Origin of the sequence: Peribacillus sp. ACCC06369, assembly GCF_030348945.1 — a bacterium.
GTDB lineage: Bacteria > Bacillota > Bacilli > Bacillales > DSM-1321 > Peribacillus.
The window spans coordinates 1,326,446-1,384,116 of sequence record NZ_JAUCEN010000002.1 but is presented as its reverse complement, the minus strand read 5'-3'; the positions used below and the strand labels follow the sequence as shown (position 1 = coordinate 1,384,116).

Sequence of the window (57,671 nt, the reverse complement as noted above, 5' to 3'; positions counted from 1 at the left end):
GGAGTAAGTGAGTGAAACTAGAAAGTAAAATTCCTTACCCAAAATGAGCTAATCAGTTTGGGTAATCTTTTCAACCGCTGTAAGGATTTCATTACGTGCTCGGTTTCGATGTGATTGCATTAAAACACCTGCAGCATTACTGTCTTTAGCCTTCATACATGCAATAATTGCTTTATGTTCCACTATGGAGTGAAAAGGAAAAGGCCTGTGATTAATCGTAAATAATCGCGCTCTATATAATTGATCTGAGTGGCTATCTATTACCGTCCTAAGACGTTTATTATTTGCGTAGTCAATAATTGATTGATGAAATTGATCATCTAGAATTGCCCATTTTTTTAAATTCTTTTGCTCAAGTGCTTCTTCCTGCTGCTTAATCAATGATTCCAGTTGATTTATCTCTCCCTCTCCCACCTTTACAGTAGCAAGGCTTACGGCAAGTCCATCAAGTTTTTCAACTATTTCATAGATTTGTTTAAGATCCTCTTTTTCGATGGGCTCAACTATGAATCCTCGTCTCGGAATAAGGCGAACCATGCCCTCCGTCTCCAAACGCACGAGAGCTTCCCTTACAGGAGTACGGCTCATTTGTAATGCTTCAGCCATCTCCCGCTCTAGTATCGTTTTCCCGGGAGGAAGAACTAAATCACGGATAGCTAGTCGGACAATATGATATGCCCTCAGTGGTAAACGATATTCATCGAAACCTTCGAGATTATCAATAAAGAACAAAACATCTTTCTCCAAACTTGTTTCGTTTAGAGAAAAAAACTTTTCATTATCATTTTTAGTATTATTTTTCTTCATCTTCATCACCTAATCCATTCTTCATTTATATAGTCATTATTTTAGTAATAAATCCTATACCTAACATGTACCATTTTACGCATCTATAAAGAAAAAAGGTATACATTTTAGTTTGCAAACCAAATAGAACAATTACTTGCTTATAATTATTTCAAATGATAAAAATCCTCTTACAAAAGAAAAAAAGACTGGGGTGTTTTCGGAACCCCCCAGCCCTCTATTTCATATTTCTGCTTTAACTTTGGACAGATTTTCTATAATGGCATCCGTTATTTCGTCTGTATTATACGTTCCACCAAGGTCACGAGTAAGAATTCCCTGACGTGTCGTTTCTGCAATTGCTTTATTGATGAGTACTGCTTCTTCTTTTAGCCCTAAATGATCTAACATTAGTGCAGCGCTTCCAATTGCTCCAATTGGATTGGAGATTCCTTGGCCAGCAATATCAGGTGCCGATCCATGAACGGATTCGAACATACTTGGTGTACGCCCTTCGGGATTGATGTTTGCGCTGGCAGCTAATCCCAAGCTTCCTGCAAGAGCACTACCTAAATCAGAAAGAATGTCTGCGAATAAATTAGAAGCGACTACAACTTCTAGTTCTTCAGGTTTCAATACAAATCGTGCGGCGGCGGCATCAACAAGCCATTGATCCGTCTCTACATCCGGATAATCTTTACTTACGCTAGCAAATACTTCATCCCAAAGTACCATTCCATACTGCTGCGCGTTACTTTTCGTGATGCTTGTTACTTTCTTCTTTTTACGTGTCCGTGCAAGATCAAAGGCATAACGGATAATACGTTCGCAGCCGTGATCTGTAAATAAAGCGGATTGCACAGCTACTTCTTTTCCAGGTCCACGTCCGGAGAAATTGCGACCGCCGATACCTGAATATTCACCCTCAGAGTTTTCTCGAATCAATACCCAGTTTAGAGAATCAACATCCGGGTGATTAAGTCTTCTTGGGACACCAGGAAGAAATTCGATAGGGCGAATATTGGCCCATTGATCAAACCCCTGACAGATCGCTAAGCGCAAGCCCCATAAGCTAACATGGTCTGGCACTCCAGGAAATCCAACAGCTCCAAAATAAATTGCATCATAATCTCTTAGTTTTTCTACTCCGTCTTCATCCATCATTTTCCCGTTTTCTAAATAGTATTCACAGCCCCATGGGAAGAAATCGCTTTCAAATTCGAACTTACCGTTAGAATCTTTCGCTAAATGGTTAATTACTCGAAGACCAGCCTCAACTACTTCCGTACCAATTCCATCACCTGGAATAACTGCTAAACGAATTTTTTTTGTTTCACTCATTAAAATATCCTCCTCCACTAACCCTGCCTATTCAAGCGGTTTAGTTTAATGTGAATCTTATAGTCATTATGTTAGATAACGTATACGTTATTGTCAATGGTTTTTTATTAAATTCGAATGTTCTTTTAGTTTTTTCTATACACACACAAGGAAAAATTAGAATATAGCCGAATTTAACCTAAATTCCTTTTATCAAAGAACGTTCCCCTTTGTCCAAACCACCTCGCATTTTTAGATAAAACAAAGTATTCAGAAATTTATTGACACTAATGTATACATTAATGTACAATCCAATAAGGTTAACTTACTTTTTTCATTTTTCACCATCACAGGAAAAAGAAGGGGGAATTTTTGAATGCGCTTTCAGACATGGAGTTTTAAACCTCATAGTTTCTAATAACGTCTTGGTTTTTTCCAGCTCACCACTTATCGAAGCGATAATTTTGTATGCGTTTCCAGTCATAGGGTCATTAAAAAGTAGGATTCTAAAAGTTCTACTTAGGTTGTAAATAGGTTGTAAATGATACTACCCATTAACGTTATAAGGAGGCGTATAAAGTAAAGTTACTTAAAAATTTAATAGTCCAAGAAAGTTGAGTAAACAATTTTTAGTGAACGAAAAGAAAAGCTTATGAAGAAATCAGTAAACAAGCTAGTTTCATCAAGTAAATGAATAAGAGCCTAGAACCTCATTAAAAGTTGGTCCTTCTGAGGTTCCGAATGAAAGATTAATATATCCATAGCTTAACAATGTAGTAATACGCTTAACTATTTAAAGTTTCAAATAATTTTATTTCATAATTTTTACGGGAGGTGGTTTGTATGCTAACATTCCTAGCATTATTAATGATCATTGTATTCATTGTACTTCTCTCAAAAAATAAATTATCTGTATTCGGGGCATTAACAATTGTTCCATTTGCTTTTGGAGCAATTGCTACCTTTGTAACGGGCTCTTCCTTTTTGGATCTCTTTGAATGGATTAAAGAAGGTATTTTATTTAGTGTTAATGAAGAAACAGGGAAGGTTTTCATCGGAGTTATTTCACCTGCAATTGTTATCTTATTTGCGGTGTTGTATTTTGGTGTAATGCTTAATGTCGGCTTGTTTGACCCTTTATGCGAATTCTTTATTAAAAAGGCTAAAGGTGACCCACTGAAAGTTACTATGGCAACAGTTTTAACTGCGACAGTAGTTACTATGAATGGTGATACTACTACAACTATTATTATTTGTGTTGCTGCTTTCCTTCAACTTTATAAACAAATGAATATTAAGCTAATTTATTTAGCTGTAATTATCGTTACCCCAATTGGAATTTTCAATCAGTTACCATGGGGAGGTCCAACAATTGCAGCGAGCACAGCAATGGGTGTAAGTATTAGCGAATTGTTCGCAAATTTATTGCCAGGAATGCTAGTTGCTGAAGTATATGCAATTTTCATGGCTTATTTTATCGGAATAAAAGAACGAAAGCGCTTAAACTTTGATCCTAAAACTGCTAAAGATATTTCTCCTGATCAAATGGAAAGCATGTTAAACGCTATTCGTCTAAAAGACCCTGAATTAAAGAGACCTAAACTCTATGCTTTTAATTTGATTTTAACCCTCGCTATTTTAGTTATGCTTGTGTTGGATGTTGCACATGGCGGTGTTTTATTTGGTATAGGTGCAGCAATTGCCCTTACAGTAAACTTTAAGTCTGCAAAACTTGTTAATGAACGAATGGATGACTTAGCAGCAGATGCTTTAGCACCAGCTTTGGCAACTTTGGCTGCTGGGGTTTTCTCTGGCGTTTTAACAGGTAGTGGGATGTCAACTGCTTTAGCAACATCCATTACAGCTATTATCCCAGAATCATTAGGCTCACATATGGCACCAATCTACGCGTTAATTGCAGCACCTGCAATTACATTTTTACCGCAAGATGCTTTCTACTTTGGGATTGCCGGGGTTATGTCAGATGTCATGGGACAATATGGAATTTCCGCTAACGAAGCGGCTGTAGCTTCCATGGTGGGACAGGCATTCCGTTTAATTTCCCCAGTTATCCCAGCTCTATATATGTTAGTTAGTTCTACGGAGACAAACTTTGTGAATTTTCAAAAAACATATGTAATTTATGCTTGGCCAATTATATTTATATACCTAGCTGTTTATATATTAACTGGGTCATTACCAATTTTCTAAAGGATAAAAGCGATATCATGAAGTTTAACTATCAATTATGCTAAGTCAGAATATTATATAGAAATTTCCTATCAAATGAAAAAGGTAGATGAAAGTATTGTCAATTATTGCTTCTTTATTTAAAAGAAAAACTATAGAGATTGAAGCTAAACCAATTGAAACAGAAGGTTCTTTTAGAGGGAACAGTCTGCAGAGCCAGGTAGAATTCAATTGTAAGGGTTAGACAACTGCATTGTGACTGTTTTTTCTTAAACATTCACCTCTTTGTTTATAAAACAAGCCTCATCGAATATTTTTACCATCGATGAGGCACAAAGTAATATAAATTTCTTCAATTGAAAGAATATCTTGTATTATCTTAATTGGCTTGTTGTCATCATTATCCCCTGAAATTAGTTTAATTTCATCACTAGGATTAATCGCCGCACCCACAACCCCGATGATACTTTTAGCTGATAGTGATTTTTTAAAAAAATAATCATGATTTCACTGTTGAAGGACGTTCCTAATTCCACAAACTAAACTGCGATTCTTACCTGAATCCCTTTCTTGAGACAAACAACAATCTTTTTTTCTAACATTATTAACACCTTCCCTTTTCATGAATAATTCTTGTATCCACAATATCCGCTAATATCCAATGTTTATTCAAGTTTTTATAATAAACATAAAAATTTTTATTTCTAAGTTGCATATTTTTTACGATTATAGCCGCTTCTCTTCGACTAACGGCAAAAGTATCTATGAGCTTTCCATAACGGCGACATCTAAGAGCACCTATAATGCCCCTTCTCTTATCAACAACGCTGCAGACATCAGCCCATTCGTTATCATACTTCGATACCTCTCTTGACACTTGAACAATAAGATCAGCTAAAGAAACAGCCTAAGTAGGAACATGTAAAGCGGTTCCCCGGGAGAATGATGGATCAAATTTATACAAACAGGATGTTCTGGTATTTCAATGAATGACTAACCCCGCTTTCAGTAAATCGTCCATTGTCAAATATTTTACCTCACTGCGCTTTTGATCTAAATACTGAAGAAGCTGTGCACGGTACTCCTGACTTTTTTCCCGATTCAACATCGCAAAAAAACAGCAAAGCATTCATTTAATGATCATCCTCTTGCCAATGTTTACCTGTTACGTTTTCACGCCTGTTCGAACTGCTTGAAGTAGCCGGAATAATTGATTTGTCGTTGATCGTAAATTGCTGAACGTTACTTTTGGATCCATCGCTTCTTCCAGTGTCATTGGCGTATTCACAATAGAAAAATAGGAAGTGACACCAAGTTTGTTTAATGCTGCTGTCTCTTCAGTGATTCCACCTGCGAGCGCAAGGACGGGAATCCCATGCTTTTTGGCAAGCTGTGCTACTCCAAGGGGTGCCTTTCCCATAGATGTTTGTCCGTCTAACTTTCCCTCACCTGTAATGACAAAATCGATACCTTGCATACTCTTTTCCATTTCAATAATCTCCAACACTAGTTCGATTCCAGACTGGAGATGGGCATGTAAGAAACCTGAAAAAGCAGCGCCTAATCCCCCGGCAGCTCCGGCCCCCTCAATCTGGTTGATGTCTATACCCAGCTTATCAAGGACGAATTCTGCAAAGTGTTTAAGCCCTTTATCTAGTTGTCCCACCATTTCAGGCGTTGCTCCTTTTTGAGGCCCAAAAATGTACGCAGCGCCATCCGGCCCGTAAAGAGGGTTTTTTACATCACAAGCAACCCTGAATGTGCACTCTTTCAATTTTGTATTCACATGGCCCAGATCCATTTTCCAAATATCCGTGAGCGCTTGACCGTCTACTCCTACTTTCTCATTGTTCATGTTATAGAAACGAAAGCCCAATGCTTGCAGCATGCCAATCCCTGCATCGTTTGTAGCGCTTCCACCAAGCCCAATGACAAACTCACGACATCCTTTTTCTATGGCATCAGAAATGAGTTCCCCAACGCCATATGTGGTTGTAAAGAATGGATTACGTTGGTTGTAAGGAACAAGAGGTAAACCACAAGCTGCAGCTACTTCAATAACAGCTGTCTTCTCATCACCCAAAATTCCATAGATTGCCTCTACTTTTTCTTTTAAAGGCCCTATTACTTCTTTTTTGACTAGTTTCCCATTGGTTGCCTGTACCAAGGTCTCCACTGTTCCTTCTCCACCATCCGCTAAAGGAAGTGTTACGATCTGCGCTTCAGGATAGATATCTCTTATACCTAAAGAAATAGCTTCGCTGCCTTTAATAGAAGAAATACTTCCTTTAAATGAATCAATGGCAATTAAAACTTTCATCATTAGCACCTCCGTCATCTACATTGATTATAGGTGAGTATTTAGGTAAAGGTAATAGTCTAGGTAACAAAGAAATAATAATTATTTTGTTTTATATAACAAAAAACCTCAAACTAAAGAGTTTGAAGTAAAAGAGCAAGATAAATTTTAACAGAATCATGGTAATCCCTTGGATTTGCCGCTGTTTTTTGAGCGATTTTATCAAGACGATACTGCAAGGTATTTTTATGGATAAATAATTCTTCAGCTGTCTTCTTCAGCGAAAGGTTATTATTGTAATAAGTATGTAAGAGATTTATTTCCGCTTCTGAAAGTTCACCGATGAGTTTCGCTGCATAGTCTTTTCTTATATGGAAATCAATGTTTTCCATAATCATTTCTAAATCCAGCTTTGCATATTCGCATACCGTTACTTTTTTTGAAAGAGCATATTTTAATGCAAGTTTTGCATGCGTATAGGACTTTGCGAGTTCCTCTAAATAACCGATACTGCCTATCCCGATCGAATAGCTTACATTCATAGAGCGGAAATACGAATTGAAGATTTGTAGTATTGATTTATACTGTGATGCGTTAATTATTAAGGCGTATTGGTTTGGAAATAAGTAAGTAAAAAGTTTAATTCCCTGTTCTAATAATATCCCATTCATTTTAACAGGAAGTGATGAGGCATTATTCAAACCTGGCAAATGAATAATAGCGACAAACGCTCTCTCTTCTAACTCATATTGGAGCTGCTGCAAGTGTTCATTCATGAATGTATTCTCTTTTTCATTTTCAAAAATGAGCATGCGAACAATAGATGAGCGCAATTCGTCTAAAGAATGAATGACGCTTTTTATCATTTGTTCCTTTATCAATACTTCTGTAATTTTGGTCAGTAAAAACCCCAAGGACTTACATTCTTCCGGATCTCCGGATATCCCGATAACACCCAGCATTATTTGATCGATCATGACCGGATAATTAATGCCTTTTCTTGCACCCTTAAACGCCTCATTCGCAGTAACTTCTACAACACTTCCTTTTTTCTGCACTTGCAGGGCGGCAGCATGAAAAGAGCCGACTCGATCTGGGTCTGTACTGGCCACAACTTTCCCATCTAAATGTATTAAGTTTATATCTTTTCCAATGACTTCTTTTGCTGCATCCACGATCATTTGAGCTAAAGAAGGACTAATCTGAAAATTTTCTTTCATCCTTATCTATTCCTTTTATAATGGATTGGACTGTTTCTTTTTCATTTTATCACCAGAAGATGGATAATTGCTCAAATGTATATATTTTGTTTAACAGTATTTTATCACCTCCTTTTTCAAATCCCCTCGCCGTTGAACCAGCATGCTTTTATAACTGGCTTTTATAGTTGACTCTCCGCTTATGATTACCTGCGAGATAATAATAAGCCCCTATTGCTTTGAAGACCTTCTGTAGCTATAAATAATGAGTTGGCATCAATGGGTGCACTCGAAGAAGTTGTTGAGTCTCAGATCCTCCAGAAGTTGATTTACGATGTTTCACTTGCCTTTATAATCGGTGTCTTAAAGCCAAAGGCATCCTTGTCCCACCATCAGGTCTTTTTTCACTGACTTTTACATTGTAACCAAAGCCTGAAGTAAACCTGATACTGTTCTTGCATTTCCAATGATCTAGTTTATCATAATGTGAAGAATACACTGTTCAGAGCAAAAGACACATGACCTCAAAGAAAGAATTTACGCTAATAGGAACCTTTTCAGTATCAATGTTTCCACCCATACAGTTAAGGGAAGTCACATAATATATCCTTGGAATATCTTGGACACATTTTTTATTCCCAAATATGTTATACTATTAGTAAAGAGGGTGCATAAATTGAAAAGCAATAAGTATAATACTGGCGAAACAGTAACTATTCAGGATACTAATGAATCAGTAACCATTAATAAATGGGCATATGTAAAAAACATGAAAAGATATTCTTATACTGTAAAAGAACATCCAACTACTTTTTTCTTTGAAGAAGAATTAAAAAAATCTTAATAACACGTCCCTAAAACCCTACTCAGCTCAGAGTGGGATTTTTTTTGCTTACATTCTTTAGCACAATAAAAAACAGACTCCCATCGAGGGAGTCTGTTCATATAGGTTACGATTTAATTTTAAAATTAAGCTTTTTGAACGTTAGCAGCTTGAGCTCCACGAGCACCTTGCTCAACGTCGAAAGTTACTTTTTGACCTTCGTCTAAAGACTTGAAGCCTTCGCTTTGGATAGCTGAGAAATGTACGAATACGTCGTCTCCATTTTCACGTTCGATAAATCCAAAACCTTTTTCTGCATTAAACCATTTAACTGTACCTTGTTCCATTTTTGTTGCCTCCTAGTGCATAACACACATTGTATTACTATTTTCAATCATTTTGGAAAATAACTAGTACCTTCTTCCACAATCAAAAACAATTCTTTATTAGAATAACACGAAATGATTAATATAGCAAATTATCTAGTGATATTTATTTGACAGGGCACATTCTTTTTCCGCTTCCCTATTTCCTTTATTTTCTTTATTTATCCAATTGAATGATTCAGTTATAGATTAACGGGTATATCAGAGTATACGAAACCGTACCATTTTCACTTAAAGAATTAACAACGAGGGAGGTCAACCAATGAAATATTACAAAGTTTCTAATAGCGGTATTGACAGTAAGGTTATTGTAGCCTATAGCGGATATGAGGCACTTGGATTTTATTTAATGGAAATCGATGATCAACTTGGTTTTGTTGATGATATAGATGTGGAAGAAGTGGATGCCGATGAACGAGTCGAGATTTCCTATACCGGTTATCCCGTTTATAAGACACTTAAAGAGTTATATCAAGAGAAAGATTTTCGGGAAGTTCCTAATGTTGTCGTGGAAGTCGAATAATGAAAGTACCCTCCCCCATCTTTAGGAGAATTCGAATTCACCTCCCAATCAACTCTGTCAGATAGTATTTGGTAATAGCCAGATATTCACGGGAATATGATTTCAACAATGCCACTATTGGCGTTTTTGCCGGTATTCCCTTCATGTCCAAACCTTCTTTTTTGGCTATTTCAACGGCTCGGTAGATATGAAAATCATTACTGACAATCAATCCGGAGGCTGATGGATCAGTAATGAGTTCTTTCGAGAAAACAATATTTTCATGAGTTGTTGTAGATTTGTCTTCCATCATGATACGCGCTTCTTCAATTCCCTGCTCGATTAGCCCTTGTTGCATTGCTTTTGCTTCCGAAATATCTTTTCCAGGTCCTTTGCCGCCAGATACAATGGCCAGAGTACGTTTATTCGCTCTTAAATATTCTGCAGCTTTATCAATCCGGTATTGTAATGATAATGATGGAACCGAACCTTTGACCCTTTCCCCAAGAATTATTAGGTAATCGGCATTTTCCGGTATTGGCTGATGAATGCTTTCTTGTATTTTCATGTGTAAAAAACCGAAATAACCCAATAACACAATAAAACCAACTTTCATCGCTCTTTTTAAAGTTTTCCCCCGTTTCATTTTCCTTTCATTATCTAACATTCTTTCTCATCCCCCCTTATAACTAATATGGAAGAGCGGGAAATCATGAATGACTTCCCGCTCTTCTTCTTATAATAGTGATAACCCTGCTGACCATCCCAAAAATATTGAATCGGACAATTTAATCTGCGACCATATCATCATAAATCACCTTTCCAATTTTACTGATTACTTGGCGGCTTTCTTCCTCTGAATTCATATCCTCAGTAAGAACTGCAACATAAACGGTTTGTGTTTCTGACCGAATGATTGCACAATCATGGGCAACTCCCCGAATTCCGCCCGTTTTGCTTGCGACCTTAACCCCTCTTCCCATCAAAGATGGAAGTTTATCCCTTAATTGCTGATTGTCAAATACTCGCAATATTCTTTCTTGGCTTTCTTTCGTTAAAAAGTCGCCTGTATGTATGGCTTTTAAGCAGGTAATCGTATCTTCCGCCGAGATGGTATTGTCCCGACCTTCTTTTAATGCCTTAAAATCCTGCATTTTTCGTTCAAGGACGGTATTTTTCAAACCAAGTTCCTTGATGCATTGATTTATTTCCTCAAAGCCCAACAGTTTCATCATCATATTCGTGGAAGTATTATCAGAAACAGTTATCATCAGTGTCAATAAATCCTCTACAGTTAAAAATACCTTATTCGATAAGACATGCAGGACCCCTGATCCCCCAGTCACTTCATTTTGGGGGATGGTCACTGGTTGATTCAAATAGATTTTCTTTTGTTCGCTTTGACGATAACCTTCGATGATCATTGGTATTTTGATCAAACTCGCTGATTGAAAAGATTCATCCTCGTGATATCCAATCGTATCCCCTAGCTCATTTTCAATTTTATAGGCAATTTTCCCATTAAATGATTCAACTAATTCCAAGATATCATGTTCTATAGTTTGTAAGGTCATCTATCCCCTGTTCCTCCTTAAGATTTCATTAGTCCCTAGAAAAACTCCCTTATACCCTAACTTATTCTACCATGTTAAAAGCAGTACAATCTTCTTGAAAATTCCAAATTGAATAAATTTGTATATTAAAACGAAATAAAAGAGCCTTCGTATCGAAGGCTCACTTAAAAACTGATATTCATCTAGTCTTAACAGCCCGGCCCTTCACTAATGGGAATCGTTTCTTCTCAGTTGTATCCACCTGTGTGATTTCTCCATCATGGACGGTTATTATGACGGATCCATATTGAAGATCTTCCAAGCTTGAAAGGATATGCCTTATTTTCAATTCTTCTTTCTTTTCCATATTATCTCCCCTTCAATACTGGTAATAAAGCTTCGTTTCATACCTAATGTTAAAAAGAGATCGTACGAAATTCTACACGTACTCTTCCCACTTTCAATGTTTTCTTGAGGAACTTGGTTACCTATCATATCCTCATCACTTAACCCTTTCGATTAAGAATAACCCGTTCATAGGAACTCCATATTCCCCTCCCTTCACTATAATAAATAAAAGGCACCCGTCATCTAACAGATTAGATGTAAGGGCGCCTTTAGTTGACTAATCGGCAATATTCAGGAGTTGCAAATGTTATGGAAAAATCCAGTATACGATTTGAAGCAACAAACCGCATTATCCTTACCTATTAACTCGGTTTTTTCTAATATAATCCAATTTAATCCTTTTGTCAATCACACATCGCAATTTTCTGATTAGTCTGTGTACTACATTTTACTTATTTACCACTTTACCAAACTAAACTATTTGAGATATACTATTTTAGTATAAGTTGTCGGTATATAACACACACTTTGTATTTAAGAAAGGGTCGATTATATATGGTAAATAAAAAATGGGGTTTATTGATTTTGACCACATTCGTAATTGGAAATATGGTCGGCGGCGGAATTTTCATGCTCCCTGCTCAATTAGCACAAGTATCCAGTCCATTAGGGGCAACATTGGCATGGATGGTTACTGGACTGGGAGTATTTTTAATAGCTCTGGTGTTTGGTAACCTGGCAGTCCGGAAACCGGAATTGAAGGCCGGACCCCAAAGTTATGCCCAATCATTATTTAAATCCCGGGCTAAAGGAAGGGTTTCAGGATATAGCATGGCTTGGGGTTATTGGGCTGCAAATTGGGCGGCGACAGCTTCTGTCATCATTTCATTTGCTGGTTACCTATCAACTTTTTTCCCGGTGATGCATAGTACGAAAGTGATTTATACTGCGGGTTCGTTTCATCTCGAAATTGGTAAAGCACTAACCTTTGCAGTCTGTTCCATTGCCCTTTGGGGAATTCAGGCAATCTTGGTAAGAAGCTTCAACAGTGCTGGGAAACTGAATCTTTTTGCTACGGTAACAAAAGTGCTTGGATTCTTATTTTTCATCATTATCACGATATTCATTTTCGATTCCTCAAATCTGGGGAACGGTGCTGAATTTTACGATAAGACAGGTTCAGCCATCTCTTTAGGTGATCAAGTGAATGCTGCTGCAATTTCAACATTATGGGCATTCATCGGTATTGAAGCTGCCGTAATGCTTTCAAACCGTGCTAAGTCACAAAATGATGTTAAGAAAGCCACGATTCTAGGTTTACTTATCGCTGTTGCCATTTATATCGGCATTACCTTATTGACGATGGGTGCCATATCTCAAGACGATTTGAAAATATCACAAAAACCACTTGTTGACGCACTACAAGCTGTAGTAGGTTCAAGCGGTACGTATTTAATGGCCGCACTTGCCGTCATTTCCTTATTGGGTTCTACAATCGGATGGATTGTCGTTGCATCTGAAGTTCCTTACCAGGCAGCGAAATCAGATCTGTTCCCGTCCTATTTTGCAAAAGCAAACAAAAATGGCACGCCTGTCCGTTCTATGACAATAACAAATATCATGACACAGATATTCTTATTCTCCACTATTTCGGGAACGATTTTGGAAGCTTATAAATTCTCAATGATCGTCGCTACACTCGCATACTTGATTCCTTACCTTGCATCAGTTCTGTATCAATTGAAATTAGTCATGACTGGGGAAACCTATGACATCATGAAAGGTTCGAGGGTTCGTGATGGCATTATCACCATCCTGGCGTTAATCTACTCGATTTGGGTCATCAAGACAGGTACAGCTGATATGAATACATTCATACTTGGCATTGCCTTATATGTAGTTGGAATCGTTCTATACCCGCTCTGGATGAAAAAGAAAGCATAACCTAAAACACCTTGGCATTCAAAAGTGCCAAGGTGTTTTTTTAAATCTCTTTCATTACCAGTCTAGTTTTCAGCTGAACCGTTTCCCCTGAGCTTAACTCCCTCAATCCAGTCAATCCCTCCGATAAATCCAGATTAGGGGCATTCGTTACCCATGTGTATGGTTCTGGACAGACGAACCCCTCCTGATTGAACAATACCCAAAACTTAAAACTTTGATCGCCATGATAAATGACTTGTATGCCAGCCTCATGGTCAGTGAGAATACACTCGTTTTCCAGAGAACTTTCCTCATCATAGCCAAATAGATCATCAAACAGCCGGCCTTCCAAGCTAAATCCGTTTTGGATTTCCAATGTATTGTCCGTTTCATGAATTTCGCCAGTAGGCAATGACCTTTCATTCAACTCCCATTGTTTATTGACGGGGAGTGATATTCTGCAATCTTCCAACTTACTCCCTGGCCCAAATGGAAAATTGAATACAGTATGATAACCTGCTCCCCACGGAAAGGGTTCAATGCCCTTGTTGGTGATTTCCAATTTTATATCCAATGTTTCACCGCTTAAAGACAAAGACATTTTGACTGTAATATCTTGCGGAAAGCTGCCTTTTAGATAAGCAAAATCACTGCTTGAAAACTCAGTATTAATGACTATTTCATTCCCGTTCACTTCTTTTTTGCAGACTTGCCACGGCTTGTCATGCAAAAAACCATGAATATGATTGGATTTTTCCATTTCATTGATTGGAAACTTATACGTAGTCTCCTTATATGTAAATTGGCCATCTTCAATTCGATTGGGAGGGAACAAGATTGGCATCCCGTATAAAATGGGGACCTTTTTAAATTCTTCCAAACTATCTGGAGTTCGCAGCACCTCAATATCCTTTCGCTTGTACTTCAACGAAAGAAGATTGCTTCCTAAAGATGGCGCAAGTATCGCTTCCACTTTTTCATTGCCGAACTTTATAGCCTTTTCATTTAAAAAAGTGATATCCTCTATATAACCTGTCACTTACTCTCCTCCTTTTGCTTGAACATATATCCATCCTACTTCCAACGACCATTTTTTGCAACAAATGGAATGAAATACACCCAAAAGAAAACATCGGTATTTCTTAACCATGTTGCCAGTAATTAAGATTTTGCCTAGTTTGCTTTAATACCTTTCTATTATCTTAGATTCTTTCTTTTGCACCGATCTACTACCCCTAAACTCGACTTTTGATAGAGTCGTTTTCATTGCATGTATATAGTTTTTACGAATATCTTAAAAAATAAAAAAAGGACGCCTTTACGGCATCCTTTTTTCTTATCGATTACTTTCACTTACTAAAGCCACTATTCCCTCTTCATCATCCAAAACAAGTTCAATACCCGAATATGGATCTTTATTCAAATATTCATCCAGCCATAAGCGAAGCGCTTCTATCAAGTTGATGGTGATTAACACTTGTTTCCGGCCATCGACAAACGTTTCAGCCGAAAAGCCATAATCATCATCATACATTAACTCCACTTCTACCTCATTAGGTTGTACCTGCTTTTTACGGGCAATGTAAACACAAACCGCATTGATGATATCTTGTTCGGAAATCTTTAGCCTCTCCATGGGTTTGGATCCTCTTTCTTCTTCTTATCTTTGAAATATGTGAATATTTTACGGATTACAACGATTAATGCAACAACCGCTAACACGTTGATTAATAGTCCAAGTATAGAACCAAGGGCTCCCATATTGGCGAATAGGCTACCAAAAAGTAATCCTGCCAGTCCGCCTAGCATAATCCCTTTCATTAAGCCGCCTTTAGTAAATGCTTTTCCACTTTTTGTATCAGTTTTTGCTTTATTAGTAGTAGTGGCATCGGATTTCTTCGTTTCTTTATTTTGGAAGTTCGAATTATTATTGTTGTTGCTGTTAAAGCTTCTTTTTCCAGACTTGTAACCCCTTGCATCGACAGACTCCGAATGATCTTGGAATACATAAGTGCCGACTGGAGAGAATGCTAGTGTAATTGTAAGTAATGCAGCCATAAATTTTTTCATCATGTTTTTTTGCCTCCGTTTAATAGTATGGAATGTTGTTTCATTATATCTTTTCCCAGATTAACTGAAAGTCCACATCACCTATCCTTGTTTTATCTTATAGTATTTACGTTGAATATCAAAATAAGTTTCACTTTTTTCGATATTTTTTCAAAAAAAATAAGCAGGGGCATTTACTCCCCTGCTTATTAAGGAACCATTAATTTACACGAACGACACGTCCGTTGAATTTACCTGCCCAATATCCACTTTCCATATTGGCGATTGCAACACCTGTTGAACTTTGGGAACCGATAAATTTGCCGCCGCCGACATAAATACCGACATGCCCATCAGTTTTATAGGTATTGAAAAATACTAAATCTCCAGGTTGTTTTTGACTATTAGATACTTGACGTCCTGCATTTTTCAATGCATCCGTACTGGCTGGAAGGTTCACACCAGCTTGTTTATAAGCCCATGCAACGAACCCTGAACAATCGAATAGACCGTTAGCGATATCGGATGCCGTTCTTCCGCCACCAAATTTATATGTGGAGTTACCGATATATTTATAACCTGCTGTAATTGCAGAGCCTGTATTTGCGCTGCTTGGCTTGCTTGATGCTTCAGTTTTACTTGCTGCAGGTTTATCAGCAGAACTGTTTTTAGTTGAATTTGAAGATACAGATGATTCACCTTTAGATGAAGATGATTCACCTTTAGATGAAGATGATTCACCTTTAGATGAAGATGATTCACCTTTAGATGAAGATGATTCACCTTTAGACGAACCTGATTCCGACGCTTCACCTTTAGAAGAACTTGATGATTCTTCACTAGAAGAATTTGAAGAATTCACTTCTTCAGCAGCACGGTCAAGATCAGCTTTCTCAGATGCTTTACGTTCTTCCTCTTTTTTGATATTTTCACGAATGGATGCTATTTGTGCTTCTAAACCTGCATCTTTATTCTCTAAAGATTGTTTAAGGGCCTCTGTTTCCGCTTCTTTCTTTTCAATCTTTGCCTTCATATTGACAGTTTCTGCTTTTTGATCTTCAATTTGAGATTGCATACCTTTAAGTTCTACTTCCATATCCTTTAGGTTTTGCAATTTTTTCTCTACGGTTGCTTGTTTTTTTTCTAAGTCTGCTTTATCCGCTTCCTGCTCGCTAAGAATCTGTTGGTCCGCTTCCACAATTGTAGCTACCGCTCCAACACGATTAACGAATTCACCAAAGCTTTTAGAACCTAAAACAACTTCAAGGTACTCAACGTCCCCGCCGCTCTCTTGGAATGAAAGGGCGCGCTCTTTCAAGACTTCCTCGCGTTTTGCGATTCTTTCTTCCAACGCTTTAATTTCTTTCTTTAAAGAAACTATATCTTTTTCCGTGTCTTTAATTTCTTGTTTAGTATCTTTGATTTTTTCGTCATTTTCTCTCATTGCCGTTTCAATCTGGGCAATTTGGGAATTCATTTTCGACTGTTCTTTTTTCAGTTCCTGAATAACTTGTTCCGCCTCTGAAATATCCGATTGTATTCCTGTGCGTTGCGATTGAATATCCGAGATATTTTCTTCAGCTTTCACTGATGGTATGGCAAAAGCGCTTCCCAATCCTAGCATAATTGTCGTGTTCAATACGATAAGTTTTTTCTTCAAACTCATTTCCCCTGCTTTCCTCCCCGTGCATTTCCATCGACCTACTTCTTTTTCTCTATGAAAAATGATTAGTCAAAATAAATTGCTGGGAACTCTTCTCTATTTTTTTTACTCTTTATGTAATCTTCTAAGGTTGTAATTATATTAAATACATTTCTGATACTCTACTATGTTTTCACCTAAGTCGTAGTATATCATCAGATTTTGTCAAATACGTAATAATAATGTTACAATTACATTTCAATTTTAACATTATACGTAAGAATTCGACTTTTCCTCGTGATAATACAACCAATATCTTACAAAACCATCTTCGTATTTTGATGCAAGACTTTCTATCTAGTGTTTAGCACCAAGGGACTATAGACTATCGGCAGGTAAAAACTCACATTGTTCGAACGCATAGAAGCCCTTTTGTATCAGATTACAGCTTATTTACCATTGATACAGGAAAGTTCGCTAATATCCCCATTAAAAAACTAAAAAAAACCGCTCTTCAGCGGTTTTTCCGTCAATATTCGACCCATTCTTAAATTCCAGCCATAAAGTCGACAAAAACTTTCAATTCTTTTGGCCGGACGAATACCCTTTCCCCTTTGCTTATTTCCAAATTCAAGTATTGTTCTTTCGTCAGTTCGATTTCCAGCGGTTCGTTTGTATCCTGACGAATGACTTCTATCCGGACAATGGGGCCAATAGTATGAATGTGGTCAACTATGGAAGCAATCGAATCCTTTTCTGATGATGCTCTTTCTATGATAAAGTTATGAGCCCTTACATAACCCGTTCCCAATCCATCTTCACTGCCCGGGGCATTCATTTCCACATTCCCAATTAACAATTTCCCTTGGTGAACGTTGCCTTTGAAAAGATTGACACTGCCGAGAAAATCATAAACAAATGGATTTTGCGGTTGATTATAAACTTCTTCCGGAGTTCCAATCTGTTCAATTTTCCCTTCATTCATGATAACGACCCGATCAGCTACATCCATCGCCTCTTCCTGATCATGCGTCACGAACACACTCGTAACGTTGAATTCATCATGAAGCCTTCTTAGCCAACGCCGAAGTTCTTTACGAACCTTGGCATCCAGTGCCCCGAATGGTTCATCAAGCAAAAGAATATTCGGTTCAACCGCAAGTGCCCTTGCCAAAGCAACACGCTGGCGTTGGCCGCCTGATAATTGGGATGGATAACGATCTTTATATCCTTCAAGCTTGACGAGCTGAAGCAACTCGGTAACCTTCTGTTCAATCACTTTTTTACTTGGCCTTATTTTTCTAGGACGGACCTTCAATCCATAGGCAATATTGTCAAAAATGGTCATATTGCGAAAAAGGGCATAATGCTGGAAGACGAAACCAACATTTCGATCTTTTACATGCTTATGCGTGTAATTCTCTTCATTAAAGAGGATCTTTCCGTTCTCTGCCTGTTCAAGACCCGCAATGATACGCAGTAATGACGTTTTTCCAGATCCGGACGGGCCAAGAAGTGCTACGAGTTCCCCGCTTTTTATTTCCATATTAATGTTTTGGAGAGCTTGATAAGACCCGTAATATTTTGTAACATTTTCAATGATGATACTCATTTCATTCCCCCCCTAACTCGCTTTTGTTGATTTAAAGTCCGTTTTCCATTCTATGAAACTTTTAATGATCAAGGTTATGATTGCAAAAATGGACATCAGGGATGCAACGGCAAAAGCAGCTGAAAATTGATATTCATTGTATAAGATTTCAATATGAAGCGGCATCGTATTGGTCATCCCCCGTATATGGCCCGATACGACCGATACAGCCCCAAACTCCCCGATTGTCCTGGCATTGCAAAGTATGACTCCATATAATAGTCCCCATTTTATATTGGGAAGGGTTACGTACCAAAATGTCTTAAACCCTCCCGCCCCCAGCGTTAGTGATGCCTCTTCTTCAGACGTCCCCTGACTTTGCATGAGCGGGACCAATTCACGCGCAATGAATGGAAAGGTAATGAAAATGGAGGCAATGACAATCCCTGGTATTGAAAAGATCACTTTAATGTCAAAGGTTTGCAGCAATGGACCAAGTGTTCCATGCAAGCCGAAGAGAAGGACAAAAATCAAACCGGCTATGACTGGGGATACGGAAAAAGGCAAATCTATCAACGTTATTAAAAAGTTTTTCCCCTTAAAATCATATTTAGTTATGGTCCACGCAGCCACTACCCCAAATATGGCATTGAGCGGCACAGTGATGAGGACAACGATCAATGTCAATTTAATCGCAGCCAAGGAATCAGGATGGGAAATGGCCGCAAAATATGTTTCGGCACCTTTTTCGAATGCCTTTACAAAGATCGCGATTAATGGGACAACTAAAAACAAAGTCAGAAATAACAATACAATGGAAATAAGGACCCACTGTATGGATTTAGGCTCTTTTGTTGCGTTTCTCGTTATAATGACCGGGTCATTCGTTTTTGCAACCACCGAATTATCATGTTCCAACATGTCCCCTCCTACTTCCCTGAATATCTTTTGCCGGTCCACCATTGTAAGATATTGATGGTGAACAAAATTATGAATGTAATAATGAGCATGACGGCTGCAACAGCTGTTGCCCCTTCATAATCATACTGTTCGAGCTTTGTCATGATGATCAGCGGGGAAATCTCCGTTTTAAACGGCATATTTCCTGCAATGAAGACAACGGATCCATACTCTCCAAGTGCCCTCGCAAAAGAAAGTGCAAAACCCGTCAATATCGCTGGAATCAATTCCGGGAAGATAATTTTAATGAATGTCTGCATTCGATTCGCCCCTAAAGAAGCAGATGCCTCTTCCATCCCTTTTTCGATATTTTCAAGCACCGGTTGAACCATCCGCACTACGAATGGAAGTCCGATGAATATAAGTGCGATGATAATCCCGATAGGAGTGAAAGCGATTTTAAAGCTGAAAAATTGCCCGATCCATCCGTTCGGTGAGTACAAAGTCGTCAAAGTAATCCCTGCCACAGCAGTTGGGAGGGCAAAAGGCAAATCAACCAGCCCATCGATGATCCGCTTGCCGGGAAACTCATAACGTGTAAGCACCCAGGCAATTAAAACGCCAAAAACTGCGTTCACGAAGGCCGCAGTTAACGCTGTCAAAAAACTCAATTTATACGAAGCGACAACCCTTGGTTCAGTTATGGTCGCCCAAAAATCCTGAAATCCCATTGAAAATGTGTTTAGAAAAACCATCGATAATGGGATCAAAACGATGATGGTGAGATATAGCAACGTAAACCCCATCGTCAATCCAAAACCGGGTATGGTCCTCTTTTTCTTCTGTTTTCCTTCTGTCGCTATATTCATCGCTTCGCCCCAGCTCTTTTTCTGATTTATGAAAGAGAAGATGTGAATATCCATCTTCTCCCCCATGCTTATTGCGGTTGATAAATTTCGTCAAATGTACCACCGTCATTGAAATGTGTTTCCTGGGCTTTTTTCCACCCGCCAAACGTATCATCGACAGTCACCATATCTATATTTGCAAATTGGTCTTCATATTCAGCGAGATGCTTCTCATCCCTTGGACGATAGAAGTTTTTCGCGGCAATTTCCTGACCTGCATCCGTATATAGGTATTCCAGGTAGGCTTCAGCCACTTCCTTGGTTCCTTTTTTCTCTACCACTTCGTCGACAACAGCTACCGGTGGCTCTGCTAATATACTGATCGAAGGATTGACGATTTCATATTTGTCATCACCGAATTCTTCAAGTGTTAAATAGGCTTCATTCTCCCAAGCGATAAGTACGTCACCAATTCCCCTTTCTACAAAAGTGGTGGTTGCACCACGTGCCCCTGAATCCAGGACTTCAACATTCTGATAAAGTTTTTTCATGAAATCCTTTACTTTTGTTTCGTCATTATCGAAATTCTTCTCTGCATAAGCCCAAGCTGCCAGGTAATTCCACCTTGCCCCTCCGCTTGTCTTTGGATTTGGTGTAATTACGGAAACATCCTTTTTGGTTAAATCATCCCAATCTTTAATACCTTTAGGGTTATCCTTTTTTACCAAAAACACAATGGTTGAGGTGTAAGGTGTCGAGTTTTCCGGCAGACGTTTCTGCCAATCCCCCGCTAATAGGTTACTAGCTTCATAAATGGCATCAATATCATAGGCCAATGCCAATGTAACGACATCCGCTTCCAATCCATCAATGACAGCCCTACCCTGTTTACCAGATCCGCCATGGGATTGTTGAATCGTTACATCCTGACCCGATTCTTCTTTCCAGTGCTTCACAAACGCTTCATTGAATTCCTGGTACAATTCGCGTGTCGGATCGTATGACACATTCAATAGCTCAAGTGTCTTTGACTTTGATGTCCCGTCCCCTTCCGTTTTTTCCGAGTTACATCCTGCAAGTACACCGAAGGCTAATATCAAACTTGTCAATTTCATCAACTTTTTCATGGAATTCCCCCTGTTTTTTTGCAACAAAAAAAGCACACTACTTCCCTTTTAATTTTTTTTCCAAGGAGATAGTATGCCTTCAGTTCTCTGATCAGCAAATATTCTGAATTTATGTATCATTAACATAAAGCATAGTATACCAAGTTGTCAACTACGTTTTCATTAATAAACATGTCCTTTTATTTAAACTCATTCACGTATCGAAGGTGAATGAATTTTCCATACGAAAGAGCTCGATCCACGGAGAGATCGAGCCCGACACTTAAGAATTTGATCCTTTTTGATACAGCTTATTGTCCACAATATACTGATAGCACTGATCAGGCAGTAAATATCTTGGTTCCCCACCCATCGCGAATTCATCCCTTATATATGTAGAACTGATTTCCATGGAAAGACCTTTATCTATAAGGTGAAATGTATTGCCATCATCATAATTCCTTAGCAATGGACTTTTGGATATGATTTTCAACATATCGATCCCATCCCGTGCCATGACGATGAATTTATGATTGGCAATCAACTTTTCCCTGAATTTCCATCGTAAGTGGATCGGTAACTCCTGATTATCAATATCTTCAAGTAAATCCGCACCCATTATGAAATAAACTTCATCCATAGGATATCTTGATTTAAAATATTCCATCGTATACCAAGTATATTGTTTACTCGTTCCAGCACGTTCATTAATTTCATAATCACTAACTTCGAATAACGGGTTGCCCCCTATTGCCAGACCAAGCATTTTCCAACGGTGTCCATTGCTCGTTTTCATCTGTTTATCGATGCGGCCATTGGCACAAGGCAAAAAAATCACCTTGTCTAGCTTAGCACGATGCGCAATGGTGGATGCTGTCCATAAATGCACATTGGTGACTGGATCGAAGGAAGATCCATAAACTCCAATTTTGCCCATCCTTATATCCCCCTCATCAGCCTTTCTTTTTCACCACGGCCCTGACCGGACTCCCATCCCCTGCTTCTAATGCAAGCGGTAATGCAGCCAAATCGTATAGCCCAGGCTCAAGTCCGTCAAGGACCAGCCCTTCCAGGATATGAATCCCACAGCCAGACAGCGCATGATGTGCAGGCAATTCTTTGCTGTCGAGAAAGTCAACGGAAGGTAAATCAATCCCAAGCAGCCTCACTCCTTTATTTGCAAGGAAGGGTGCTAAACCTGGTTCAACCGCTGGAATCCATTCAGGAAAACGGCTGTGGTCCTTCCATTGTCCAGTACCCAGCAACAACCTTCGGACTCCTGTCAATTCAACGCCTTCAAAATCTTTGATGCCAATACTTTCAGCTGCACCCACCTTTACTACAAGTGCAGTTCCAATATATAAATCGATATCAAGTTCGATGTTTTTTTTCCCTGTCCATCAAAATGAAAGGGCGCATCAATATGGGTTCCTAAATGGGTACTCATCCGAATTTCCCCTACATTCACGGATGCACCCTCCGCTATTGATGAATTAAGCCGATATGAATATTGTGCATCTCCTGGCCAATATGGCGTACTTTCATTCAGGCGCTGAGAAATATCTAACCATGGATTCAACTATAATTTCCCCTCCAGTCAAAGCTTACAGTTTGGTCCTTAAAGTCCAAAGCTCAGGAAAAAATGGCTGTTCGACCACTTTCTTCAGATAACTTACACCGGATGATCCGCCCGTTCCCATCTTATTACCGATGATCCGCTCGACAGTGCTCATATGATTGAATCTCCAGAATTGTTGCTGACTTCCAATATCAACGAGTTTTTCGGCCAACTCATACAAATCCCAGTATTTATGCACATCACGGTAAACTTTCAGCCACGCGCTTTCGACACTGGCATTTGCCCGATAGGTTTCAGACCAATCCCTGTTCAAGACTGATTCATCAACGGGAAGTCCTTTTGCAGCCAAAGCCCCAATCGCCGCATCATAAATACTAGGTTTATTCAAAGCAGCCATCATCGACTCATACAGCTCAGGCTGATGACGGAAAACCGCCAATATTTGCGAATTCTTTTGACCCAATGCAAATTCTATCAACCTGTTCTGAAATGATTGAAATCCGGAAGAGTTTCCTAGTTTATCCCGGAATTCCATATAATCAGATGGAGTTAAGGTCGAAAGCACATTCCAGGATTGAACAAGTTGCTGTTGGATTCTAGCCACTCTGGATAGCATCTTAAAGGAAGGCTCCAAGTGCCCTGCCTCAATATGTTCCGTTGCTGCAGTCAATTCATGGAGGATCAATTTCATCCATAATTCACTGGTTTGGTGAATGATGATGAACAGCATTTCATCGTGATGTCCGGAAAGCCGGTGCTGACTTGATAAAATTTGATTTAAATGCAGGTAGTCCCCATAGGACATATCCTTCTCAAAATCAGTTACCATCCCTTCTTCCAAACGATGTTTATCCTTTGGTCCATTATCCATACCATCCCTCTTTCCCTTTACGTTCTTTTGATTTTCGACATTAAAAAATAAACGATGCAAAGGAAGACCAGCCAAGGAACACCGAACTGGAGAACGATTTTAAACGGGCCAGTGAACCAAGTAGATACCGTTAAAGCAAACAAGAGTAATGCACCAAGAATCGTTAAATACGGAAAGCCATACATTTTGACCGGTAATTTACGCCCCCCTGATCTCTCCCACCCCTTTCTGAAATATAAATGGGAGATGAACACCATGAACCAGGTTAAAATGGCTCCGAACATCGATATCCCCATCATGAATGCATATGAGGTATCCGGAAGCAGGACCTTTACTCCTGCAGCAAGAAATATGCCCAAAGTGGATATGAGAAGGGCTCTTATCGGGACTCCTTTCCGGCTCACTTTTTGAAACAGGGATGGAGCCTGCTTTTGCTCGGATAATGAAAATATCATTCTGGTGGAGGCATATAATTGGCTATTCATTGCAGATAAAGCAGCTGTTAAAATAATGAAATTCATTATCCCCGATGCTCCAGGGATATTCAGGATTTCCATTACCCTAACAAATGGGCTTTTCTCAATACCAGCGGATTGCCAGGGAACGATCATTAACATGATTCCGATTGTCAGTACATAAAAAGTGGCAAGTCTGAAGACAGTTGCCTTCAACGCTTTAGGGACGGCAATATCAGGGTCTTTTGCTTCTCCCGCCGTCACCGCAATCAACTCAGTTCCTAAAAAGCTGAAGAGAGAAATAAATATAGCGACCCAAAGCCCCCAAAACCCGAAAGGCATAAAACCTCCATCATTGGCATAGTTCTCTGCACCGATCCCGCTTGAAGGTTCGGCGCCAATCACCACATAGGCACCCAAAAGAATGAAAATGACAATGGCGCTAATTTTGATCATTGAAAATATATACTCAAAATTCCCGAATGTATTGACACTTGTCGCATTTACATAGATTAGCAAGGCAGCAAAAAGGAAGATCCAAACGCTTCCAGGTACATCCGGGAACCAATATTTCATATATACCGAGATTGCACTCACTTCGACACCAATGGCAAGGACATTCGCTATCCAATATGAATACCTCACAACAAAACCCGCAAATGGACTTATATATTTTTCAGCAATGGTTCCAAAGGACCCTGATGTTGGATGGGCTACAGTCATTTCCGCCAAACATCCCATCAGGAGAAGGACAATGAATGCACCTATTGCATAGCTGATCAGTACACTTGGACCTGCCGTTGAAATCGCAAGGCCACTGCCCAAAAATAATCCTGTGCCGATTGCACAACCCATGGCAATCATTGTAATTTGATTCGATGATAATTCACGATGCAGCTTATTTTTCTCCATTTGGTGCTCCCATTCTAGGCAATGATTCCCCTTTTATTTTCATAGTTTTCATATAACCTGCCGTCCATGATCTTTTTGAGGACCTGTACCGTTTCATAAACTTCCTGAAAAGTGGTATAAAGAGCAACAGGTGCTAAACGAATCATATTCGGTTCACGATAATCGGGTATGATAGCCTCATGTTTCAATGCTTTACATATTCTTGCAGCTTCTTGATGTTCAATGATGATATGACCGCCCCTTTTTGATTCATCCCTTGGGCTGCCAATTTCAAATCCAAATCCCGCCAATTCCGATTCGATTAAATCCATAAGATATTGAGTCATCCTCAAAGATTTATTCCGGACTTGTTCGATTCCCGCTTCCGCAAACATTTCTAGCGAGCCTAAAAGAGGAGCCATGCTTAAAATATGGGGAGTTCCAATCTGAAAGGCACCTGCTGAATTTGCCTGAGTGAAGGAATGTTCCATATCGAACTGCTTATCCTTCCGCGAGCCAAACCATCCCGCCAACCCGGGCTTCCTGTCAAAATGCTTACGGTTCACATATAACCCCGCTACACAACCTGGCCCGCCATTCAAATGCTTATAATTACACCAAAAAGCGAAATCCACTTCCCACTTGTCAAACCAATGCGGAATGGCACCCACGGAATGACAGGCATCGAATCCTATCATGATTCCACGCGCATGCGCTTCTTTTGTTAACCTCTCCATTTCAAGGATCTGTCCGCTTCGATATAAGACCGTCGGAAGTACAATCAACCCTATTTCCTCTTTCATCTCTGCAATGATGTCATCTTCTTCAAGGAATTTACCATCTCGGCTTTTCACCTGGACTAAATGTGACGAAGGGTCCAGCCCATGCAATTGGAGCTGGCTTTGAAGTGCATAGATATCACTGGGAAAGGTTAGGTCATCCGCCAAAATCTTATTCCTGCCAGCTATCGGTTCAAAAAAGGTCGCCGCAAGCTGATGCAGATTAGCTGTAGTTGACCCTCCCATTATCACTTCATCCACTGCTGCCCCAACCAATTGGGCACTCAATTCACCCAATCTCTCAGAATAGTAAAACCAAGGCTCTGCACCCTTCGTCCACCCATCAATTCCATACCTTTTCCAATCTTCCAATGAATTCATTAAACTTTTCTCAGCCCGCTTCGATAAAAGTCCCAATGAGTTTCCATCCATATAAATCATCCCGGGATTCAAGTAGAACTCCTCTCGGTAAGGAACTAATGGATCTACCTGATCCAAAGTTTTCGCATCCTCTTTCATTGACATAAAATTCCCCTCGCTTTCTTCCGAGTCCACTATATTTCACTTGTAAATCCCTACCCCTTCCCATGCCAACCTTATCATTCTGTTAGGATCTTTTTCAATATAATCCTTTTTATCAAAAATCATTGTGTAGTGATTGGTTTCATCATATTTCGGCCAGATTTCGCCTTCCGGGGGATTGGGGTTTCCATGTTTCGCAAAGTTGACCCAATGGCCCTGTATCCTTTGGGAAACCTTTAGTGCAGCTGGCCTGGAACCATATGAAGTAATCCGTTTGCCCAATGCCGAGTCGAAAGTCTGGAAGGCAAAAGGAATTTCAATACCATGGGTCGCCCCTAATTTACTTATGCGCATTGCCGCCGTTTTATAATCAAAACGGTACATCCATGTTTTTTCGATGCGACTGTATGCCTCCGCATACCAAACCGAAGGAATATGGAAAGTCACATCCCGGCCAATGCCTAGCATAGCTTCCTTTTTCGGGTAGTTCAAATAAGCATTCGTAATTCGCTCTTTCGCCTCTGGATCAGTATTTTCAAACATTTTATGTATCATCTCTTCATTTGTCGGGATTAACGGGGAATCCATCTGGTCGAATAATGTAGCTTCGTCCCTATTTGTTCCTATAAGCAAGGATATTCCCTTTACTTTTCCTGATCGAATCGAATCTAGTGGATAATCAGGCAGGAAGTCACCATCACGACAGGTCCAAATGATAGGGAACCCGGCTTGTCTTGCGAGTTTTCCTGTAAGAGTTGGTAGGATGCCGCGACAATCTCTTGAACTGGAAGTGTTTTTAACCGATGGATTTCATTCTTTTCAATGCCCAAGATCTCAAGGAACCTTTCACTGAAATGGCGCGCAAATCCTTTTCCGTAAACAGATGTCGGAGCGGGACTTTCTGCAATAGCTTGTTTAAATAGACCTCTCGCTGAAGGAACGGTAAGTAAAGTCGTTACGGCATTCCCTCCAGCTGATTCACCAAATATCGTAACATTTTCAGGGTTGCCGCCAAAAGCTTCTATATTCTCTTTAATCCACTTCAGAGACGCCACTTGATCACGTAAACCTAAATTGGTTTCAAATATTTCCCCATCAACTGCCAAATCGGTAAAATCCAAATATCCCAGTGCACCCAGCCTATAGTTGATGCTTACTACGACTACGTCTCCATTCTTAGCCAATAAGTGTCCATTGTACATGTCAAGGGATCCGGCTCCCGTTATATATGCTCCACCATGAATCCACACCATGACCGGGCGTTTTTTATCATCAGCTCTAGGTGACCAGATGTTCAGGAACAAGCAATCCTCATCCATTTTTTCATTTCCTGCCATTCCTGTTCTTACAGCCCGATCCATCGGCTGTTGGGGTATGGGACCAAAATCCACTGCATCCATGACACCGCTCCATTTATCAACGGGCTCAGGCGAGCGGAAACGCAGAGCATCTATCGGCGGTTTCGCATACCTGACTCCACGCCAAACGCATATACCGTTTTCCATAGTGCCTTGAAGATGTCCTTTACCTGTCGTAACTATTGATCCAATCATTCACTCTCACCTCTTCATATAGTCGTAGATACTTAAGTTCTTCTTTTTCCGTTCACTTATATCCTTCATCTATATCGAAAAAAGATTAAAATCTCCATTTAGCCAAGTGCCACTATCTTATGCAATCCTTAAGTAAGCATCGTTTGCCGAGTTCAACAAAAAAAAGACCCAATCAGGTCTTTTTTTGTTGAACTCGGCAAAAATCTTAGGTGAGCATGGCAATGATGCTCAATAAAGAGCTGCTCCGAACGGAAAGCTGTTTTGCAGCATATGTTAACTGCTGTTCATCAAGCTTTTCCAGTAAGGGCTTTAATTCAAGCAATTCATTCTCCAGTCCTTTAAGGTCTGTAGATATCTTGTCCACCAACAAGAGCACTTGCTCCGAATCAACAGTGGTTTCAGACAAAACTTGTAACCGTTCCTTGATTTCAGTCAACGGCATATTCTGTTCTTTATACCGATTAATCATTTGAAGACGATTTAGGGCATCTTCTGTGTAATATCGATATCTTGACCCAGTTTTTTCATAGTTCAGCATTCCTAATTGTGTGTAATAGTCAATGGTTCTCCTCGAAACATTCGCAAGTTCAGCAAGCTGGCCAATCCGATATATATTCATCCAGACAGTCACCTTCTTTTAAAATCTACTGTTAACGATACTATAACATAACAATCCAAAAAGGTGACTTCGAGGATGAATCCATTAGACTACTTTATCCGAATTACCCTTCAGCTGCTTCTTGGCAAAATACAGAGCATCTTCCTTCGATTTAAAAAAGTGCTGTTTTTCTATTTTATGATACAATCCGGTGCTGAGTAGCAATTCCTTTGGTTGCTGCTGGATTCCAGAAATGATTAATTTCCCCTTATATTTTCCGATACGATTAACAATCGCCAATAGTGCAGCCTCTGCTGAAGTGTCCATATAGGTTACCCGGCGCATGCTTAATACCAACACCTTCGTCTTACTATCCAAGTTCGCTAATATCGATGATTCCAGGACATCAATCGAACCAAAGAAGAGAGGACCTTCCAAGTTATACACATTGATCTTTGAATCCGAATTATCAATAGGAACAACCTCAGTAATCTCATGACTTCTTTCCCTAACCTTTAACGTTTGGCTCATTTTTGCAATGAAGGTGATGAATGCAATCGATAAGCCAATCCCCACTCCCATGATTAAATCAGTGAAGACAGTGACGAGAAAGGTGACTAGCAAAACGGCAGAATCCGCAGTCTTCGTTCTCAATACATGGGCGAATTCCTTTCTTTCACTCATATTCCAGGCAACAAACATCAATATGGGTGCCATGCTAGCCAAAGGTATATGCGCTGCAAATGGAGAAAGGACAAGCAAGACTAATAAAACGACAATTCCGTGAATGACTCCTGACATCGGAGAGGCTGCCCCGCTTTTTATATTGGTAGCTGTCCTGGCAATAGCACCTGTTGCCGGTATCCCACCGAAGAATGGAGTCGCGATGTTCGCGATCCCTTGGGCAACCAATTCCTTATTACTATCATGCTTGGTCCCCCCCATGTTATCGGCCACGGTAGCGGATAACAATGACTCGACACCGCCCAACAAAGCAATCGTAAAAGCAACTGGAAGGAGTGTGATAATGATCTCCACTGAAAGCTCCGGCACTTGGAATTCCGGAAAACCTCTCGGAATCGCTCCATAAGTGGAACCAATCGTAGCCACCTTATCGGGAAATAAAAAGTAGGCAGACATTGTGGATATTAGCAGCCCCAGAAGTGGAGCTGGCACTCGCGGCAGAAGTCTAGGTGCCAGCAGGATGACGATGAAACATATGATCGCAACAATCACACTATATATATTGATCGTGCCTGCATTAATCACCAGTTCTTTCATGTTATCTATAAAAAATTCATGTTTTTCCACATTCATACCAAAGAAGCTGGCAATCTGCCCAGAAAAGATTATTATCGCAATTCCTGTAGTAAATCCAATGATGACAGGACGGGGAATGAACTTCATCAAATTCCCTAACTTAAGAAGGCCCATCAAGACTAATATCATCCCCGCTAAAAACCCGGCAATTAGCAGACTTTCATATCCATATTGCATAACGATACCAAATAATAAAGGTACAAATGCTCCGGTCGGTCCTCCAATTTGATACTTGGAGCCACCCAAAATCGATATGAGGATTCCCGCGATGATGGTCGTATATAATCCGTATATCGGTTCGACGCCTGAAGCAATTGCAAAAGCCAATCCTAAAGGAATGGCCACAACACCTACAACCAATCCTGCCGTTACGTCCTTTTGAAAACCCTTCATGTTATATCCTTGGAATCTGGAATCTTTTATCATCCTTTTCAAACTCACATCCTTAGTCGTTTTTTAAAATTGGAATTTACCATTATCAGGAAAAAGATATTCTTTCATTTTAGAGGGAGTTACTCAATCGATATCAATATTAACTATTGTAGAGGATACTATTCTTTCAACGGGACTGATTGGTTCACTACAAACATACGGGGGACCTTTCAAAAATAATAAATAATCGTCATATGTAATCTCCTTTGTTAAGTTATTTGACATGGTTCTTGGCCACGCTTCAACATTATACAGTAAAACGTAAAACTGTACATTGTTAGCAATGTAAACATTTGTTTACATTTTTTTGAATATTTTTACATACACATTACAATCCGGGACCATACTTCCAGTCTAGTTAGTTTGATCCCGGAGATATAGACTACAAACCGGGAAGTTTGAACTTTCGACTAATTCCCCACTCATCTCAAGGTGTCGCCTTGAAACAAATATTGATCATAATTCCCGATACTACAGAATCGTTTTTTCCAAACTTATCTTTTATGGTCGATATAATTTCCCTATTATTCGTTCAATCATTTACTGGTCTATATATACAAAAAACCTCTTGATTAATATCAAGAGGTTTTCTTTCTATTTACAGCTCTTCTCCTCTCGTCTCGATAATATGCTTGTACCAATGAAACGACAGCTTCTTTTTTCGGTTTAATTGATCATGATGGTCCACGTAAATAAATCCGTATTGCTTTTTATACCCGTTTAACCAGCTTAATAGATCGATGACAGACCAAGCGTAATACCCTTTTAAGTGAATGCCTTCTTTGATTGCACGCTTAATAACTTTTAAATGTTCCTCAATATATTTAATACGAGGAACATCCACTATTTCACCATCAATAATCGGATCCTCATCACCAAGTCCGTTTTCCGTAACATACATTTTAATATCACCATAACGCCCATTTAACATATGAAGCCCATCTAAAAATCCTTGAGGAGAGATTTCCCACCCCCATTTTGTATATGTTTTATCTTCCATTTTCACGGTCCGATAAAAGCCATCAAAAGATGGGTTCCCTGGAGCTAGAGTAGATGTTTCTCTTGAATGCTCCATGGATGAAACGGCTTCCCGATTTTTTTCCACTCGAATGGGCTGGTAATAATTAAGTCCAATAAAATCATTCTTTTCCGCATTTCTTTTTAACGTATCCAGTTCTTCTTCGGTCCAACTTGGCGTCCAGCCTTTCTCCTTTAATTGCTCAACCACATAAGCTGGATATTCACCTTTTAATATTGGGTCATAATACCAAAAAGTTTCATATTCATTGGCATGTCGGGCAGCTAATGCATTCTCATGCTTATCATCTATGCTGTAAGCTGGTAAGAAAACATGGGTAATCCCAATTTCACCGTAATGATTCAGTGCCTTGTATACTTCTACTGCTTTCGCATGTGCATAAAACACGTAATGTGTCGCTTGAAAATATTTATTCTCATCATTTTGGATACCAGGCGGATGCGCACCTTTTAAATAGCCCAATCCGCAAAACATTACCGTTTCATTAAACGTGATCCAATGTTTGATGCGGTCTCCGAATGCCTTAAAACAAATTTCTGCATACTTGACGAATGCTTCAGCTGTTCGCTTATTCGTCCATCCTCCATCTTGTTCAAGCGTCAAAGGCAAATCCCAATGATACAGCGTAACAAAAGGAACTATCCCATATTTTAAGCATTCATTTATTACATTATTATAAAATTCCAAGCCTTTTTCATTTACTTCTCCGTCACCTGTGGGCAAAATACGTGCCCATGAAATGGAAAACCGATACGATTCAAGTCCCATCTCTGCCATTAATTTAATATCTTCTTTGTAACGATGATAATGGTCTATGGCTACATCTCCGTTTGTACCTTCATATGTTTTCCCCGGAATCTTTGAAAAAACATCCCAATTCGTTATACCTTTACCATCTTCATTCCATGCTCCTTCTATTTGAAAAGAAGCAGAAGCTGCTCCGAATAAAAAATCGTGTGGAAACTTCATAATAAACCCTCCGTTTTTATACCAGCTTATTAAATTGATAATAATATATTTTATTCATTGGCACAAATATTTATATAATTTTATTCAATATTTGACTATATAATCTTCGTAATAACATAACCATTAAAGATAGTATTTACTGTATAGGAATGATTAAATCCCGTGTCAATGAGAAACCTAAAATAAAAGACGTTAATTCTGTGAATCAATGCCTCTCTTTTAGTCAAAGATGAAATAACCTTACTTACCCTTTTGAACAAATAGGGTATTCAATATACTGGTTTGGTGATTTCGGATGTAGATTGTATACGAATGACGGGTTTCATTTTGATTGCATTCCCCTCAAATATTTCTTGTTTCTCCATCTAGGTTTATCCCTATCTATCGTATGTACACATACAAAACCCGTCCACCTAAGGAGGACGGGTTACACATATATTCAAGATTTTGGCTCACCTTTCCACGACCAAGGTCAACCCTCTTAACTGGCTTTTCCCATAGGTGAACTGGAATGACAAGTTCATCCTGAGCCTTTTTGAAGGATAGAATTCTACAAATTTGGCAATAGCAGCCCATTTGATGGTGCAGGGTCCTTTCCACTCCCCTTTAAGTGGCGAAGCAATTATGAAAAATCTGATGATTGCTATGTAGGCCATCCCTTGTGTGGAGTTACACGTTGAGCCCATTGGTCATCAATAGTTCTTATTGATTCATTTGCACGGTGATCAGCATTTTCTGTTATGGACAGTGCACTGCCTGGAGTATTACTGCCCACTTAATTGGGCAGTATCTTGGAGAACTATCTTTCTCTCCATTTTTTATATTCAGACTTTATCATTTCCCATTGAAGTTCTTTCGTTGCATGTACCTGATAATCGGCTTTATTAAGAGTATTTCCCACACCGACAGCAAACATTTCGCTTGCCTTGATGGAGTCAATCCCTGCAGAAGCATCTTCAATTCCGATTGATCGTTTTGGATTCGCATCAAGTTGTTTACATGCCGTCAAGAAAATTTCCGGATCAGGTTTAGATTTTTTTACTTTTGCAGCATCTACAACGTAATCAAAAGTATCCTCTAACTGTAGTGCCTTTAATACGGTGCTTGCATTTCTGGAAACAGAAGCAAGTCCAATGGAAATTCCTTCTAATTTAATGTTGGTAATCAGCTCCAAAATCCCTGGCAGTATATCTTGAGGCGTCAATTCATTCAGAAACTCACAGTAGTGAAGGTTCTTTTTTTCAGCCATTTTTTCTTTTTCGCTCAAAGTGAAGTCATTTTGCTGATTTCCTTCTTGCAAAATCAACTCAAGGGAATCCATTCGGCTTACCCCCTTTAGCCTCTCGTTAAAGACCTCGTTAATACTAATTCCTATTTCACTAGCCAGTTCTCGCCAAGCCAGGAAATGATAATGCGCTGAATCGGTTATGACACCATCAAGGTCAAATACTACTGCATCAATAAATTTTTCTTCCATTTTAACCGTCCCTCTCTTTTCGAAGAAGTGCTGCAACATTTCGAGATGTTCTCTCTATATTTTTAAATGCACTACCTAGAATGTTTTCGATGGGCAGCATTGCAGGAATCGTAGGGAATATGGCATCAAACCCATGATCGTAAAGAACATCAGATCCCTCACCCACACTTCCGCAAATCGCTATTACTTTTGCTTTGGGTGGTGCGCATTTAGCTACACCCGAGGGTGCTTTTCCATATATTGTCTGATGGTCTATTTTCCCTTCTCCCACAATCACTATATCTGCATCTTGACAAATTTCTTTTACCTTTAGATGCTCCATCATAAGTTCAATGCCCTTTTTTAGTTTAGCTCCTGTGAATAACAACAGACCGGCGCCCATCCCTCCACCTGCACCACTCCCGGGTAAGGAGGAGACATCCATTCCTAAATAGTTGCCTGCCATTTGATGAAACCTGCCCATGGCTTTATCCATTTCATCTAGCATATCTTCAGGAAGCCCTTTTTGTGGACCATAAATATAGGTTGCACCGTCAAGGCCCGTTAAGGGATTTTCCACATCTGCTGCTATCGTAATATTAACAAGATCTAATCTCCGGTCACGGTTCCTTTCAGACATAGAAACAATATTAAACAGATCCTTGCCGGTACCCTTTACTGCTTTTCTTTCACCATCAAAAAATTCATAACCAAGAGCGGAAGCCATCCCTACTCCTCCATCATTAGTTGAACTCCCGCCAACTCCAATGATCAGTTCGGAAGCACCTTGGTTCATAGCGTGAATCATCAGCTCTCCCACACCAAAAGAAGTAGTATGTAAGGGATTTCGTTGCTCTATAGGAACAAGATGCAATCCGCATGCTTCCGCCATTTCGATAAATGCTGTCTCTCCATCATTCGAGAAAGCTATTTTCGCTTCAACCGGCAATCCTAGTGGACCGGTAACAGAAATGCTTTCGACCCTTCCCTTGTGAGCGGATACCAAAGCTTGAACAGTACCTTCACCGCCGTCTGCAATTGGAAGCAAATGATACTCCGCTTTCGGGAAAATGGACATGAAACCGGATTGAATGGCTCTTGCGACCTGGTCTGATGGTAAACTCTCTTTAAATGAATCTGGTGCAATTACAATTTTCATGTCTGCCTCCTGAATGTTACCTAATGAGTTCTTCTTATGAATAATCGTGAAAGCAAGCAAGTAAAATCCTAATTCAGATGATTACATTGCAAGTACGAATGCTTTTAAGAGCGATAGTATTTCTTCTGCTATTGAAAGCTTACTTCAACTTTGTTCGATAGCAAATATTCAGCACCGTTTAGTTCTATTAGTACATCATCACCCGAGACTTTCGTTATTACGGCTTGCTTATGTGTAAGGATGATATGTAAGCGCGACCCTCGGAAAATTAATGGAAAGGCAAGTTCCGACCAGTCAGATGGCATGTTAGGTTTTAAGCTTAAGCGATGATCCTTGATCGAGATATTCGCAAAACCGAACATTGTCGCCATCCAGATGGCACCAAGGGATGCAGCATGAAGCCCTTCATCTGAAGATAGTGGGTTCGGGCCCAAGTCGATTAAAGATGCTTCATGGAAAAATTCATATGACTTTTCTAGTTCACCCGCTCTTGCTGCAACTATGGCATGAATCGCTTTGCTCAGTGAAGAATCGTGTATGGTGTGCTCCTCGTAATAATGCAAATTTTCAGAGATTACATCACTTGGAAATAACTCCGGAAATAAATAAAGCAGCATAACGACATCGGCTTGTTTTAAAATTTGCATTTCATTTACTTCTTGACGTGAAAAATCCATAAGAATCCCTTGACTACCCTGAGATTCTTTATAGCGGGAAAGGTCGATTTCAGGCTTGCTGAGGAATGTATCATCCTGGGGAATGATTTTATGATCATTAGCCTTAGGTAAATATAAACGCTTTAGAAATTCCTGTCCTCGTTCCATTAGCAAACCATCAGAATCCCCATACTTATCCATAAAAAATAGTGCCTGATCAACATTGTACCAAGCCATATAGTTTGTAAATGCATTATTATCAACGTGTTCTGTGTATTCATCCGGCCCGATGACATCTTTGATAACCAACTGTCCATTTTCTTCTACACCCCTGCTGATCCAAAACCGGCTCGTTTCTTTAAGCAGCTCAAGCCCTTCTTTTCTCATAAAAGCATCATCTAATGTATTTTTGTAATATTCCACAACTGTATAAGCAATGTCTGCCACAATATGATGTTCAGCTATAGCGGACGCCACTTTCTGCCGCTTTCCAGTTTTAATATTAATGGCCGCAAATTCAGGTGTTTCTTCTTCTCCGGTAAAAGCACTTTCCCAAGGGAATAAAGCACCTTCAAAGCCATTGGATGCAGCTTTCTCTTTTGCCTGTTCTAGTTTTAAATAGCGGTATCGCAATAGTTTTCTCGCTTTTTCCGGTTCTGTAAACAGATGGAAGGGTAAAATGAACATTTCAGTATCCCAAAAAACATGACCTTTATATCCTTCCCCCGTCAAACCTTTCGCTCCGACACTGAATCGTTCATCATGTGCAGGTGTCATAACTTCTATTTGATATAAAGAAAAATCAACAGCAAGCTGATCAAAATCCCTGGTTGACGATATTTTGATGCGCTTTTGCTTCCAAAATTGCGCCCACTTCCCTGCTGACTTTTCAAGTAAAGCGTCATATCCATATGAAGAGTATTTTCTTAGTGCCACAACACTTGCTACTTCTGGGCTTTTCCCCATAATATCTGCATCAAGTGACGTAAAAACGGCACCGATTCTTTCTAGAACAAAAGGGGTATCAGGCAGAAGGTCCTGCTTAATGGTGGATAGCAGCTGCCTATTTTTTGCTGAATAAGATATATCACTCTCGACTGAACACATACAACACGCCGCAAGTGCAATCGTATGCCCTGATTCGGTAGTTTTATAGATGCCCTGTATCAAGTCCCCCTCAATTACACGAACCTTTTCTTCAATAAGATGCTGTTTTCCAAAATTAGTTTGCTGCGCATTGATTCCAGTTACTATTTTTATTTGTGTGTTTTTGTCCAAAGAAATGACGGTTAATTTTGTACCTAGAACATGAAGGTCATTTTTTGCTACAAAACGTTGAAATGTAAAACGGAAACGTGCACCAGAATTACTTTTCCATAGTATTTCACGGTTTAATTCCCCGGTTTCAAAGTTTAGCTGGCGTTTATATGAAAGGACTTCTCCCGTTAGCAGGGAAAAAATTTCTCCATCAACCTCAATATTCATTCCTATCATATCTGGCAAATTGACTAATTCGGACGGTTCATTAGCCGTAGCTTTATTATAAATACCGGCTACATACATACCTCGTGTTTGATCTACATAGTTTTCTTCATGGGTGGCACGCAGACCACAGTATCCATTCCCTATTGTCATTAAACTAGCAAATTTATTTATATAACGCAGGTCAAATCCATTTTCCACTAATTTTTTCATATGGTTACACTTTCACCTTTTTCAGCAGATTGATAGAGAGCTTCGATAAGTTGCACGATCAAGTAACCTTCTCTTCCATTAGCCACCATGACTTCTTTGCCCAAACATTTATCAACAAAGGCAGCCATTCCTTTCTGAACCCTATCCGGATCAGCTGTCTTTCTGTCCAAAATCGTCACTAATTCACCTTTTTGATCAGTATAAATATTGGCAGGAAAAAGTGTTGCTCCCGCCTCATCTCCAAAGAATTCCACATTCATGATTGATGTTTCTTTAATATTTAAAGCAAATGAAGTCTCGAGTTGCAGCAAGCAACCGCCTTCAAGCTCAATAAAACCAAAAAGGGAATCTTCCACTTCATACTTTTTTGGATCCCATTCCCCAAAAGATCCATGTGATTTTTTTGTGCCAATTTTTTGAAACATCTTGGCTGTTACCTTCTCCACTTTTGGATAGCCTAACACATAGAGGGCGGCATCGAGCATGTGGACACCTAAATCTATTAGAGGCCCCCCTCCTTGCGATTCTTTATTTATAAAATTCCCCCACCCTGGTACACCGCTTCGGCGCAGGGCTTTTGCTTTTACGACATAAATATCCCCCAGCACACCTTCTGTCACATTTTTTCGCAAAATATTAACATCATCAGCAAAACGGTGATGAAAATTATATGCAAGAATAAGGTTGTTTTCTTTAGCAACTTCTTGCATATGCTTTGCTTCTATAGAGGATATTGCGGGTGGTTTCTCGCACATTACATGACAGCCATATTCCAAAGCCTTTATCACATTTTCATAATGATATCTATTTGGCGTGCAGACACTAACGATGTCAGGCTGTTCTGCCTGAAACATTTCATCTGCATCTGTATATGATCGAGCTATTCCGTTACGTTTCGCAAAGTTTTTTGTCCGCTCAATATTCGGACCAACAACTGCAACAATTTCTACTTCTTCACGTGTATGGTAGTAGGGAACATGTACTTTTTCTGCCGTTTGTCCTCCACCAATTATCGCAACTTTCTTCTTCATCCTTGTTCAGCCCCTCTAAAGCCTAATGATTGTTGGAGGTGACGCAATGCTTTTATATATTCCGCTTTTGGATCATTTCCTCTTACACGGCATTCAAGTGTTAAAAAACCATCATATCCATCTTCTTTTAGTTGATTAAAAGGGGTCTTGAAATCCAGTGAGCCGCTACCCGGCTGAAAACGATGATTATCTGCCAAGTGAATGTGCCCAATCAAGTCCCGATTTGCATGTAATGCCCCTGAAATATCATCTTCTTCAATATTCATATGATAGAAGTCTGCAATGATTTTTACATTGTTTAAATTATTTCCTTCTATATAACTTCTTGCGTCGGCTAATGTGTTGATCATATGATCCTGATAGCGATTCAATGGTTCTAAGAAAATTGTCGTCCCAGTCTCTTTTGCGATTGTGTCCAGGTAAAGCAGGGAATTGCTTATGGACTCTTTATCACCCTCCTGGCTTCTGGGAGAAACCATTGGGGGCAGACGGTAAGTGAACATGCCCCACGCAGCTGGAACCACGATCCCTTTCCCACCTACTTCTTGTAACGCTTCCAGGATTTTTTTGATTTCAACTAATCCATTTAGTCTGCGTTCCTCGACAAAGTCACCAATCCAGCCTGTATAGCCTCCGCAGGCAGTCGTAACCGGAATTCCAGTTTCCGCTATGGCATTTTTTATTTCGTCTAGATGCTCAACTAGCATTCTGCCATCAATTTCAAATCCTTCAAAGCCAGCCTCTTTTAAAAAAAGGAATTTTTCTCTGATATTCTTAGGGAAAAACTCCTGGTCCTGTGTACCAATTTTCATTAATAACTCCCCCATACACATGTATTAAAATGGAAAATTCACTAAAATCCGCTATTTTCATTTTTTCAAATTGTAAGGAAACCGCTACAACCTGGACAAACTCATTATTATTTTTTATATTCGATTCCCATTTTAATACTTAGTTCAGGATGCTGATCTACATATTCCATGTACGCTTCTGCACTCTTTTCAAACGTAACGATTGGTTCGATGATATCTTCACAATTCAGATACCCGTTCATTAACAACTCCCAACAGGTCTCCTCTATCCGCTTTCTATTCCAACGTGGATAATCTGGATTAGGTTCGCTTGCTGCGCGGGAGAACACAATCTTAGCATTATTGAAATGAGCTTCACGGCCAAAATTCAACCCTTCTGGGAAAGCCTTCCCAAAGGCTACATATGAGATAGTCCCGCCATATGCAATACCCTTTAGTGCCGCCTGAAGAGCTGCAGCATTGCCACTTGTTTCAATGATTGAATCTGCCCCTATTTTGTTTGTCAGCTTTTTCACTTCAAAACCTACATCACAAACAGTTGGATCAAAACAAGCATCCGCCCCGTTACGAAGCGCAATATCTCGGCGCTGGTTCAGTGGGTCAATGCCGACAACGATACTCGCACCTGCTTTTTTAGCCAACTGGATTGCCAGCTGTCCAATTGCTCCAAGCCCAACCACCACTACGTAATCACCTGCGCGAACATTAGCATCGCGTACACCGCTCATTGCAAATTGTGCAGGATCATAGCAAACTGCATTTTGCCATTTTGAACCCTCTGGCATTTTACGTAAACGGTGGTTATCAACTGCATTTACAATAACAGTCTCCCTGATTGGTCCATATGTACAAACAGTCTCCCCCACCTGGTATCCCGTTACTTCGGTTCCTACTTCAATTATTTGACCTACAACCATATTTCCAAGCTGGAATTCACCAAATACGATCCCTTTAGTTGTACCTTCTTCCCGTGGCATAAACATGCGCCATTCTTCAGAGAAGTTCTCATCCATAAAAGGAGTCATCCCGCGGAAGTCTATAACTTCCGTGCCATGTTTAGGGGAGGCAAACTGCACTTCTATTTTCACCTCATTTGGCTTTATGGAACTTTCTTCATAATCCAGCAATGCCGCTACTCTTGGTTTTACCGCAACTAGTTTTTTCATAATAAATTACCTTCTCTCATTTATTTTGTATTCCGTTTACCCTTTCACTCCTCCTTCAGTTAAGTTTCCTTTTATGAAGTGCTCGGAGATTGCGTACATCCCTACTACAGGCAGCGCCGTTATAAGCGAAGCGGCCATCATTCTGCCCCATATATAGTCAGGTGTACTGAACAATGCATTTAAGCCGATTGGAAGCGTGAAGTTTGCAGAATCCGACAAGAAAATGGATGCAAATAGATAATCATTCCAAGCGACCATAAAGGAATATACAAAAACGGATATGATACCTGATATGGCTAGTGGAATGATAATATAGAAAATGATCTGCACACGGTTCAACCCATCAATCATCGCCGCTTCCTCCAGATCCTCTGGGATAGTGTCAAAATAACTTTTTAACATGAATATCGAGGTTGGAAGCGTTTGAACAATCATGGTGATAATCAGTGCTGTTTTCGTATCATATAACCCAAGTCCGGAGATGATCTTAAATAAAGGAACGACAAGTAAAATCCCAGACAACATATACACCGTATAAAAACTAGCATTTATGGTAGTTTTTCCGATAAACTTCAATTTCGAAAGGGCATAAGCCCCGAAAATGCCTATTGCAACTGACAGCAATGCTGCAGTAAGGGCCACTATTAAACTATTCTTAAAATAAGATAAATAGGGGAAGATATCGGGATTAAAGATATCTACATAATGCTGGAATGTCCAATCCTCTGGAAAAAAGGATGGGTTAGTAGCAACCGCTTCCTTCGAACTTTTAAAGGAAGTCATCAACATGATGAAGAATGGGAATAGGGAAATAGTCAACAGGATGATCAGCCCAAGATAAAACCCGATCTTTCTTGCTGCTTTATTCTTTTTACTGCTAGCCATTGCCATTTAATTTCACCCGCTTTCTTGATGCTATTATAACGATAGAAAGAATAATAAAAAGAATTACAGAGATGGATGCGGCTTTACCGAGATCATTAAAAGCAAATGCCGTTTCATATAGGTAAATCCCAATAATATTCACTTTGTTTGTTAACAGATATACATCTGTGAACATATAGAACAACCAGATGGAACGTAGCGTTATAATTGTTATCAGCACAGGCATAATTGCCGGGATGGTAACATTTTTGAACTTTTCCCAGGTGGAGGCCCCATCAATTTCTGCCGCCTCATATAAACTTTTATCCACTGTCTGCAATATCGCCAGGAATGAGATGAACGCATAAGGAAAGTATCTCCATATTGCAAAAAGAACGACTAGAATGAAGCTGCTAACAGGATTATCAAACCAGAGAGGTGCCTTTTCAAATAAATGAAACACGTCAACTCCTAAATAATTTACGACACCATAGCCATTATTGAACATGTATTTCCAAGCAAAAACCAAAGAAATTGAAGGGGTTACATAGGACAGAATAATTAATGAACGGGCAGCCTTACGGAATTTGAATGGACGGTTAAAAAAGATTGCCACAACCAATCCCAAGGCTGTACTCCCCGCCACCGCTAAAATCATGTATAAAAGTGTAGTTCCCAATGATTTTAAAAATTCGATATCCGTCAGTATTTCTGTATAATTTTGTAACCCGACAAAGGTTGCACTTAGCCTTGGGTTAATTGGAAGATCAAAAAAGCTGATCTTTATGTTAGATATCATTGGGTATGCAACCAGCAAAAGCACTAAAAAGACACTTGGGAAAAGTAGCACCACTGCCAATTTCAAATCTGATTTCCCTCTTTTTTCCATTTTTTGATCCCCCTAAATAATCACATTTTTTAAATTGTACAAACCAATAAGGGATTTTCTAACTTTATTGTTAGGCGTAGACCTTGGACTTATTTCTAAAAATAGAGGGCCTTAATCACCTTCACTTATGCCTTATTTTTTTAAGACATCTTTCATTTTCTGTTCAGCGTTTTTAACTTCCATATCAACGCTTTTTCCTCCGACTGTTATATCATTTACCAATTTGGAAATAGAGCCTGAACTCGTTATCACTCCCATTTTCACGTAGTTTTTTTCACCGACCAAACCAAACACTTGGATTTCATTAAATGATGCGGCGATTTCGGTTGATAAGTCTCCGAAGGACTTTACTACTTCATTTGCCTGATATGCAGCATTTTCTGTAACCGCTTTACTAACTGGTTGTGCACCGCCTGGTGACATTAATACCCACTCGGTCATATTTTCTGGCCTGGACAAAAACGTTGTGAATTCCTGTGCTGCTTCTTTTTGAGGATCATCCAATCCAGAAGAGATCGTGATTGCAGAAACCGTTCCAAACACCGCTTTTGTTTTTTGCTCCGGAATTGCAAACCCTATATTTTCTGCATCGCCTTCTTCATATACAGAAGGAAGGATATAAGTTGAATATACCGCCATTGGTGTTGTGCCATTCATGAATGCATCTTTCACCTCAGTGGTATCATTTGAACCAGGCATCGTATATTGGGCCAATTCTTTATAATAAGTTAGCGCTTCTTTCATCGCCTTTTTATTAAAATCCAACTGCCCTTTGCCATCAAGAACATTCGCATTGTTTGATAGAGCAAATTGTGAGAATGCCTGCTCTGAAAATCCGCCTTCAACAGTCGGCAAACCAATACCGTACTTTTTATTGCCGCTGTCAGTAAATGCCTTTGCGATCGACATTACATCATCCCAGGTTTTCGGCTCTTCGAATCCTTTGGATGCCAGCATTTCTTTATTAAACCAAATGCCTTGAACCCAGCCGCTGATAGGGATACCAGTGTGCCCTTTCCCATCTTCTGGTGTTACTAATTTTAAGGCACCATCATAGAAGTCTTTTTTACCAGCTTTATCAAGGGTATTACTAACTGCCTCTTTGTCGATAAGTTGTTCTTTATCCATGACTTTGGCATAATCTTGCCCAACTTCAAGTACCGCAGGAAGTTTCCCAGCACTAGCTAAAGTGATAATTTTTGTATTATATGAATCTTCTTGAACTGGAACTTGCTTGATTTTAATAGTGGGATTTTCTTTCTCAAACTTTTTTACCAGCTTGTTGACGACGGCTAGACGCTCTTGCTCTACAGAGGAATGCATGAACTCAATTGTTGTTTTTGCCTCTTCTCCTGCCTTTTCGTTCCCACCACATGCTGATAAAGCCATGCTTAAAACTAAGATAAATACCAAAATTAGGATTTTGAATTTCATCTTTCTGCCTCCTAGTTAAATTGATTTCAACCAAAGGAATTGATAGGGATTTAGTGTAATGGTACCTTCGAGAGCCATTTTATCCCCCGTTATTACATTTACAAAATTGCCTGAAGCCTGGCAATCTACAGGTTCATTTGCAAAATTGTGAATAATGAATAGACTATTTTGGGGATCATTTCCTCTTTTGAGTGCAAATAATTTTTCACCTTTATCCAAAATTTCCATAGGCACATCTGGATGAAATAATGCTTCTGCTTTTCTAATTTTGATAATGTTCGTTAACTCTCTATATATCTTGCTTCGTAAAGAACCTGATTTTTCCAGTTCTGTTTCAATTTTATCCAAGCTATACTTTTGGCGGTTAATTGAACGGTTCATTCCTGTTTTAGCTACACCTTCATAATCATTACTAGATCCTAATATACTCTGGATATAAACTGCTGGCACTCCCTGAAGTGATAATAAAATGGAGTGTGCCGCTAAAAACCTTTTCACCTTTAACTCATCATCATCCGACAGTTTATTTAACGCGTCCAAGTACGTCACATTGATTTCATATGGACTTTCCGTGCCATCTGGATTTTTTTTGTAGTTAACTTTTGCGCCTTCCCTTTTCAGGTCCGTTACCAGATCAAGAATTTCTTCCTCTGAGATAATACCGCGAATAGGATTCAATCCAATACCGTCGTGTGAAGCAAGGAAATTAAAGAATGTTGTATTATCCCCTGCTGGCTGTAGATTTCTTGCCCACTCTGTGAGAGCGCTCCCATCTCCGCGATTAATGGAGTAAAGCACAAGCGGCGGTAAAGGGAACTGATAAACCATATGTGCCTCATCGCTTCCATTGCCGAAATATGAAATATTATCTTTATGAGGTACATTCGTTTCAGTGATGATGACAGTTCCTTTAGCGACTTCCTCAACAATATCACGGAACAATTTTATGATTTGGTGCGTTTTTTCAAGGTGGATACAAGTCCCTCCGACTTCTTTCCACATGAACCCTACCGCATCTAGCCTAATATATTCCGCACCTCGCTCAATATAAAATAATAGAACATCAATCATTCTCAATAAAACTTTCGGGTTTTTGAAATTCAAATCAATTTGGTCTTCACTAAACGTCGTCCAAACATGCTTTTCCGATCCATCATCCATTTTAAACCTGGTGAGGACAGGTGTGGATCTTGGTCTTGTTACTGAACTTAAATCTACATTGGGATCCATCTCCGTGAAAAAGCCGGAATATTCAGGATTCCCGTTTATGTACTCTTTAAACCAATCACTTTTTGCTGAGATATGGTTGCACACATAATCAAACATGATTCTCGTTTTTTTCGATAGTTTTTCAATATCTTCCCAATCTCCTGCAATTGGATTGACCTTCTTATAATCCACTACCGAAAAACCATCATCCGACGAATATGGATAAAAAGGCAGAAGATGAACGATTTCAAATTTGTCTGCTAAATAACGATCAAATACCTTCTCAAAAGTCGCCAGTGTAGGCTTGCCTTCCTCCTGAAATTGATCAGAATACGTAATCAAGACAATATCTTTTTCATCCCATCTTTGTTTTCTTTTTTTATAGGGTGTTTCTTTTGCTTTTACAAGTTTACCTTTTAGGTCAGTCCAAATCTTTTGTGTATCCGATTCTCCATAAATTACGGATAATCTCTGTTTAATATATTCCATATACGCCCCCTTCTTGGAACCGTTTCCATATAAATTAATAGTTAAATAATTTTCCGTGGAACCGCTCCCACAAACAAAATATAATACAGTAAGCGTTCTCTGTCAACAAGAACCCAAATGGGGAACCACGCTTTTATTTTAGAGGGTTTACCTAATTTTATATGGGGTCCAAAAATGGCTTTCTCTGCAAGATTGCCTACTACTTTTAAAATTTCTATTGCCACTATCATGATTCATCAATATAATTTACCCTATGAAACCGCTCTTATTATTAATAAATAAAATCAATCTATAAAAAAATAAACCAACCAGTAAGGATTCATTTTTTTCAATGGTACTTACAAAACCTATTAATATTCGGAAATAATCATACAGATAACATACTAGGAGGAGGAGAATTTTATTGGGACACACTATCTACGATATTGCCCGTGTTGCAATGGTTTCAAAATCCACCGTATCACGCGTGCTAAACAATCAAAGCAACATCTCTGTTGAATCGCGAGAGCGCGTGTTAAAAGCAATTGAACAATTAAATTATCAACCTAGTAAATTAGCCCGGGCCCTTTCCTCCGGATTTGATGCGATCATGGTACTATCGCGTTCTGCCAAGACTACCGAAAATAACCCATTTTTCTCAGAAATCATTCATACAATATCAACCAATGCTGAAGACGAAAACTTCGATGTCATATTACAGACTGCGAAAAACAGTCAGGATGAACTTCAAAAGTGCATAAGGAAAATAAAAGAGAAATTAATAAAAGGGATCATAATGCTAAGTTCACCAGCAAATGAGAACTTCTTTCAACAAATAGATCCATTTAATATCCCTATAGTAGTCATTGGAAAGGTCGAAGGTCATTACAAAAACGTTTTTTCCGTTGACACGAATAACTACAAGGACAGTTATGATTTGACGCAGTATTTGATTGATAAAGGACATCGTGATATCGCCTGCTTACATTCTCCACTCGATTATCATGTTTCCATCGATCGCTTGGAAGGATATAAATCATGCATTAAGAACAATGGGCTCCCACTAAAGAATGAATGGATCATCAACAGTGGGTATACAATTGATGCCGCACATCAATCAGCAAAACAACTATTGGGAGATAACCGGCCTACAGCTGTTTTTGCAACTGATGATCTTAAGGTGATGAGTATTTATAAGATGGCAGCAGAAAATGGAATCTCCATACCAAAAGACCTATCCATCGTAGGCTACAGTAATTCAAATTTACATCCATTTCTCTCTCCCTCTTTGACTTGTAAAGAAATCCCCGTGAAAAAATTAGGGGATATAGCTATACAGGTTCTCTTTACAAAGATAAAGGGTAATCAAGATCAGATACCGCATACCATCATTCCGACTGAAAACATTATCCAAAATTCCGTAGCTGAAGTTTGAATTATTTCTTAATATAATTATTCAAATTCATAATGTCTTCCTAAAAGGGTTTTGAAACCTTTTAAACGGGTGGGAATTCTGCTTTTTTCTTAAACATGCCATTTTCACGAGTAACCCTAAGTTATATTACTTCATAAAAAAACCTGCATTTATTATTGTTAAATAACAAATGCAGGTTTTTTTAGTTATGGACCTCTTTTAGCTTTTATGGACATCAAACAAAATCCCGCCCTCCAATAAAAAGAGGACGGGTTACATATTATTCAAGATGTTGACTCATCACTCCACAACGGGGAGCCAACCTTTTATATGAATCAACTTTTCCCAAAGCGGATCTGGAATGACAAGTTCATCCTGATCTTTTTTCGAAAGGGTCGTCCGTATTTCCCCTTCTTTTCCAGACCTGATTTTTTCAATCCAATGCGGTTCCATAAGAAGTTCACGGCCAAGTGCGATAAATGGGACACCCGTTTCCATAGCTTCTGCAACTTCATCGGGTGTATGCAGGGATCCTACACCGACAACCGGAATACGATTCCCTACTTTGTCGTAAATTTTAACGATGCGCGACTTTGTCCTATCACTCTCACGGAATGATCCATTCCAGAAGTGACCTACCGATATATGTAGATAATCGAGGTTTTGATTTGCTAATCTATCAACAAACTGGATCGTATCATCTAAAGTGATTCCAGGATCGCTGCCTTCTTCAGGAGAAATTCGGTAACCAATGATAAATGGCTTTTCCGCATGCTCAGCAACCGATTTCTCTACTTCATTCACAATGGTAAGCGGGAAAATCAATCGTTTTCCCAGAGTTCCTCCCCAGTTATCCGTCCGACGGTTCGAGTGCGGCGAGAAGAATTGTTGAAGCAAATAAGTATTGGCACCATGGATTTCCACACCATCAAATCCCGCTTCGACGGCCCTTCTTGTTGCTTCTCCAAATTCCTTGATTACGCCTTGAATTTCATCTTCACTCATTTCCCGCGGTACCGGTGCTTCCTCGCTGGAAGCAATGGCACTTGCAGAAACAGGTTGGTTATCTGGCAATAATTCCGGCGGACTTTGGCGGCCTCCATGATATATTTGCAATATCGCTTTTGACCCGTTAGACTGTATCGTTTCCGCTAATTTTCTCAAAGATGGGATAAATGAATCGTCATCTGCACTTAATTGACCTGGGAATCCCTTTCCTCCAGCAGATACATAAGCACATGCCGTGACAACCGCACCTACACCTGCCGAGCGTTCAGCGTAATAGGCCAGTTCATCATCGGTTACAAACCCTTGATCATCCGAAGAATAAGTGGTCATAGGTGCCATCATGATACGATTTTTCACTTCTACCCCTGATGGAAATTTATATGGTTGAAAGATCTTTTCGTATTTTTGATTCATGCCAATCCTCCCCCTTTAATCTTAATGGTGATGGTGTCCGTGCGGCTCCTTGGAAGGGTTCGTGATTTCAAAGCCTTCTTCAGGTACATAAAAATATTTAATCCAGACACCATCCAGAAATTCCTCACGAGAATCAAGCAAAATATCGATATCTTTATCTGTTTTGACGATTTCATCATGCTCTGTAGGTGTATCTAGTTTCATCTCATAATGGGCATGATCGCCATGCATATGGGTGATATATACACGAATCATTTTCCCTTCGGCTTCTTCAGTGCTCAGCATTTTTTGTAAGACTTTTGCTGCATTACGATTAATTTTACAATTCATGTCCATTCCTCCAACAATAAAAATTTCCATGTACTGAATTCTACCCAATTAAGGGGCATCAGTAACATCCATTTATACCCTTCCTTGCTTGGCCATGTCCAATTAGGTGCTTATAATCGGTCTGAAGGAAAGACGACGCCGATTTGCTTTCTTGCTTCATCCATGATTTCCATAGTCAACAGTGAATTCGAATATGAATTTATATCCGATTCCTTTTTCCCCTGCTTTATCAATTCAACAAATTCTTTCGCTTCATAATACATCGTATGCATATCCTGTTTAGCCGAAATATTTTCAGTGGTTCCATCCCGATACTGAATATCCACAGCTTGAGGTCCAGAAATTTTCTGAATGAGGATGCTTCCAAGCTCACCTTGAATTTCCGTTGGCAAATTGGATTCAGTAATCTTGGAAAACATGACGACTGCCTCCATTTCATCATAGGAAAGCAAGATCGTCCCCTGTCCATCAACTCCTGATTCAAGCATCGTTCCTGATGCCTGCACCTTATTAGGTTTACCGAATAGTACAACAAGTGGATAGAGGACGTAAATCCCTAAATCCATTAAAGAACCACTGGAGAATTCAGGATTGAATGCATTCAGCACAGTACCTTGTTTATACGCATCAAAACGTGATGAATATTGACAAAAGCTTCCTGAAAAACGTCGTATCTTCCCGATTTTATCCAGATTCCCCTTTATACTTTCGAAATTCGGCATGATGGTTGATTTCATCGCTTCCATCAATAGCACTTCATTTTGTTTTGCAGCCTCAATCATTTCCTTTACTTCTGCCGCATTTGAGGCCATTGGCTTTTCACATAATACATGTTTTTTATTTTGTAAAAATAACACGGCTTGCCTGCAATGATGAGAGTTAGGGCTGGCTATATATACAGCGTCGATATCATCGCTGGCCGCCATTTCTTCTAAATTTGTAAAAATCGTATGTACATCGTACTTATTGGCAAACTCCTTGGCTTTCTCTTCTGTACGTGAATACACGGCGGTTAACGATAAATCCTCTACATGCTTTGCAGCCTCCAAAAATCGCTCCGTGATCCAATTTGTACCTATTACCCCTAATCGTATCAACATCCTATCCCCTTTCAAGCTAACTTATCATGTCCTCAATATACAGACATTTCACTGAAAAACAAAGTATAATGAACACTGTCAATGGTTTAAATTGGATTTTTCAGGCAATATTCGTTTATAATTTTTCTATATTACCACTGCCATGATGTTTCTACATACTCCCTAAACGGGAAAGAAAAACTTAAAAGGAGCGTGTGAAGTTTATGACAGATTTAATGAAAAACAAAGTTGCCATCATTACCGGTGGAGGATCGGGAATTGGCCGGGGTGCAGCACTGAAATTAGCTGAAAACGGTGCGAACATCATCTTTTTTGACCGTACAGTCGAAAATGCCGAAAAGGTGAAGGCGGAAGTGGAAAACCTGGGCCGAGAGGCTTTAATCATTAAAACGGATGTTTCCAAGGCTGAGCAAGTTGAACATGCCTACAAGGTCGCCTATGACCATTTTGGGAAAATTGATTTTGTATTCGCAAACGCAGGCATCAACGGAGTGATCGCCCCTATAGAAGATATTAAGCCAGAAGATTGGGATCAGACTCATACCATCAACCTCAAAGGCACCTTTCTCACCATTAAATACGCCATTCCCTATATGAAGGAAACGGGTGGCAGCATCGTTATTAACAGCTCCATAAATGGAAACCGATATTTCAAGAATTTTGGTTTTTCTGCCTATAGTTCATCCAAAGCTGGCCAAGTCGCTTTTGGTAAAATGGCTGCACTCGAATTGGCAAAATATAAAATCAGGGTAAATACCATTTGTCCCGGCTCCATCGATACGAATATTCATGATAACACCTTCCCAGAAGATGAAAACCTAAAAAAAATCAGGATTCCCATTGAATATCCAGAAGGCTCTCAGCCCCTAGCGAAGAAAGCGGGGACTACCGAACAAGCTGGTGATCTCGTATTGTTCCTAGCATCAGACATGTCCTCCCATGTTACGGGCACGGAAGTTTATATCGATGGAGCAGAATCACTATTATGATTCATTCTTAAGACCTTAAATAAACCCATTAAAAGAAAAAGCCGAAATCCCACTTCAGGATTTCAGCTTTTTCCTTTTTAAGCAACTCGCCTTAACCCGCGACGGGCAAGAATCAAATAAGCGAACATGGCAATGACATGACAACTTACCATCACAATTCCCATCGGCAAGGAGGACTCACCTGAGCCTAAGCCCACGAGCGGTGCCATTACTGATCCTAATATAAAAGGAAGCAGTCCAATTAAAGCCGAAGCACTGCCTGCAGTTTTTTTCTGATTTTGCATCGCTAAAGAAAAACTCGTTGTACCGACAATACCGACGCTGGAAACGGAGAGGAACAAAGCGACTAAGATTCCTGCCAACCCGATTTCGAGAAGGACTGAGGCAAGAAGGAATATTCCTCCAAACAAAGCAAGACATAGTCCTATCTGAAGCAGTTTTTCTTCTTTAACCTTCCCTGCCAGCTTTCCGGAAATTTGGGAAGCAATGATGATCCCAATTCCGTTTATTGCAAAAATCAGGCTGAATGTCTGTGGGGAAACCCCATAAATATTCTGGAGAACAAAAGGCGATCCGGAAATATAAGCGAACATGGCGGCACTAATGAACCCTTGTGAAAAAGCATAGCCCATGAACACTCGGTCCTTCAATAAATTCCCAAAAGTCTTGATTGTATCGTTTATTCCACCGGCACTCCTGAGATTAGGCGATAAAGTTTCTTTTATCCCAAAAAATGCAGCCGCAACCATAAGGATACCTAATACTGAAATGACAATGAAAACTCCCCGCCAAGAAGTGAACTGCAAAAGCTGACCGCCAAAAACTGGAGCCAAAATCGGTGCCGCTCCATTTACCAGCATTAACATGGAGAAGAATTTGGTCAGTTCCGTTCCTGAAAAAAGGTCACGAACTATGGCCCTTGAAATGACTATGCCTCCAGCTCCCGCAATCCCCTGGATAAAACGTAATAATAAAAGCAATTCTATGGATGGAGCAAAAGCACATAACAGAGATGAAATGCAATAAATGGATAATGATATGATTAACGGTGTCCGTCTTCCCTTTGCATCACTTAGCGGCCCTAAATAAATTTGGCCTAAAGCTAATCCTAACAAGCAGGCAGTCAAACTCAGCTGGGCTAAAGACGTACTGCTTTTCAAATCCTCTGCCAGTGTCGGGAGACCCGGTAAATACATATCAAGTGACAGTGGTCCAATCGCAGCAAAAGACCCCAGCATAAGCGCCATCAACAGCCTTTTGGATTTGGTCATTTCGTTGCCTGATGATATCGTTTCCTTCATTTCAATCATTATTACCCTACTTTCAAACTAATTGTTTTCCTAAATAAAACCCGGATTTCTTTAGTTTACAAAAAATCCGAACAATTTACGATAAGTATGCTTGCCTTGAATTGGATTCTTCCTTTCACCACTCATTAAGTTCAATGTGTTTTCTACACTTATACTTCAAACCTCTGAAACATATCTTACATATCTTTATACTGAAAAGAACTAATCATATATCAGGAAATATAATTGATTTCGATACTACGAGCCTAGGAAAACTATTAATGGTCCAAATAATTCCCCACATATTGAAATATCCCCATTAAAAAATGACCCCATTTTGGAGTCATTTCAGACTGTGGACAAATTCGAAGAAAGCGAGTTTGCCTACAGTCTTTTCCAAAAAACATTCCAGCTAAGTGGAACGGAAGGTACGAGACTCCTGCGGGAAAGCTAAGTCCAAAGGAGACCCTACATGCGCAAATAGCGCCGAGGAGGCTCCCGGACCGCCCGGGGGAAAGCGAGTGCCTGGAGGCAACGTTCCAATTTTACAAACCCTCAAGAAAACGTTCCAGTGTTTTCAATCCGCCGACTCTCTGCCAAGCCTCCTCGCCGCAATCAATCCTGCCGAATAATTGGCTAGCCAATTATTCGGCAGGATTGTCGCAAATTTCTTCAACCCAGTGAATTTTCAATTTTAATCCCATATAAAAAATCATGAGTGTAACGAAGTCCCGTCTTCCAATCAGGGTAATAATATTCCCTCGACAAAATCGTGAAAGGAATGCGGGATGAGGCCTTCCGAACCCCATCTTAGGGTCATCTTGATTTATTCAACAAAATTAAATTACGGGGAGTATCACCAGATAATCCTTCCTTCAAGTTTTGAACAGCAAGAGTTGCCATTTTCAATCTTGTGGCAATACTTGCACTCCCGATATGCGGTAATGTAACCACATTGGGCAATGTTAGCAGCGGGTGATCCACGGGAACGGGTTCTTCTTCAAATACATCCAATCCAGCCGCCCAAATCTCTCGGTTTTTCAGCGCCTGATATAACGCTTTTTCATCGATAATCCCGCCTCTTGCGGTATTTATGAGCACAGCCGTCCCTTTCATTAAATCCAGCTGCTCCTTACCGATCATATAAGCGGTCTCCGGTGTGAGCGGCAGCATGACACAAACGAAATCCGAGATTTGGAGCAATTTTTCAAGGGGTTGGTATTCGATTCCCAATTCCTTTTCCTGACCATATTTTCGGCTTCGATTATAATAAACTAAGTTCATATCAAATCCCTTTGCTCTTTTGGCAAGGGCTTCCCCAATCCTACCTAACCCGATGATACCCAGCGTTGCACCATGTACATCTTGTCCGGTCAGCTGCATTGGCGACCACGTTTCCCATCTCCCACTCCTTAAATAGTCTTCTGCCTCCATCAGCCTCCTAGCCGTTGCAAGCAGCAATCCGAAGGTTAAATCTGCTGTCGTTTCCGTTAAGACCCCCGGTGTGTTCGTTACCATGATGCCCCGTTTAGTTGCACTTTGAACATCAATATTATTATGACCTACTGCCATATTCGCGATGATTTTCAGATTAGCCGCCTTTTCAATCAGTGACTCATCGATTTGTTCCGTCAACAAGCAAAGCAGCCCCTCGACTTCTTTCATTTCTTCTTCAAGGACTTTCCTAGGGACCGGTATATCCTCTTGGTCCCACATCCTGACATCATAATTCCCACTAAGTCCATCGATGATTTGTTCCGGCAATTTCCTTGTAATATAAATTTTAGGCTTCAAACCATAACCTCCCATACCGTTTCATTTCATAGAACGCGTTACACATTCAGTGTTCATTTCATATTCACATACAACAATCCATTTCAAGAATATTGGCTAAATAATCATCTTGTTTATTCAATTTTAAAATAAATTAGATGAATAGACCATTCATTCCCAATTATTATTACCATTAAATTCTCGTTTGCCTGAAAGCTTCCGCTTGACAGTTTCATTTCATTCAACTAATCATAGAGTAAACCCTTTAAATCTATTCTTTCATTATTTAGGTATATCGCAATTTAGATGAAATTTATCTCGATTCAGGAGGAAATGGGATGTTCATGAAAACTAATGCAAAATTTGAAATTTATCCAATTATAGCTCCAAGCGCTCTATCTTTAAAAAGTATAAACTTTTATTTAGTTAAACAGGATGAATCTTTAACATTAGTCGATGCTGGTATGAATGATGACGTTTGCTGGGATGCACTGCAGCAAACTTTAAAGGAAAATGGATTTACCGTTGAGGATATCACGGAAATTTTGTTAACCCATCACCATGGGGACCATGTTGGTTTGGTCAACCGGATTACCGGACTCCATCCGATTCCCGTTTATGCCCATTCTAAATCCGTTCCCCGTTTAAAACGGGATCCTGACTTCTTAAGTATGAGAATTGAATTTTATAAGCAGCTATACCTTGAAATGGGCTGTGGTGAACTTGGAGATAAACAAGTAGCTTACCTATTCAACGCGGTTGATAATAATAAGGATCAAAAACTGAATTGTGACATCATCGAAATCACCGAAAAACAATGGCTGAATTTTGAAGTGATTGAATTTCCCGGGCATGCCCCGGATCAAATCGCTTTCCTTGACCAAAAAGGGAAACGGCTTCTTGCCGGTGATTTATTGATTGAACATATTTCAAGCAACGCCTTGATCGAACCTGATGAAAAAGGCAATAGAATGCTGACACTTTTGGATCATATCGACTCATTAAAGCGATGTTTAGCATTACAGGTGAATCTCATCTTTCCTGGTCATGGTAACATCATTGAACATCCTGGTCCATTGATTGAAAAAAGACTCAATAGCATCGAGAGAAAATCACAAAAAATCCTGGCCTTGATAGAATCTGGAATTTCTACAGGCAATGAACTGGCAAAGGAATTTTACAAACAAAAGTATATATCAGAATTCCCACTCGTCATGTCTGAAATCATCGGCCATTTGGATTACTTGGAATATCAGGGGAAGGTCAAGAAGAAACTCATCGAAAATGTAGTTCATTATCAAGCTAAATGACATCAAAAAAAGCTGAAACCCATTAAGGATTTCAGCCTTTTCATCTACCCAGGGAAATTTATACACACACGACTACCTGTCTGGAAAAAATACCCTTCCTGGCTACACAGCGATCAGCAATTTCAAATCCTGCTTCTTCAATCATATGATCCATCGTGTCAATCGTTACGACGACGACCTTGTCAGCAAAGCTCCTGGCATGTTTAAGGATAGATAGCTGATCCTCCGGCGTTGCATGCGTATACAAATTGTAAGGCATATCGATAATCGCTACATCATATTTACTGGTGACTTCTGAAATCGGACCTGTAGTTACATCACCTTCGAGTCCGAAATAGGCAATATTCTCTCTAGAACCGTCAGTAACAAGTGGGTTGATATCTCGGCCAACAATATTTATCCCCATTGATAGTGCCTCTACCAATACCGTTCCAATTCCGCAGCATGGATCAATGGCCCTCACTCCATCAGGATGTGGAACGGCTATGTTGGCAATGGCTCTCGCCACTCTTGTGCTAAGTGCAGTTGAATATTCACGCGGCTTCTTCATATGATGTAACCAAACAGACTCAGGTTTGACATATTTCCCAAAATACCAACGGCCGCCCAAGGGCACGATTCCATAGACCTGATCAGGATTACGTACATCGGCATTCCCCTGAATGTGCCAGCCAATTTCACGTTCAATTTCACGCTGTCCCTCATAATCTATTTTTGCTTCTTTAGTCAGATCATTAATTTTTACGAATAATACTTTGAACGTCGAATCCGGCAATTGAATATCCTTCACTAGCTCAACAATTTCGGATATGTTTTCCCCTTCAAACATGACATCGACCCGCCCTTTCATAAAAGGACTTCTGCTCGGTTCAATTTCTATATCACTTTTTAAAATATTTCCTGAAGTCTCAAAGCCAAAGAACGAGCGCATCTCCATTTTAGATAATTCACGTTCGTCAGGGGTGCATGTAAAGGTATATATATATGCCGGTTTACGGCTATGATTAGTCAATCCATTCCCATCCTTCATTTACTTTAGATTATATCTTTCTATCAAACATAGCTGTAATAGTATAGAAAAGCAAATGGAATCGTGCAGAAAAAACAGCAGGAGTGATTTTCTTTCAGCACTCCTGCTGTTTTTTCCATTTTCCATCAGAAAATTATTAATCCAATTTAACCAGCCGGCTATTTATATACTTTGCACGGGCCTCAATGAATTTCAGGATAAATTCGGGCTCATTATCAAATTTTTCTTTTTCCCCCTTAATATACGGGTCTTTTGGAACATAAGGTCTTAATTGATCATGCATTTCCTGAATGATAGGTTTCATATACCCAACGTTAAACCGATTACTCAAAATCTTCTTTAGAAGACTCTGGTATCGAACACGAAATGCCCTAACATCAAGGATTCTAGCAGTCAATGTGTTGAATCCCTCGATTCCCACATAATCCTCTTCCATCACTTTCCCATTAACATCCCTGCCCCATGTCGCATCATAATCCCATGGGATTATTTCAAAGAGTCCTGTATCTCCATTTCGATACAAGGCATAGTTATGGACAAACCCATCATAGTTTTGCGTGAATATGACTCCGGCCAGCCAGCGCAGGTACTTTTCCACATCGACATATTTTACGATTTCCTTTTCAAAATCCACCCTTGAAATTGTGTTGATTTGAATGATCAACTCTTGTAAATGTAATTCATCCTTTCCTGTCCCGCATTTTTTTTGATATCCCATCTCCAATGATTTTTTGATTCCTTTATCCAAATCGCTCATCAATGAGAAATTGGCATCACCATCCACGGCATAGAAAATCGATCCCTTAGGGAGATCCCTATTCTTCAAAAAATATTCATCCACTGATTCCAATTCTAGGTATATTCCTTCTTCCTTCCCGTTCAGATTCAGGAAAACGAACTGGGATTTCGGCGATAAGGTCCCAATATCCGCAAAAAAGTCTAAAGATAATTTATTTCTTAGTAAAGATTTATCCTTATATTCAGCATTTAAATGAACTTCCTTGGCATTCTTATAAGTATTAGGTTTATAAAAGACTACATTATAGGATTTTTTGCGAAAACCGCGGATATGTGAGCCACGGTAAACAATATCAATATCCAGTTTTTTTCTGTTAAGTGTTAACTTTGCTGGTAAAGGATCATTGCACCATATATCTCTGCGAAGTTCCATTAAATTAACTGGTGGAATAAAAAGCTGGTACACAGGCAGCTTCTTGTCAGAATTCATAAAACCCTTCACTTCCCTTTCACTTTCATATTAAATTATGAAAAAAAGCGATGGGTGTCACCAAAAACAAATTTTTATTAAAAATTGTGCTATTATCTCTGGCATATTACGTACAAGGGCATAGTTTAACGTATAGAAAGGGGGATATATAAATATGTCTGACATCATTCGCAATATACAAAATGCGGTGGAAAGAGCCAATTCCTTCGGGTTAAGCGATTTCATGCATAATGACCCATGTTCAAAAGGCCGTTCTTCACGTAAAAACAACAATAATAGGCGAACTTCCCGCCGCAGAAGCACTAAACGTTGCACTAGCAGGAGAAGGTCCACTTGCAGCACGCAAAGACGCACTAGCAGGAGAAGGTCCACTTGCAGCACGCAAAGACGCACTAGCAGGAGGAGGTCCACTTGCCGCACGCAAAGGCGCACTAGCAGGAGGAGGTCCACTTGCAGTACGCAAAGGCGCACTAG

The 57,671-nt window shown here is 39.6% G+C and carries 53 protein-coding genes and 2 pseudogenes (1 of these 55 cut by a window edge); 9 read left to right on the top strand and 46 right to left on the bottom strand.

Annotation, left to right across the window (positions count from 1 at the left end; all coding sequences use genetic code 11):
- Nucleotides 1-48: 48 nt before the first annotated feature.
- Nucleotides 49-807, bottom strand: a complete 759-nt coding sequence (locus tag QUF78_RS07605; RefSeq protein ID WP_289324194.1) for a GntR family transcriptional regulator — start codon at nt 805-807, stop codon at nt 49-51.
- Nucleotides 808-1,029: 222 nt separating this feature from the next.
- Nucleotides 1,030-2,127 carry a tartrate dehydrogenase gene (locus tag QUF78_RS07600; protein WP_289324193.1) on the bottom strand — a complete coding sequence of 366 codons (1,098 nt, stop codon included), beginning with the start codon at nt 2,125-2,127 and terminating at the stop codon, nt 1,030-1,032.
- Between the two features lie 822 nt (nt 2,128-2,949).
- Here QUF78_RS07600 and QUF78_RS07595 point away from each other — a divergent pair.
- Complete coding sequence (locus QUF78_RS07595; protein ID WP_289324192.1) at nt 2,950-4,317, top strand: citrate:proton symporter; 1,368 nt, start codon at nt 2,950-2,952, stop codon at nt 4,315-4,317.
- Between the two features lie 583 nt (nt 4,318-4,900).
- Here QUF78_RS07595 and QUF78_RS07590 read toward each other — a convergent pair.
- The 4 genes from QUF78_RS07590 to QUF78_RS07575 all read right to left on the bottom strand — a co-directional run bounded on the left by QUF78_RS07590 (nt 4,901) and on the right by QUF78_RS07575 (nt 7,815).
- Nucleotides 4,901-5,173, bottom strand: coding sequence for a hypothetical protein (locus QUF78_RS07590; protein WP_289324191.1), 273 nt, complete (start codon nt 5,171-5,173; stop codon nt 4,901-4,903).
- Between the two features lie 105 nt (nt 5,174-5,278).
- Nucleotides 5,279-5,401, bottom strand: coding sequence for a hypothetical protein (locus QUF78_RS07585; protein ID WP_289324190.1), 123 nt, complete (start codon nt 5,399-5,401; stop codon nt 5,279-5,281).
- Between the two features lie 60 nt (nt 5,402-5,461).
- Nucleotides 5,462-6,616 (bottom strand): glycerate kinase, encoded by a 1,155-nt coding sequence (locus QUF78_RS07580; RefSeq protein ID WP_289324189.1) that lies wholly within the window; start codon nt 6,614-6,616, stop codon nt 5,462-5,464.
- Nucleotides 6,617-6,729: 113 nt separating this feature from the next.
- Nucleotides 6,730-7,815, bottom strand: coding sequence for a CdaR family transcriptional regulator (locus QUF78_RS07575; protein ID WP_289324188.1), 1,086 nt, complete (start codon nt 7,813-7,815; stop codon nt 6,730-6,732).
- Between the two features lie 655 nt (nt 7,816-8,470).
- Here QUF78_RS07575 and QUF78_RS07570 point away from each other — a divergent pair.
- Nucleotides 8,471-8,638: a hypothetical protein gene (locus QUF78_RS07570; protein WP_289317393.1), complete on the top strand. Its 168-nt coding sequence runs from the start codon at nt 8,471-8,473 to the stop codon at nt 8,636-8,638.
- A 125-nt stretch (nt 8,639-8,763) separates the two neighbouring features.
- Here the strand turns inward: QUF78_RS07570 and cspC are convergent, their stop codons facing one another.
- On the bottom strand, nt 8,764-8,964 hold the full coding sequence (gene cspC, locus QUF78_RS07565; RefSeq protein ID WP_010331195.1) for a cold shock protein CspC: 201 nt from the start codon (nt 8,962-8,964) through the stop codon (nt 8,764-8,766).
- 301 nt (nt 8,965-9,265) lie between these two features.
- Here cspC and QUF78_RS07560 point away from each other — a divergent pair, with 301 nt between their 5' ends.
- Nucleotides 9,266-9,526: a hypothetical protein gene (locus QUF78_RS07560; protein ID WP_289324187.1), complete on the top strand. Its 261-nt coding sequence runs from the start codon at nt 9,266-9,268 to the stop codon at nt 9,524-9,526.
- A 37-nt stretch (nt 9,527-9,563) separates the two neighbouring features.
- Here the strand turns inward: QUF78_RS07560 and QUF78_RS07555 are convergent, their stop codons facing one another.
- From QUF78_RS07555 to QUF78_RS07545, 3 genes are all read right to left on the bottom strand, one after another.
- Complete coding sequence (locus tag QUF78_RS07555; protein WP_483313881.1) at nt 9,564-10,151, bottom strand: YdcF family protein; 588 nt, start codon at nt 10,149-10,151, stop codon at nt 9,564-9,566.
- Between the two features lie 142 nt (nt 10,152-10,293).
- Nucleotides 10,294-11,079, bottom strand: a complete 786-nt coding sequence (locus tag QUF78_RS07550; RefSeq protein WP_289324185.1) for a serine hydrolase — start codon at nt 11,077-11,079, stop codon at nt 10,294-10,296.
- Nucleotides 11,080-11,257: 178 nt separating this feature from the next.
- On the bottom strand, nt 11,258-11,425 hold the full coding sequence (locus QUF78_RS07545) for a YezD family protein (RefSeq protein ID WP_289324184.1): 168 nt from the start codon (nt 11,423-11,425) through the stop codon (nt 11,258-11,260).
- A gap of 536 nt (nt 11,426-11,961) precedes the next feature.
- Here QUF78_RS07545 and QUF78_RS07540 point away from each other — a divergent pair.
- Nucleotides 11,962-13,350, top strand: a complete 1,389-nt coding sequence (locus tag QUF78_RS07540; RefSeq protein WP_289317398.1) for an amino acid permease — start codon at nt 11,962-11,964, stop codon at nt 13,348-13,350.
- 40 nt (nt 13,351-13,390) lie between these two features.
- Here the strand turns inward: QUF78_RS07540 and QUF78_RS07535 are convergent, their stop codons facing one another.
- The 29 genes and pseudogenes from QUF78_RS07535 to QUF78_RS07400 form a co-directional block, all read right to left on the bottom strand.
- Nucleotides 13,391-14,368 carry an aldose 1-epimerase gene (locus tag QUF78_RS07535; protein WP_289324183.1) on the bottom strand — a complete coding sequence of 326 codons (978 nt, stop codon included), beginning with the start codon at nt 14,366-14,368 and terminating at the stop codon, nt 13,391-13,393.
- Nucleotides 14,369-14,665: 297 nt separating this feature from the next.
- Entirely contained in the window at nt 14,666-14,965 is a 300-nt protein-coding gene (locus tag QUF78_RS07530; RefSeq protein ID WP_289317400.1) for a YxcD family protein, read from the bottom strand.
- Nucleotides 14,953-15,399 carry a hypothetical protein gene (locus QUF78_RS07525; protein WP_289327264.1) on the bottom strand — a complete coding sequence of 149 codons (447 nt, stop codon included), beginning with the start codon at nt 15,397-15,399 and terminating at the stop codon, nt 14,953-14,955. Before QUF78_RS07525 ends, QUF78_RS07530 begins: the two co-directional genes overlap by 13 nt.
- A gap of 199 nt (nt 15,400-15,598) precedes the next feature.
- Complete coding sequence (locus tag QUF78_RS07520) at nt 15,599-17,038, bottom strand: C40 family peptidase (RefSeq protein ID WP_289324182.1); 1,440 nt, start codon at nt 17,036-17,038, stop codon at nt 15,599-15,601.
- Nucleotides 17,039-17,567: 529 nt separating this feature from the next.
- Nucleotides 17,568-18,632, bottom strand: coding sequence for a sulfate/molybdate ABC transporter ATP-binding protein (locus QUF78_RS07515; protein ID WP_289324181.1), 1,065 nt, complete (start codon nt 18,630-18,632; stop codon nt 17,568-17,570).
- Nucleotides 18,633-18,644: 12 nt separating this feature from the next.
- Nucleotides 18,645-19,529, bottom strand: coding sequence for a sulfate ABC transporter permease subunit CysW (cysW, locus tag QUF78_RS07510; protein WP_289324180.1), 885 nt, complete (start codon nt 19,527-19,529; stop codon nt 18,645-18,647).
- Nucleotides 19,530-19,540: 11 nt separating this feature from the next.
- A complete protein-coding gene (cysT, locus tag QUF78_RS07505) occupies nt 19,541-20,380 on the bottom strand; it encodes a sulfate ABC transporter permease subunit CysT (protein WP_289327263.1) in 840 nt (279 codons plus the stop codon).
- A 68-nt stretch (nt 20,381-20,448) separates the two neighbouring features.
- On the bottom strand, nt 20,449-21,486 hold the full coding sequence (locus QUF78_RS07500) for a sulfate ABC transporter substrate-binding protein (protein ID WP_289324179.1): 1,038 nt from the start codon (nt 21,484-21,486) through the stop codon (nt 20,449-20,451).
- 262 nt (nt 21,487-21,748) lie between these two features.
- The gene (nadD, locus tag QUF78_RS07495) at nt 21,749-22,402 is read right to left on the bottom strand and encodes a nicotinate (nicotinamide) nucleotide adenylyltransferase (RefSeq protein WP_289324178.1); all 654 of its coding nucleotides are present in this window, start codon (nt 22,400-22,402) and stop codon (nt 21,749-21,751) included.
- 16 nt (nt 22,403-22,418) lie between these two features.
- A pseudogene (kynB, locus tag QUF78_RS27975) lies at nt 22,419-23,044 on the bottom strand (arylformamidase).
- Between the two features lie 25 nt (nt 23,045-23,069).
- Nucleotides 23,070-23,915 carry a tryptophan 2,3-dioxygenase gene (kynA, locus tag QUF78_RS07485; RefSeq protein WP_289324177.1) on the bottom strand — a complete coding sequence of 282 codons (846 nt, stop codon included), beginning with the start codon at nt 23,913-23,915 and terminating at the stop codon, nt 23,070-23,072.
- 17 nt (nt 23,916-23,932) lie between these two features.
- The gene (locus QUF78_RS07480; protein ID WP_289317407.1) at nt 23,933-25,282 is read right to left on the bottom strand and encodes an amino acid permease; all 1,350 of its coding nucleotides are present in this window, start codon (nt 25,280-25,282) and stop codon (nt 23,933-23,935) included.
- Between the two features lie 14 nt (nt 25,283-25,296).
- On the bottom strand, nt 25,297-26,565 hold the full coding sequence (kynU, locus tag QUF78_RS07475; RefSeq protein WP_289324176.1) for a kynureninase: 1,269 nt from the start codon (nt 26,563-26,565) through the stop codon (nt 25,297-25,299).
- 36 nt (nt 26,566-26,601) lie between these two features.
- Nucleotides 26,602-27,225 (bottom strand): carboxylesterase family protein, encoded by a 624-nt coding sequence (locus tag QUF78_RS27775; RefSeq protein WP_353957936.1) that lies wholly within the window; start codon nt 27,223-27,225, stop codon nt 26,602-26,604.
- A 5-nt stretch (nt 27,226-27,230) separates the two neighbouring features.
- Nucleotides 27,231-28,115, bottom strand: a complete 885-nt coding sequence (locus tag QUF78_RS27770; protein WP_353957896.1) for a carboxylesterase/lipase family protein — start codon at nt 28,113-28,115, stop codon at nt 27,231-27,233.
- Nucleotides 28,116-28,320: 205 nt separating this feature from the next.
- Entirely contained in the window at nt 28,321-28,734 is a 414-nt protein-coding gene (locus tag QUF78_RS07465; protein WP_289324175.1) for a MerR family transcriptional regulator, read from the bottom strand.
- An 84-nt stretch (nt 28,735-28,818) separates the two neighbouring features.
- A complete protein-coding gene (locus QUF78_RS07460; protein ID WP_289327262.1) occupies nt 28,819-30,459 on the bottom strand; it encodes a SulP family inorganic anion transporter in 1,641 nt (546 codons plus the stop codon).
- A gap of 604 nt (nt 30,460-31,063) precedes the next feature.
- Entirely contained in the window at nt 31,064-32,473 is a 1,410-nt protein-coding gene (locus QUF78_RS07455; protein ID WP_289324174.1) for a glycoside hydrolase family 1 protein, read from the bottom strand.
- Between the two features lie 799 nt (nt 32,474-33,272).
- Nucleotides 33,273-33,950 carry a beta-phosphoglucomutase gene (pgmB, locus tag QUF78_RS07450; RefSeq protein ID WP_289324173.1) on the bottom strand — a complete coding sequence of 226 codons (678 nt, stop codon included), beginning with the start codon at nt 33,948-33,950 and terminating at the stop codon, nt 33,273-33,275.
- A 1-nt stretch (nt 33,951) separates the two neighbouring features.
- On the bottom strand, nt 33,952-35,088 hold the full coding sequence (locus tag QUF78_RS07445) for a glycerate kinase (RefSeq protein ID WP_289324172.1): 1,137 nt from the start codon (nt 35,086-35,088) through the stop codon (nt 33,952-33,954).
- 128 nt (nt 35,089-35,216) lie between these two features.
- Nucleotides 35,217-37,439: a glycoside hydrolase family 65 protein gene (locus QUF78_RS07440; RefSeq protein WP_289324171.1), complete on the bottom strand. Its 2,223-nt coding sequence runs from the start codon at nt 37,437-37,439 to the stop codon at nt 35,217-35,219.
- Nucleotides 37,436-38,470, bottom strand: coding sequence for a Gfo/Idh/MocA family protein (locus QUF78_RS07435; protein ID WP_289324170.1), 1,035 nt, complete (start codon nt 38,468-38,470; stop codon nt 37,436-37,438). Before QUF78_RS07435 ends, QUF78_RS07440 begins: the two co-directional genes overlap by 4 nt.
- Complete coding sequence (locus QUF78_RS07430; RefSeq protein ID WP_289324169.1) at nt 38,467-39,282, bottom strand: sugar phosphate isomerase/epimerase family protein; 816 nt, start codon at nt 39,280-39,282, stop codon at nt 38,467-38,469. Before QUF78_RS07430 ends, QUF78_RS07435 begins: the two co-directional genes overlap by 4 nt.
- A 107-nt stretch (nt 39,283-39,389) precedes the next feature.
- Entirely contained in the window at nt 39,390-40,448 is a 1,059-nt protein-coding gene (locus QUF78_RS07425; RefSeq protein WP_289324168.1) for a zinc-dependent alcohol dehydrogenase, read from the bottom strand.
- A gap of 36 nt (nt 40,449-40,484) precedes the next feature.
- Nucleotides 40,485-41,333 (bottom strand): carbohydrate ABC transporter permease, encoded by an 849-nt coding sequence (locus tag QUF78_RS07420; protein ID WP_370016992.1) that lies wholly within the window; start codon nt 41,331-41,333, stop codon nt 40,485-40,487.
- A complete protein-coding gene (locus tag QUF78_RS07415) occupies nt 41,326-42,201 on the bottom strand; it encodes a carbohydrate ABC transporter permease (protein ID WP_289324166.1) in 876 nt (291 codons plus the stop codon). The genes QUF78_RS07420 and QUF78_RS07415 overlap by 8 nt, the downstream gene beginning before the upstream one ends.
- Before the next feature lie 132 nt (nt 42,202-42,333).
- Nucleotides 42,334-43,635 carry an ABC transporter substrate-binding protein gene (locus tag QUF78_RS07410; RefSeq protein ID WP_289324165.1) on the bottom strand — a complete coding sequence of 434 codons (1,302 nt, stop codon included), beginning with the start codon at nt 43,633-43,635 and terminating at the stop codon, nt 42,334-42,336.
- Nucleotides 43,636-43,650: 15 nt separating this feature from the next.
- Nucleotides 43,651-45,333, bottom strand: coding sequence for a sugar phosphorylase (locus tag QUF78_RS07405; RefSeq protein WP_289324164.1), 1,683 nt, complete (start codon nt 45,331-45,333; stop codon nt 43,651-43,653).
- Between the two features lie 41 nt (nt 45,334-45,374).
- Nucleotides 45,375-45,563, bottom strand: a complete 189-nt coding sequence (locus QUF78_RS07400; protein WP_289324163.1) for a hypothetical protein — start codon at nt 45,561-45,563, stop codon at nt 45,375-45,377.
- Nucleotides 45,564-45,730: 167 nt separating this feature from the next.
- Between QUF78_RS07400 and QUF78_RS07395 the strand changes: the two genes are divergently transcribed.
- A complete protein-coding gene (locus tag QUF78_RS07395; RefSeq protein ID WP_289327261.1) occupies nt 45,731-46,747 on the top strand; it encodes a LacI family DNA-binding transcriptional regulator in 1,017 nt (338 codons plus the stop codon).
- A gap of 279 nt (nt 46,748-47,026) precedes the next feature.
- Here QUF78_RS07395 and QUF78_RS07390 read toward each other — a convergent pair whose 3' ends face one another.
- From QUF78_RS07390 to QUF78_RS07380, 3 genes are all read right to left on the bottom strand, one after another.
- A complete protein-coding gene (locus tag QUF78_RS07390; RefSeq protein ID WP_289324162.1) occupies nt 47,027-48,148 on the bottom strand; it encodes an NADH-dependent flavin oxidoreductase in 1,122 nt (373 codons plus the stop codon).
- 21 nt (nt 48,149-48,169) lie between these two features.
- Nucleotides 48,170-48,478, bottom strand: coding sequence for an iron-sulfur cluster assembly accessory protein (locus QUF78_RS07385; RefSeq protein WP_289324161.1), 309 nt, complete (start codon nt 48,476-48,478; stop codon nt 48,170-48,172).
- Nucleotides 48,479-48,588: 110 nt separating this feature from the next.
- Nucleotides 48,589-49,575: a Gfo/Idh/MocA family protein gene (locus QUF78_RS07380; RefSeq protein ID WP_289324160.1), complete on the bottom strand. Its 987-nt coding sequence runs from the start codon at nt 49,573-49,575 to the stop codon at nt 48,589-48,591.
- A 206-nt stretch (nt 49,576-49,781) separates the two neighbouring features.
- Between QUF78_RS07380 and QUF78_RS07375 the strand changes: the two genes are divergently transcribed.
- Nucleotides 49,782-50,567: an SDR family oxidoreductase gene (locus QUF78_RS07375; RefSeq protein WP_289324159.1), complete on the top strand. Its 786-nt coding sequence runs from the start codon at nt 49,782-49,784 to the stop codon at nt 50,565-50,567.
- Nucleotides 50,568-50,644: 77 nt separating this feature from the next.
- On the opposite strand, the gene QUF78_RS07370 is transcribed toward QUF78_RS07375, so the two are convergent.
- Both QUF78_RS07370 and QUF78_RS07365 read right to left on the bottom strand, forming a co-directional pair.
- Nucleotides 50,645-51,868: a Bcr/CflA family multidrug efflux MFS transporter gene (locus tag QUF78_RS07370; protein ID WP_289327260.1), complete on the bottom strand. Its 1,224-nt coding sequence runs from the start codon at nt 51,866-51,868 to the stop codon at nt 50,645-50,647.
- A gap of 804 nt (nt 51,869-52,672) precedes the next feature.
- The gene (locus QUF78_RS07365; protein WP_289324158.1) at nt 52,673-53,650 is read right to left on the bottom strand and encodes a 2-hydroxyacid dehydrogenase; all 978 of its coding nucleotides are present in this window, start codon (nt 53,648-53,650) and stop codon (nt 52,673-52,675) included.
- A gap of 317 nt (nt 53,651-53,967) precedes the next feature.
- Here QUF78_RS07365 and QUF78_RS07360 point away from each other — a divergent pair, with 317 nt between their 5' ends.
- Nucleotides 53,968-54,939 carry an MBL fold metallo-hydrolase gene (locus QUF78_RS07360; RefSeq protein WP_289324157.1) on the top strand — a complete coding sequence of 324 codons (972 nt, stop codon included), beginning with the start codon at nt 53,968-53,970 and terminating at the stop codon, nt 54,937-54,939.
- A 58-nt stretch (nt 54,940-54,997) separates the two neighbouring features.
- Here the strand turns inward: QUF78_RS07360 and QUF78_RS07355 are convergent, their stop codons facing one another.
- Both QUF78_RS07355 and QUF78_RS07350 read right to left on the bottom strand, forming a co-directional pair.
- The gene (locus tag QUF78_RS07355) at nt 54,998-55,951 is read right to left on the bottom strand and encodes a TRM11 family SAM-dependent methyltransferase (RefSeq protein ID WP_289327259.1); all 954 of its coding nucleotides are present in this window, start codon (nt 55,949-55,951) and stop codon (nt 54,998-55,000) included.
- A gap of 154 nt (nt 55,952-56,105) precedes the next feature.
- A complete protein-coding gene (locus tag QUF78_RS07350) occupies nt 56,106-57,197 on the bottom strand; it encodes a CotH kinase family protein (RefSeq protein ID WP_289324156.1) in 1,092 nt (363 codons plus the stop codon).
- 154 nt (nt 57,198-57,351) lie between these two features.
- Between QUF78_RS07350 and QUF78_RS27970 the strand changes: the two are divergent.
- Together QUF78_RS27970 and QUF78_RS07345 are read left to right on the top strand one after the other, a co-directional pair.
- Nucleotides 57,352-57,405 (top strand): annotated as a pseudogene (locus tag QUF78_RS27970) (hypothetical protein); the annotation flags it as partial.
- 22 nt (nt 57,406-57,427) lie between these two features.
- Nucleotides 57,428-57,671, top strand: the 5' portion of a protein-coding gene (locus QUF78_RS07345; RefSeq protein WP_289324155.1) for a hypothetical protein. It continues 140 nt past the right edge of the window; only the first 244 of its 384 coding nucleotides appear in the window; the start codon lies at nt 57,428-57,430; the stop codon falls past the right edge of the window.

Coding starts and splice junctions, on each gene's coding strand:
- QUF78_RS07605 (WP_289324194.1), bottom strand. CDS start 807: ATGAAGAAAAATAATACTAAAAATGATAATGAAAAGTTTTTTTCTCTA.
- QUF78_RS07600 (WP_289324193.1), bottom strand. CDS start 2,127: ATGAGTGAAACAAAAAAAATTCGTTTAGCAGTTATTCCAGGTGATGGA.
- QUF78_RS07595 (WP_289324192.1), top strand. CDS start 2,950: ATGCTAACATTCCTAGCATTATTAATGATCATTGTATTCATTGTACTT.
- QUF78_RS07580 (WP_289324189.1), bottom strand. CDS start 6,616: ATGAAAGTTTTAATTGCCATTGATTCATTTAAAGGAAGTATTTCTTCT.
- QUF78_RS07575 (WP_289324188.1), bottom strand. CDS start 7,815: ATGAAAGAAAATTTTCAGATTAGTCCTTCTTTAGCTCAAATGATCGTG.
- cspC (WP_010331195.1), bottom strand. CDS start 8,964: ATGGAACAAGGTACAGTTAAATGGTTTAATGCAGAAAAAGGTTTTGGA.
- QUF78_RS07560 (WP_289324187.1), top strand. CDS start 9,266: ATGAAATATTACAAAGTTTCTAATAGCGGTATTGACAGTAAGGTTATT.
- QUF78_RS07555 (WP_483313881.1), bottom strand. CDS start 10,151: ATGAAACGGGGGAAAACTTTAAAAAGAGCGATGAAAGTTGGTTTTATT.
- QUF78_RS07550 (WP_289324185.1), bottom strand. CDS start 11,079: ATGACCTTACAAACTATAGAACATGATATCTTGGAATTAGTTGAATCA.
- QUF78_RS07545 (WP_289324184.1), bottom strand. CDS start 11,425: ATGGAAAAGAAAGAAGAATTGAAAATAAGGCATATCCTTTCAAGCTTG.
- QUF78_RS07540 (WP_289317398.1), top strand. CDS start 11,962: ATGGTAAATAAAAAATGGGGTTTATTGATTTTGACCACATTCGTAATT.
- QUF78_RS07530 (WP_289317400.1), bottom strand. CDS start 14,965: ATGGAGAGGCTAAAGATTTCCGAACAAGATATCATCAATGCGGTTTGT.
- QUF78_RS07525 (WP_289327264.1), bottom strand. CDS start 15,399: ATGAAAAAATTTATGGCTGCATTACTTACAATTACACTAGCATTCTCT.
- QUF78_RS07515 (WP_289324181.1), bottom strand. CDS start 18,632: ATGAGTATCATCATTGAAAATGTTACAAAATATTACGGGTCTTATCAA.
- cysT (WP_289327263.1), bottom strand. CDS start 20,380: ATGAATATAGCGACAGAAGGAAAACAGAAGAAAAAGAGGACCATACCC.
- QUF78_RS07500 (WP_289324179.1), bottom strand. CDS start 21,486: ATGAAAAAGTTGATGAAATTGACAAGTTTGATATTAGCCTTCGGTGTA.
- nadD (WP_289324178.1), bottom strand. CDS start 22,402: ATGGGCAAAATTGGAGTTTATGGATCTTCCTTCGATCCAGTCACCAAT.
- kynA (WP_289324177.1), bottom strand. CDS start 23,915: ATGGATAATGGACCAAAGGATAAACATCGTTTGGAAGAAGGGATGGTA.
- QUF78_RS07480 (WP_289317407.1), bottom strand. CDS start 25,282: ATGGAGAAAAATAAGCTGCATCGTGAATTATCATCGAATCAAATTACA.
- kynU (WP_289324176.1), bottom strand. CDS start 26,565: ATGTCAATGAAAGAGGATGCGAAAACTTTGGATCAGGTAGATCCATTA.
- QUF78_RS27770 (WP_353957896.1), bottom strand. CDS start 28,115: ATGATTGGATCAATAGTTACGACAGGTAAAGGACATCTTCAAGGCACT.
- QUF78_RS07465 (WP_289324175.1), bottom strand. CDS start 28,734: ATGAATATATATCGGATTGGCCAGCTTGCTGAACTTGCGAATGTTTCG.
- QUF78_RS07460 (WP_289327262.1), bottom strand. CDS start 30,459: ATGATAAAAGATTCCAGATTCCAAGGATATAACATGAAGGGTTTTCAA.
- QUF78_RS07455 (WP_289324174.1), bottom strand. CDS start 32,473: ATGAAGTTTCCACACGATTTTTTATTCGGAGCAGCTTCTGCTTCTTTT.
- pgmB (WP_289324173.1), bottom strand. CDS start 33,950: ATGGAAGAAAAATTTATTGATGCAGTAGTATTTGACCTTGATGGTGTC.
- QUF78_RS07445 (WP_289324172.1), bottom strand. CDS start 35,088: ATGAAAATTGTAATTGCACCAGATTCATTTAAAGAGAGTTTACCATCA.
- QUF78_RS07440 (WP_289324171.1), bottom strand. CDS start 37,439: ATGAAAAAATTAGTGGAAAATGGATTTGACCTGCGTTATATAAATAAA.
- QUF78_RS07435 (WP_289324170.1), bottom strand. CDS start 38,470: ATGAAGAAGAAAGTTGCGATAATTGGTGGAGGACAAACGGCAGAAAAA.
- QUF78_RS07430 (WP_289324169.1), bottom strand. CDS start 39,282: ATGAAAATTGGTACACAGGACCAGGAGTTTTTCCCTAAGAATATCAGA.
- QUF78_RS07425 (WP_289324168.1), bottom strand. CDS start 40,448: ATGAAAAAACTAGTTGCGGTAAAACCAAGAGTAGCGGCATTGCTGGAT.
- QUF78_RS07420 (WP_370016992.1), bottom strand. CDS start 41,333: ATGGCTAGCAGTAAAAAGAATAAAGCAGCAAGAAAGATCGGGTTTTAT.
- QUF78_RS07415 (WP_289324166.1), bottom strand. CDS start 42,201: ATGGAAAAAAGAGGGAAATCAGATTTGAAATTGGCAGTGGTGCTACTT.
- QUF78_RS07410 (WP_289324165.1), bottom strand. CDS start 43,635: ATGAAATTCAAAATCCTAATTTTGGTATTTATCTTAGTTTTAAGCATG.
- QUF78_RS07405 (WP_289324164.1), bottom strand. CDS start 45,333: ATGGAATATATTAAACAGAGATTATCCGTAATTTATGGAGAATCGGAT.
- QUF78_RS07400 (WP_289324163.1), bottom strand. CDS start 45,563: ATGATAGTGGCAATAGAAATTTTAAAAGTAGTAGGCAATCTTGCAGAG.
- QUF78_RS07390 (WP_289324162.1), bottom strand. CDS start 48,148: ATGAATCAAAAATACGAAAAGATCTTTCAACCATATAAATTTCCATCA.
- QUF78_RS07385 (WP_289324161.1), bottom strand. CDS start 48,478: ATGAATTGTAAAATTAATCGTAATGCAGCAAAAGTCTTACAAAAAATG.
- QUF78_RS07375 (WP_289324159.1), top strand. CDS start 49,782: ATGACAGATTTAATGAAAAACAAAGTTGCCATCATTACCGGTGGAGGA.
- QUF78_RS07370 (WP_289327260.1), bottom strand. CDS start 51,868: ATGAAGGAAACGATATCATCAGGCAACGAAATGACCAAATCCAAAAGG.
- QUF78_RS07360 (WP_289324157.1), top strand. CDS start 53,968: ATGTTCATGAAAACTAATGCAAAATTTGAAATTTATCCAATTATAGCT.
- QUF78_RS07350 (WP_289324156.1), bottom strand. CDS start 57,197: ATGAATTCTGACAAGAAGCTGCCTGTGTACCAGCTTTTTATTCCACCA.